A 57,671-nucleotide genomic window follows, 5' to 3' on the forward strand; every position below is an offset into this window, starting at 1 on the left:
ATCGAAGATCTGCTGGGGAGAAAGGCTATCGACCTGGACAACCCCAGTATACAGCAAGAAATGCAGGGGCAGGTGGTATTGGTGACGGGAGGAGCAGGATCCATAGGATCGGAATTGGTACGACAGATAGCAGCTACCAGGTGTAGACAGTTGATCGTATTGGATCAGGCAGAATCGGCTCTCTATGAAATACAGCAAGAGATATTGGACTGCAGCAATCGAAAACGTTTTAGATTTATAGTAGGTGATGTCCGCAATACGTCTTTCATGCAGCGGGTGTTTGAAAAATACAGACCAAATTATGTCTTTCATGCAGCGGCCTATAAGCATGTGCCGTTGATGGAGGAGAATCCATACGAAGCGATAATGACGAATGTATGGGGTTCTTGTAATGTAGCCCGTCTAGCTGATCAATATGAGGTAGACAAGTTTGTGATGGTGTCGACGGATAAGGCGGTAAACCCGACAAATGTAATGGGAGCTACCAAGCGTGTGGCGGAAATCATCGTATCTTGTATCAATGCTGAATCGAAGACCAACTATATCGTGACGCGTTTTGGAAATGTATTGGGTTCGAACGGTTCAGTCATCCCGCTATTTGAGAAACAGATGCTCAAGGGAGGGCCATTGACGATTACGCACCCGGATATTACCCGTTATTTTATGACTATTCCGGAAGCTTGCCAATTGGTACAGGAGGCAGGCGTGATGGGAAAAGGGGGAGAAGTCTTTGTGTTTGATATGGGGGAGCCTGTAAAAATCATGGATCTGGCGATACAGATGATACAGCTGAAGGGCTATAGCTACCCGGAGGATATCGGTATAGAGGTCGTGGGGCTGCGCCCGGGAGAGAAGACATTTGAAGAACTGCTCGCCACGGATGAAAACACTGAAAAGACACACCACGAGAAAATCATGATTGCTAAGGTGAGCCCGCATGATGCGCATCTTAAGAAGTCAAAAATAGAAGAACTCTGTGACTTGGTCAAAATAGCTGATCCGGACAAGCATAAGATGGAGCTAGTGCGCTTGATCAAGGAGATCGTTCCAGAATATAGGTCTCAGAATTCGGTGTTTGAGGAATTGGATGCCTAGATAACGAAGCTATTATAGCTCAAAAAAAAGTAACAGCTGTCACCATAAAAAGTAACGGCTGTTATTTTTTGCAGGTTTAAAAACCTTTATCTTCTCTTAATTTAATCAAAAAAATCATTTTATTTCTTGCGTGTTAAATGTCTGATAAACAGAAATCTAGTTTGCTGTAGTACTGTCGCTGGAGGAAAACACGGCATAGTGAGGTCAGATATGGTCTAATAATTGTGTAGCTACCCGCGTAAAAAAAGACGAATAAACGATGAAAAAAATCATGAAACGTAACGGCCTACTGGCTGTATTATTTTTTGCTCTTGTGAGCGTGGGTATATCCAGCTGTAGTAAAGATGACAAAGGACCTGAAGGTGGCAGTATTGATGCCGCTATAGGTACTTATGTAGGTACTATCGATGTAATTGGCGGAAAAAAATATTATGAAGCTGTAATTATAGTATCTAAAGTAGATAAAGATCATTTGAAAGTAGAAGCGAAAGCAGATCAGCCTTATTCTATTATTACAACAAAGACATTGCAGGTATCTGCCAATGGTAATATGTCAGTACAGGCATCGGCTGATCCTAACGGTCTTTTGATCTATACAATGGCAGAAAAAAATATAAAAATTGTCACTAAGGATACAAAAGAAGATGATGTGATCTATAGTTTTGACGGAAAGAAGCAATAAGAGAAGTAAATTTAAATAAATGAGAGTAGGTCCGATACTGTCGGATCAAGCAGGCGTCGGCGTAGAGTGGACGCCTGTTTTTTTGTTTAGATATTTATAGAAGCACTATTATGCAGCTCTTTCCTATAAGTCAGAAAAGTTGGTTATCTTAGGCCTTCGTAAGAACTAAGCCTATGCACCTTATCGACCGTGATACCATTGCTGACTTAAAAAAAGGGAATATTGATGCCTTTAATAAGGTGTACGAAATCCTGTCCAATGGGGTCTATAGTGTATGCTTTAAAATAACAAAAGACAAATATGCAGCCGAAGATATTTTGCAGGATGTCTTTATCAAACTGTGGAACTACCGAGAACAGCTCGATGTGGAGGGCAACCTGTGGGTATTCCTCTATGTGGTGTCTAAGCAGCTCAGTATAAACAAAATAAAGTCAGGTTCGCGAAGGCTCATACAGGATGAAGAAGCCGTCGATACGGAGCTGATGGCCCCCTCGCCCGAAGAGGAAGTATTCTATAAGGAGCTGAAATCTTTCGTGGATAAGACTATTGCCGAGCTGCCGCATCAACAGCGTACAGTGATCGAACTGAGTCGAAATGAAGCACTGACCCATCAACAGATTGCCCTACGACTGGGGATTGCTCCCAATACGGTAAAGAACCACATGACCCAGGCGCTGAAGAAGCTCCGTACGCATTTTGGCGATGCCCATCTCCATACTACCTTCCCGCTGATGGTATATTTTGAAATATTTTTTCCCAAGCACTAGTCGTATCCTCTTGTGCAATTGTTCTTCTAATAAAGAGTCTTGATTTTGAACACTACACGATTTAAACAATTATTGCAAAAGCGCTATGAAGAAAACCTCTCTGCTGAAGAGCAGGAGGAATTTGATATGCTCTTGAAGCAGTATTCGCGTGGTGAGGTGTCGGGTATGATCGATGAAACGATTATTGTCGATATGCAGATGCCTTTTGAGAAAGAAAAGATGCTTGAACAATTGCATGCTACGGTTGAGGGTACCGTCCGAAAGAATTCCAAAGTGAAGAAGTGGCTCGGATATGTTGCAGCAGCAAGTGTGATAGGTCTACTGTTTTGGTGGAGACTGGACGTGGAGAAGGGCCCGCATGGGGAGATGCAGGCTTCTGTCCATTCGAAAGACACAACGGAACTACTATTGCCCGATGACGTGGCAATAATCACGTTGGAGGATGGACGCTCGTTTGTCATGGCTGACACAACAGAAGAGATCAATAATGCTGCTGTACATGTGCAACGGATCGCTAGAGGAAGATACCGTCTGGACGTAAAAACTACCTACAAAACTGAGAAAGGCTTCCATACGTTTTCCACTCCTAAGGGGGTGAGTAACCGTGTACTGCTATCGGACGGCACGGAGGTACATCTCAACTCAGCATCGCGATTACAGATTTCATCGCGCTATGGCAGCGATAATAGGTCCGTCCGATTGGAAGGAGAGGCTTATTTTGACGTGAGAAAAGTTGACCCTGCAGTGTTTGATGTAGCCGCGAAAAATGTGAATGTACGGGTATTGGGTACAAAATTCAATATACGGGCATTATCGACGGAGGATTTGGTACAGACGACGCTGGAAGAGGGAAAAGTGTGTATGCAAAGAGGGGTGCAAGAGGTGATACTCGTGCCTGGGCAGCGGGCAACAGCCGACAGTAGTCTAGGGGAGATGACGGTCGAACCAGTCGATGTGGAGGAGATACTGGGCTGGAAGGACGGATATTTTGTATGTAACGATCAGCCGTTGCCTGTTTTACTGCAGGAGTTGGCGCGCTGGTATCATATAGATCGTATTATTTGGAATAAGAAAACTGATGAACGAGTGACATTGAGCCTGGCGAGAAGCAGAGACCTAAAAGAGCTCCTGGAACGAATCGAGTCTATAGCAGATGTCCGTTTTAAAATCAAAGGAAGAAATATCGTTGTACAATAAAGGCTGAATATACGGCAGCATGTAAAATAAAACGTTCTTTGAGTAACTCAATTATTCAAATTGTATACCATATTAACCAATAATGGCGTAAATTGCTATGCCTAAATAGTATGGATTAATATGTTAAGACTTGTTATTGTCGCATATAGCTTGATATTAATGCAATGGAGCGCTGATGTGTTTGCTCAGCGAATATCTATCGATGTGAAAAATGCGCGGTTGAAGCAGATTCTGAAACAGATACAGCGACAGACAAACTATGACTTCATGTATAATACGGAACAGCTGCGGGCGTTTGAACCAGTAACGGTAAAGTTCACGGATGTTCAGGTAGAAGAGGTGCTGGATTATTGCTTAAAGAGCCAAGGATTGTACTATGAAATCAAGAATAATATTGTCGTCATACGTAGTGGACTTGAAGAACAGGCGATAGGGAGAAGAGAGGGGATAAGAGGAAGGGTGCTGGATGAAAAGGAAGGCCCGTTTAAAGGAGCCTCGATACGGGTCAAGAATAAACCCCATATCGTAACTACGTCTGATGAAAAAGGGGAGTTCTATCTGCCCGATGCTGTAGAGAATCAACAACTCGTTATATCCTGTATTGGATACGAAACTAAAGAAATAAAAGCTACCTATGATAAGGGGAGGATGACGGTGCTGATCCTCCCCAAAAACATCGCCATGGATGAGGTCGTCACGACCGGAATCTTCAAAAAAGCACTGGCAAGTTTTACCGGGGCTTCGGTCACTATTACAGGAGACGAACTGCAGATGGCGGGAACTCGTAATCTGGTCTCGTCGATCCGAAATATAGATCCTTCTTTTAACCTCATTGAAAATAACCGGTATGGCTCTAACCCCAATAGCTTTCCGGAAATACAGATTCGTGGCAACAGTAATATCCCGAATGTCGACGAGTTGCAGAGCGATGCACGGATCAACCTAAATACCCCCCTGATTATTCTGGATGGATTTGAAACCAATCTCCAAAAGCTATTGGAGATCAATGAGAATGAAGTGGAGTTGATCACTTTGCTGAAGGATGCTTCGGCAACGGCGATATATGGGTCAAGAGGGGCCAATGGGGTGGTCGTGATCACGACGAAAAGTCCTCGAGAGGGAAAATTAAGAATAACCTATCGTGCCGATATGAATGTCGAGATACCGGATGTCAGTTCGTATAAGTTGTTGAATGCCGCGGATAAGTTGGAACTGGAAAAAAGGGTAGGGTACTACGATGAATCCGAATCGACTTCCTTGCAGCGTTATTACAGCTTTATACGCAACGAGGTCAATAGTGGGGTAAATACGGATTGGGTCAGTCTGCCTCTGCGTAATGGAATAGGACAGCGGCACAACTTGCGCTTGGATGGTGGTAGCCCAGAGTTTAGGTATGTGTTATCAGCACAGTACAACGATGTGCAGGGAGGTATGAAAGGGTCTTCTAAGAAGATCATCAACAGTACGATGGGGCTGTCTTATATCTATGACCATATCAAATTCAAGAACAATTTGATGGTGACACAGAATCTGCAGGCGAATTCGCCTTATGGTGCTTTTCATCAATATGTACGAATGAACCCGTATTGGGTGCCTTATGATGATAAGGGTAAGGCGTTGAAAGTACTGGGCGACCCCGGCAATCTGGATTATTTGAGGTTTTGGGGAGATAACCTACCTACTAATCCGCTGTATAATGCAACGCTCAATACCTTTGATACAGGAGAAACCTTTGAACTGACCAACAATACAAGTGTGGAATGGAATGTGCATCGTAATTTGCTCTTACGGGCGCAATTGGGCCTTACGAGGACCACACAGCAAACGGATCGGTTTAGGCCCGCAGAGCATACGGCATTTGCCCGGTACAGTGCAAAAGATATCGCTAGAAAAGGGGATTATCGATTCTCTACCGGAAAGGGATTTCGCTACGACGCCTCCCTCAATCTATCGTACAATAAGGTGTTCAATCAGGACCACATGCTGTTTGCCGGAGTGGATTATAATATCCGTCAGAACAAACGACTTTATTATGAGATTCTGGCAGAGGGCTTCAATAATCCCGATTTGGATTTCCTGCCTGCAGCACTGCAATATGCCAAGGATGGTAAACCTAATGGGAGTGAGATGCTGTCTCGGGCGGTTGGATTTACCGGTAACTTGAGTTATTCGTATGCAGATCGTTATTTTTCAGATGCGTCCCTGCGAATGGACGGAGCATCACAGTTTGGCGCTGAAAATCAGTTTGCGCCGTTTTGGTCGGTAGGAGCTGGTTGGAATTTGCATAAGGAAACACTCTTTACATTGCCCGAAGCTATAAATCGTTTAAAAATAAGGATGTCTACCGGTGTTACAGGCTCACAAAACTTCAGGGCTTATCAGTCCATTTCAACTTATAAATACTATACTGATGACCGATATTTTAATTGGACGGGGAGCTATATGATGGGACTCGGCAACGAGGAGCTCAGGTGGCAGCAGAACTATAAAAACAATATAGGTATTGAACTGGAAATGTTTGAGGGGTATTTTTCCATGATGGCGGACGTGTATAAAGAAACGTCCAGAGATATGGTGTCGTCGGTTATGCTCCCTCCATCCAATGGCTTTGGCAGTTATATCGACAATATCGGAAAAATGGAAAACAAAGGGATGGAGTTGATTGCTACAGCCTATCTATGGAAAAGGCCTGAGGAGGGGATAGCATGGAGTGTGACGGCGACAGCAGTACGGAATAAGAATAAGGTGCTAAAGACTTCTAAGGCGCTGAAGGAGGCACAGGAGGTGATTAAGAATGCGACGGGTAATCCCGAAGCGCTATTGTTTGTGGAGGGCTACTCGAGCAATACGATATGGGCGGTGCCTTCATTAGGAATAGATCCGAGCTCGGGAGAGGAATTTTTCATCGGAAAAGACGGTAAACCAACATCTGTCTGGAATGGCAGGGATGTCGTGGCGGTAGGAGGTACGGACCCGACCTTTTTCGGCAACTTCAGTACGATGTTGCGCTATAAATCTTTTACGTTCAACGCTTTCTTTGGCTATCGCTTCGGTGGGCAGCAATATAATGCAACATTGGGAGAGCGTATAGAGGTAATGGACTATAGATTCAATATGGATGCCCGGGTGTATGATAGCCGCTGGACGAAACCTGGGGATCAGGTGGCGTTTAAATCAACCTGTTCCTGTTCTCCAACTTATAAGACTTCACGGTTTGTGCAGAATGAGCGTACGCTGAGCCTGCAGAATATAAGCTTGCGCTATGATGTGGGACAGCGAGATTTTCTAAGACGCTATGGCGTGCAGGATTTAATAGTGACGGCTAATATGTCGGATGTATTTTATTTATCGACGATTAAAAGGGAGAGGGGGACGAATTATCCGTTTACCCGTTATTTTGGACTTAATTTTTCGGTTACATTCTAATGTTTGATATGATGAAGATGTATAGATGGATCTTGTATACGATAGTGGTGCTGCTGTCGGTCTCCTGTAAGAAGTTTTTGCAGGTAACTCCGCGCACAGAATTACCCGAAAAGGTGACCTATAGTACCGAAGAGGGGTTTAAAAAGGTACTCACCGGGGTATACATACAGATGAAGGATACAAGTTTGTATGGTAAGGAGCTGGTGTTTGGAACGATGGAGCACCTGGTGTCGAGTTGGGATGTGCGTCAGGGATCCGCTGAGGCTGGGATGAATAGACATGATTATACAGCACAGGATGTGGTGGCGAAGTTTGACACGATCTATGCACATATGTATGCTGCAGTCGCCAACCTCAATGCGTTATTAAGAAATATAGACGAAAGACGTGGCGCATTTTCATCCGAGATGATGTATAGACTGATCAAAGGAGAGGCGCTGGGACTACGGGCTTTTTTGCACCTGGATTTATTGCGCATCTATGGACCAGTTCCTTCAAGAGAAAACGCATCACCTATATTGTCCTATGTGAAGACGGTGTCTAAAGAAGTGCATCCTAAGGTGGATTTTAAAACGTTTATAGGAGAATTGCTAGGAGACTTAGAAACCGCCGAAGAGCTGTTGAGGGATATCGATCCGATAACGAAGTATTCTTTGCTTCAATTGCGTAACCCGGCTCAAAGTACTTCTTTTGACCCGGCGGATGATTTCTATTCGCATCGGATGTTGCGCATGAATGTGTATGCCGTAAAAGCATTGATGGCCAGAACCTATTTATGGGAGGGAGATGAGCGTAAGGCCTGTGCTATCGCAAAGGAATTAGTGAATGTAAAAGATGTTGATGGGACCGCCAAATTTAGGTTGGGGACTGATGTAGATCTGGGAAAGAATGACTTTGCCTTGATCAATGAGCACCTTTTTGGACTGTTTGACCATAATCTGGAGAGAAAATTTGATAAATATTTTGCATCAGGAAGTCTTAAAAAGGGAAACTCGCCCAATGCGGTCACAACGCAATTGTATGGCAATATAATGGAGGATATAAGAAATAATAGACTGTGGGAGATGCGGATACTTTCGAATACAGAACGGATTAATGTCCTGAAAAAGTATAACGTACAGGAATATGGCGGCAAAGAAGGTAATGGGACAATAAGGGATGAGGTCGAGTTGAAGCAGATTCCATTGATCAGAATATCTGAGATGTATCTCTTACTGGCAGAGGCTGGAGAAGAAAATGAGGCACAGCTGTATTGGAGTAGGTACCTCTCAAGTAGAGGCCTCCCGAATAGACCATTGCCCCAGGGAACCCCAGCGAGGAGAGATGAAATCATGAAGGAGTTCCGCAGAGAATTCTTTGGGGAGGGGCAGGCCTTTTATACGTATAAAAGAATGGAGGCAATGGCTAATAAAATTATATTTAAGTCGCCTAGCTCAGCAGTGGAGTATAAGATACCGGAACCTTTGAAAGAAACAGAGTATATCAAGAGAATCTATGGCGATGAGGAGAGTAATTGATAAATACCAAATAGTTGTGGTGCTGCTTGCACTTGTTGCGACCGCTTGTCAGAAAGAAGATTACAAATTCTATAAAGGAGAAGATTATCTGCAATTCGGCCCAGAATTGAAATGGGCAGGTGATCCACGTTTTCGATTAATGGATACCTTGAAAAGAATGACCTTTTATTATGATGAGCCTGCTATTGTACGGGATACGGTTTATTTTGACCTGTATACAGTAGGGCAAGTGGCAGATCATGATCGTGTTTATAAATTGACGCAGGAGACCGTTCCGGGACAGAAAAATGCTGTCGCGGATGTGCATTATATCGGGTTTCAGAATGCGACTATGGCTCCGGTGTATGTGATGAAGGCGGGACAACATCACGTGCGGGTGCCTATTGTGCTCTTGAGGGATAAGACGTTGAAAGAGCAGGAGGTAGTGCTGAAGTTTAAGATAGTAGATAATGAAAACTTTAAGGAGGGAAGTGTCAGTAATAGTTGGCGTAAGTTGGTTTTTAGTGATAAACTGAGTAGGCCAGAAGCTTGGGATACGGCAATGGAAGATTATTATCTGGGTAAATATAGCGTGCGAAAACATGAGTTTATGATTGAAGTCACAGGGAAGTTGTGGAATCAAGCATTTTTTGAAGAAGTGATGCCTTTGAGCTCGGTACTGGATTATTGGATGATCATATTGCGCAGGGCTTTGGCAGATTATAACCAGGATCATGGCGAACCGTTGCGGGATCCGGAGACAAATGAGTTGATCAGTTTCTAAGATGGTTGAACGGTATTTAGATGGTGAATAAGTGTTACCGATGAAAATGAAACATTGTATATATAACGTTTTTCTGATAATAGCATGGACTTCTTGTATAAAGGACAATAGTAGCTATGGACTACGGGAGAAGGAAGTCATCACAGTGACAGGTATAGAAAAGTCTTATAGTGGGCTATTGCATGGCGAAAATATAGTGATCGATCCGATTATTCAGGCTTCAGATGGACAGGCTGACCTGGAGTACCTCTGGGTGATGCTGCCCAATGATACTTTGGCCACAACAAGGGTGCTCGACTTAAAATTGGACAGGAAGCCAGGCTTATATCGGTTGCGCTTACAGGTGAGAAATAGAAGAACGGACTATTCGCACTATGAAACTGTAGAGTTTAAAGTCGGAACAGTGTATACACGAGGATGGTATGTGGCTAAGTCTACGCAGAGACAGACGGATCTAGACCTGTTTGTTCCAGGGGATACACTCCAGGAATATCAGCGTTTGGATGATGTGTTTAACCTAAATAATCATAGGAAATTAGAAGGGGATCCACTTTTGCTGAGCTTCTATCCACGGTATTTTGTGTGGGGTGGAGAGGAATACGTGCCTGCCCGTACCTTATTTGTGGTGTCAGAACGGGACGCCAGCTCGATTGATATCAATAGCTTTACGGAGTTCCGCTCTTTTGAGAGTTTGTTTTATATGACTCCATCTGTAAGGAAGCCTACGTTTATTATGAATGCGGCGGTTGCGCAATATGCTGCTAATGATGGGCAGTTGTACGTCTATTCAGCAGCTTCTAGGAGTACAGGACAGTTTGGGGCACCGAATGGTATAGATGATAGAAATACGCCTTATCACCTTTCTAAATATTTTATAGGTGCGGTATTGGGAAGTGGTGCGTATTTTTTTGATGAGATAAGTAGTTCGTTTGTGCAGGGGGTGAGTGGAGGAGGGATGTTGGCTCCCGTAAGAGATAGTTCGAAAACGGAGATCCCTGCCAATAGAAGTGACAAAAATCTGCTGTATATGGGACTTAAGACGGAGACGCCTACGACTGGTTATGCTGTATTCCAGGACAAAAGCGACGCCTCTAAAAAGGCTGTCGCTGAGATAATCCCCAGTGCCACGCATTTCATGATTAAAAGTAATCCTATCCGACCGACGGAAAAGCTCTATAATGCAAGTAGGTATATGTTGTTGGAGGGCGAGGAAAATCTACTGTTTTTTGTCGTTGGTAATGAGGTATGGTCCCGTAATCTTTCTAATCAAACAGAGCAATTGCAGTATACCGTGCCCCAAGGAGAGAAGATAACGCTGTTGAGACACCGTAAGTATACGTTGGAACCTGAATATGCCCATAGCTATATCGCTGTAGGCTCGGTAATCGGAGGGAAGTACAAAGTCCGAATGTTTACCAAGGATAGTGGCAAGTTGGCTCCCGAGCCGGCATTTATTTTAGAAGGTAATGGCGAGCATGTAGGTGATCTGTTGTATGTGGGGGATGGTTTAAAAGATTTTTTCAGTCATAATACGAGTTATTAGTATAAGATTATCCGTGTTTTTATGAAAACTGGTTTTGTTCTGTTTCGTATTCGAAAGAGGAAAGCTTGTTTTTTCTTTTGTTACCTTTCATAATTAATGATTTCTTAACATAGTCTCGTTACAATTGTCGTGTTGCTGGTAGTTAGGTAGTTAGAGTTTGTTTTTAGTAAAAAATAATGCTAACTAGTTTTTGTTTATTATATTTTTCAATAAAGTTTTGTTATCTATGTGAAATTAAAACCTAAGTAATAATAAACAAATGGTTAACTAAATGAAAGCAACTTTACTTTTTTTGATGGCTTGGTGTTCCATAACACTGGCTACCGCACAGACTGGACTTACCCTCGGGGGGAAGGTTAAGGATAACCTGAATCGACCAGTGGCGAACGCTTCTATTTTAATTAAGGGCTCCAATATCGGTACAGAGACCGATGCCGGAGGTAATTTCGATCTAAAATCGAAGTCCGAATCTGTCATTTTGATCATTTCGGCAGTAGGTTACGAAACGCAAGAACTCCAGGTTAAAGAGTCGTCATCACGTATCGCTGTGATATTGGAGGAAGCTCAGATGGGATTGGATGAGGTGGTTGTAATGGGGTATAATAAAGTCGATAGACAACACGTGGCCTCTTCTGTAGGACAACTGGATATGGAACAAACGAAGTCCAGGCCGATCATGAAGATGCAACAGGCTTTCAGTGGTACGATACCCGGAGTGACGATGATGCAAGGTAATTCGCTGCCAGGGAGTACTTTTGGTAGTATCAATATTCGCGGTGTAAGTACACTGCAGAATGCGGAGCCTCTTGTGATTGTGGACGGAATGGAAATGGATATATCAGATTTGGATCCCAATCAGATCAAGAGTCTAACGGTCCTAAAGGATGCTGCATCGGCTTCGATGTATGGATCGAGGGGAGCTAACGGGGTAATTATCATCGAGACCGAAAGAGGAACCACAGGCAAGTTTAAAGTAAACTTGAATGCATGGTCTGGCTTTAACAAAGCGATCGATTTGCCTCAGTTTGTCAATGCGGAGCAGTATATGCGCCTCAATAATGAAGCTAGCGGATATCAGGGCCAAGCATTGTCTTACTCGGATGAGGATATTGCAAAGGCACAGTCCGGTGAGATCAAATCGGTAGATTGGATGAAGGAAGTGATGCAGCGTACATCGATGGCGCACAATCAATCGGCTAATGTCTCAGGAGGTGGAGGGGTAGGTACCTTTAATCTGATGATGGGACATCTTCGGGAGACTGGGTTGAATGCTATTGAGGGATCCCAAAAATTCACAGCACGATTTAATACAAACGTCAATATTGCCAACAAATTTGTGTTATTGGCCGATTTTTATGCGCAGCGTCTACAAAACGACCGCTTATTGCAAAATGATAATGGCAATGGCCTTTATCAAATCGCCTGGCGGATGAATCCGACCCAACAGGTATACTACGATAGCGGTCTGCCAGAGCACTATATATTGCACGATGACCTCAATCCCGTAGCCCGTATTAAACGAGGTGGGATAAAAAACTATATGCACGATAAAAGTGTGATCAACCTTAGACCTCGCTATAATATTACCGATAAGCTGAATATCGAGGGAAATGTGTCGTATATGGTGAGCAAATCGGCGAATAAAGAAGAAGTAAAGTCTTTTAGATACCTTGACGAGAATGGTAAACCGATTCAAATCGTGTCTAATAAGGTGGATGCCTCGCAAGGGGTGAGTGAAAGCCAATTGACGGCTCGTGCGCTAGTCAATTATACGAACTCATTGCGTGAGGATAAGGACAAAATCTATTTTACGGCTGGTACTGAAGTGATGGACCTGACGTATACCAGTTATAAACAGATTTCGAAAGCTTCGTTTTTTGGTAAATTGAATTACGCATTTGATAACCGTTATATCCTGGAAGCTACGGGTCGTGCAGATGGTAGCAGTAAGTTTGCCCCTGGACATAAATGGGGTTTCTTCCCTTCGGCAGCGGTTGCATGGAATATCCACAACGAGAACTTTATGCAAGGACTGAAGGACGCTAAGGTGTTGTCTAATCTGAAATTGAGAGGATCATACGGATTGATCGGTAACGAGAATGTAGATCCTTACCTGTGGGAAGAAGTGGTGAATAATTATGGATGGACGATGCGGGTGCCAAATCCTGATTTCTCTTGGGAAAAGCAAAAGCAATGGAATGTGGGCGTAGATGTAACGACATTAAAAGACCGATTGACGTTGACTGCCGAAGTATATGATAAATTCTCGTATGATCTGATTTATTCTAAATTCCCAGTACCTCCACTTACTGGATCGCACTCATTGACGACCTCAGTGAATATCGGGGAGGTACGCAACAAAGGGGTGGAACTATCGGCAAACTGGAGCGATAAGATCGGAAATGTAACCTATAGTATCGGAGGTGCGTTCTTCGACAATAAAAATGAGGTATTGAAGGCCGGGTATAAGGATACCGATACCTTGGTCTTTACGGATAATACAGACAAGATATGGTACAAAGGAATTGCGATTGACAACTACTACGGATTCCAGACTAACGGTTTTTTCCGCGATGCGGACGACGTAGCAAATACAGCGGCTAAGATGGCCAATACACTGCCTGGAGATATTAAGTATGTGGATCAGAATGGCGACGGTATCATCAATGATGCAGACCGCGTCTATCTTGGAGACCCATCGCCGCGTTACAACTACAATGTCAATATGAGCTTGAAATATAAGGGCTTTGACTTTAGTATGGTCGGACAGGGTGTCGGTAAACGTACGGCGAGAATAAGCGATCAAGAGGGGTATCCTGTACGGGTGGATGGAAATACGAATGCCCTGGGCGCTCCTAGACAGTATTATGCGGATAATCGTTGGACTCCCGAAAACCAAAATAGCAGATTCCCTAGGGTATGGACGGGGACAAGTACGAATGCCTACCTGAGTGATGTATGGATGGGAAATGCTTCTTACTTCCGTATTAAAGTGTTGCAATTGGGCTATACCGTCAAGAAAATCGGAAAATCATTCCACAACACGAGGTTATACATCAATGCTCAGGATGCGATCACCTTTACTAAATGGGAGGGATTAGAGCCTGAGAGAAATGGTGGTGGTGGTAACTATCCACGTATGGCAACCTATACATTTGGTATAACTACTTCTATATTTTAAAGTTAATAATTGATACAGATGAAAAAATCAAATATATTCTACGTAATGCTCGCCTCGGCTACACTGTCTCTGACAGGATGTGAGAAGTTCTTGGACAAGACCGATCCTACGGCAACTGATTTTGCCGAGTTTTTTAATACGGAGGCGGATGTGCTAAGGGTGTTGTACAGTAGTTTTATGGATCCGTTTTCGCATGGTACCTATAGACATATCCTATTCTATATGGAGGATGGAAAGTCGGATAATGCGTATAGTCGTATGTCGGGCGACCGTCACCAACAGATCGCCAATGGTAATATTAACTCGAATACCGAACCGTTCTTGACCTACTACCAATTGCACATGAAGCACCTGGGACGCCTCAATACTTTTATCGCCAGTATGGATGTGCCCTATATGGAAGATGAAGCGCTGCGCAGTAGATACAAATCCATATTTGAGGCATTGCGTTGCTGGCACTACTTTAAGCTCACGAGCCGTTGGGGCGATGTGCCGTTTCACTTAGAACCGGCCGATCTAGGCTCGGCATTGCAGCCGACCAAAACCAAGGAAGAAATATTAGAGATATTATTTCCATTAGCGGAGGAGATTGCGAATAGATTGCCGAAGGAAATATATACGACAAATGCCTATCTTTTCAATCAATATTCGTTCAAAGCACTGATCATGCGCTATGCCCTGATCAATGGTCGTTACGAGCTGGCGGCTAAACTCGCTAAAGAGGTGATGGATGGTGGTCTGTATGAGCTGCATGGCAAATACGGTGATATATTTAACTATAAAGCGGATAAGACGAACAGGGAATTTGTGATGCGCTTTGATCGAGACAGTCGATCGGGAGGCAGTATTACATTCAATGTAATGGCTCCGCAATCGAAAACAGGACATGGACAATCCTACTTGGTGCCGCTTAAGTCGCTAGTGGATTCTTACTGGACAAAACAGGGAAGACCAATCGACGCCTGCCCACTGCATACTAAAGAGGAATATGAGCTCAACCCCAAGCTGAATCGGGATCCTCGCTTGGCGGAAAGTATATTTATGCACGGTGATACATTCAATGGTGAGAAGTTGGATATCTATGATCCGAGTACCTCGGTATACTATGAGAAAGCAAGAGCTGGTAAATCGGGATTTTGGTTTAAGAAATGGGTGGATCAAGCAGACGTAGCTAAATCGTCTGGAAATATGGATCTTGGTTTTTTACGTTATGCGGAGGTGTTATTGACGTATGCGGAAGCTAAAATCATGCTGAACGATGTGGATGATCTCGCTAAAAAATGTATTAACGATGTGCGCCGAAGAGCGGGACTGGATATGAGCCAGGCAGATGTCACGTTGACAGCAAAATCACAACAAGAGTGGATAGATCTTATACGCAATGAACGTCGTACGGAGTTTGCTGGAGAGGGACTGCGTTATGATGATATATTAAGATGGAGAATAGCTGAAGAGGTGATGAATAAACCGGCGATGGGACATAGTAGATTGGTAAATGGCAAGGTCGAAACGCTGAAAGTGGAAGACCGGTCGTTTAAAGAAAACAACTATCTATGGCCATTCCATGAAAATAGCCTGAAGGTAGAGCCTGCCTTGAAACAGAATCCTGGTTATTAGGAAAACTGTTTTTGGGAATAACAAAGGAGCTTCTTGATAAGAGAAGCTCCTTTGTTTGTTCCAGTAGTCTTGTGTGGATCAAGTGTACGTTCTCGACTAATCAAAGTCAAAGAAATCTGAAAGAAAGGATTTCTTTTTCTTGGGATAGCGTTGGTTGTAATCCCTACTGTCTCTCGAGTCGCGGTGGTCCCGGTAGTCGTTGCGGTCCGTACGATTGTAATGGTCGTCACGTGGGCGTTCGTCGTAGCGGGGGGCTGCTGGAGCCTGTCCTTGTGTGGAAGCATAGTCCATCAGCTTGTCTAATTCGCCACGATCCAACCAGATACCTCTACAGCTGGGACAGTAGTCTATTTCTACCTGATGACGCTCGGTCATCAGTAATGTTTCATTGCAGTTGGGACATTTCATAGTCTTTGTATTTAATTTTGATGTTTGCATTTTACAATTAGCAAGCTATGGATTTTGCCGGAAAACTAGGGCTATACCGTTAAAAATTTACGGTTTTTTAACAGATTTGATGGCTGATAGGGGATACTCTTCCGTTCTTAATATTCGCTTAACATTAGCGTTGTATCTTTGGGCAGATTGGATTTTTAGATAAATGTCTATACCTTTATCGGGAATCTAAATTAACAGCGACAATCGCTAGAACTCATGACAACAATTACAAAAGGTATATTACTGCGGATTAAGCAAGGTGACAGGCTCGCCTTTCGTGCGTTGTATGATGCCTATGCGCCACTGTTGTATGACTTGGGTTTTAGGCTCCTGAGGGATACGGCGGCAGCGGAAGAGTTGGTACAGGACTGTTTTGTGAAAGTGTGGTCCACCCGGGCGGAAATCCAGGAAGACCGAGATCTATGGCCGTTGATCTATGTGATGGCCAAGCGCTTGTGTTTTAATCAACTGCGCCATGCCCGAGTAACAAGAAAATACTTGGTGGAGGTGACGGATGTGCAGGTCAACGATGTGGAGCAGCGACTGGACGTACGGGAATTGGAGAGTCACTTGGAACATTCTATAGAAAGCCTGCCCGAACAGCAAAAAAGAGCGTTACGGTTGAGCCGCTTAGAAGGATATAGCCATCAGCAGATTGCCGCAGAAATGGGTATATCGCCCAATACGGTGAAAAATCATATTACACAGGCTCTTAAAAATATCAGAAAGACGCTTCCACAGGCGGATTATAACTACTTAATGATAGCATATGGCTTTTGGCTTATAGCTAATGGCTTATAGCTTTTGGCATATGGCTTTTGGCATATAGCAAAAAAAAGTACACCGTCGACTAGTCCTTTCGCCCGACTTGGGTGTACTACCTATAATCAAGGCGAAGAAAATTGGATAGAAATAGATTACAACTACTTTTTAATAAATACCTGAATGGTACGCTGACCGAGTCTGAACAACGAGAGTTGGATGTATTGATGGAGGAATTGGAGGAGGCTGAGTTTTCGGATTTGGTGGATCGATCGCTCCAACTAGAGGGAAATAGGGCTTTTCAAGAGGATGCTGTATTTGAACGCATTTTGAGCAAGACCGCGGAAGAAGATGCTGTCTTGGTGCCGTTTTATAAGCGATGGAGCTCCCTGGGAAAGGTCGCAGCGGTGGTGCTCTTGACCGGAATTGTAGGTGTCGTGGGCTATCAGCTGTGGAAGAACAGAGCAGTGGATAATGATCCGGTAGTCGCTACGGCTAAGGAGATAACAACGGATATCGAACTGCCAAAGGAGGATGCATTGATAACATTGGCGGATGGCAAGCAACTCTCGCTGGCTGATGTGGGGAAGGATACGCTTCATTATAAGGGCTTGGCGCTGCTGCGGGGCGGAGATGGTACGATCATTATGCAACAGAGTCAACAGGCAGATTTTTTTCAGGCCAATGAGAAACACCGCTTTGTAGCCCCGAAAGGAGTGACGCTACGTCTTATGTTGCCAGACGCATCTGTCGTCAATCTGAATTCAGATTCGCAGGTGGAAATCTCTAGTTTATTTGGTAAGAAACAACGCGAAGTGACGCTCTCGGGAGAAGCTTTCTTTGAGGTAGCCCACGATAAGACTTCGCCTTTTGTGGTACATGCCAAGAATGCAGCGATAACCGTATTGGGAACCCAGTTCAATATGTCGGCTTATAAAACGGATAAGGATGTGGCGACGACCTTGGTATCAGGTTCGGTACAGGTGGATGCCGCACAGGGGCAGGCTCGTATCAAACCGGGACAGCAGGCACGGGTTAATCATTCGGCGAGTATACAATTGCAAGATAAGGTGGATATGGGACAGGTGCTGGCCTGGAAGGAAGGTTATTTCCGATTTAAAGAGGAGTCTATAAAGAATATTATGGAAGACTTGGCCAAGTGGTATACGATTGCTGGGGTTGAATTTAAAGCGGGGTCGACAGATTTATTTACGGGGAGCTTCAAGCGCTCCAAAAAGCTGAGCGAGGTCTTGGCGAATATAGAACAAGTATCTGATTTACGTTTTGATATTCAAGAAGGGAGGGTGGTCGTGATGAAATAAGGACGGTTATCAGAACAGGAGAAGAGGGGATGCGCCAACACCCTCTCTTCGATAGTACCTGGAAATAGCATCAGTTTTGAATTAATAATATTTTACCAAATACCTATCAAATGTATAAAAATATTACCGCAATTGGAGGGGCTCCCCGCCGATTGCTAACATGTTTACTCATGATGAAGTTATATTCATTTTTGTTGCTGGGTCTTTTCATGCAGGCAAATGGAAGTACCTATGCACAGAAAGTAAGTCTGTCGGTAAAGCGAGCTGAGCTCGCTGATGTACTGACACAGATCCAAGAGCAGACCAATCTTGATTTTTTCTATAACAGCAGCCAACTGAAAGAGGTGGAGAAGATCGATCTGCATGTCAAAAATATGGACCTGAAGAAGGTCTTGGATGCTTGTCTGACGCCAAGGGGATTGTTCTACGTGGTGCAGAACAAGACGGTATTGATAAAAAAGGCGTCGGAGATGGAGGTTGCTGCTTCTGAATTGGGAGTGCAGCAAAAGCAGTTAAAAGGAAAGATTGTCGATAGTAAAGGCGCTCCGTTAACTGGTGCTTCGGTGCGGTTACAGCAGAGTAATATTGCCGCGGCTTCACTGGCCGATGGTTCTTTTACGGTACCTGTGGTACAGGACGAAGGACAGCTCCTGATTACTGCGTTGGGCTATGAAGATCAAGTCGTCCACTATAAAGTAGGAAAAGCGCTCGAGGTCCGTATGATCGAGGCAACAAGTGACCTGGATGAGGTCGTAATTGTCGGATATGGCGTTCAGAAGAAGGCCAACCTGACGGGTGCGGTCGCGCAGGTCAATGCCGAAGATATTGCATTGCGTCCTGACGCGAATATAGCAGCGACACTGCAGGGACTGATGCCCGGCCTGAATATTCAGATTAATAATGGTGATCCTGGAGCAACTCCTGATATCAATGTGAGGGGCTTCAATTCCATCAATGGTGGCAATCCATTGGTACTGATCGATGGTATTGAGGGCAATATCACTCGGGTCAATCCCAATGATATTGAATCGGTGACGGTGCTGAAAGATGCGGCTTCGTCAGCTATATATGGAGCGAGGGGTGCTTTTGGGGTGATCTTGATCACAACCAAGAGCGGTAAAGCAGGTAAAACGGAAATCAATTATTCTAATAATTTTGCCTGGACGACACCAGCTGCGCGTACCGATTTTATCACGGATCCGTATGTCTATGCAAAGACAGTGGATGCCGCTATTTCGGGGTACAATGGAAGTAGCTATAGTCAGTACAATGCGATGGACTGGGAAGCAATCAAGATGGTGTCTAAAGGTGAGATAGGACCATTTCACGAATTGCAGGCTGATGGAACCAATAAATTTTTCTACCAGACGGATTGGTGGGATTATCTGTTTCGCAAGTATCAAGCTTCCAATTTTCACAACATATCGATATCGGGTGGTACCGATAAATTGAAAGGGTATCTCTCTGGGCGCGTATATGACAGACAAAGTATCAATAATATCAACAAGGATGCTGGAATAGGGCGTCAAAATATGAAGGCTAATCTGGTATTCACACCTTATGATTGGCTGGAGGTTTCCAATAACGTGCAGTTTATCAATGAGAATGATAAAGATTATGGTGGTTTTTCGAATGGATTTGGGGGACTGTGGAGTACCACCACTTGGTATAACCTAATGCCGTTTTACCCGAACTTTGTCGATGGTATCCCTACGGATATCGGTACCGGTTCTGGCGGACAAGGTGGTAATGCAGGATTGGCTTCGGGCAAGAGTTGGAGAAATATAGATACCGAAGAGTTTACCAATACGTTTCGTATCGTAGCTCGGCCAATGAAAGGTTTGGAATTTAACTTTGACTATAGCAATAGAATCGAGAATAAGAGTCTCGCGCTACGCTTGAATCCTTTTACATACTTGGCCGGCAATAGGCTGAATCCATTGACGGTAGGACTGAACCGACTGGAGGAGCAACGTACAAAGGATAAATATAACGCACTCAATTTTTTCGGTACGTATAATAGGACTGTAGCGAATAAACATAATCTGCGCCTGTTGTTGGGTTTTAACCAAGAGGAGTATGATCAGGATTTTATCAGTGCGAAGGGAGACGACCTGCTGCTGGAGGACTTGTCCAATCTCTCTCTGGCGACGGTAATGAATGCAATGACCGGAAGTGCTACAAACTGGGCAGTGCGTGGGTTCTTCGGTCGCTTCAACTACGATTATGAGGGTAAATATCTAATGGAAATCAATGCGCGCTATGACGGCTCTTCGCGGTTTCCTGCAGATAGCCGATGGGGCTTTTTCCCGTCTATATCATTGGGATGGCAGATGGACAGAGAGCATTTTTGGCAAGAGATAAAACCGTATGTGTCTTCGTTCAAGCTGAGGGGATCTTATGGTAAACTGGGCAATCAGACGGTACCGGTGAATACATTTAAAGAATTAATGGCGGTGAAACGTGGAAATTGGCTGAACGGAGGAGAAAAGCTGACCGTTGCACAGATGCCAGGACCATTGCCGAGTGTGGTAACATGGGAAAGTACCAAAAGCTTGAACCTGGGAGCGGATATCGGTGTGCTTGACAATAAATTGTTTGTCAATGCGGATTGGTACCGTAAGAATGTGGAAGGCATGTACTTGCCGGGAGAACCGTTGCCAGGTGTATTTGGTGCTCGGGAACCACGTGAAAACTACGCTGCATTGCGTAATGATGGATGGGAAGTCGGTGTGTCCTACCGCGACAAGTTTGACGTGGCAGGAGCTCCGCTGCAGTTTAACGTGACAGCCAATCTATCAAACTTTAAAGGTACAATCACGAAATACAATAATACGAAAGGGCTCCTGAGCAGTTATTATGAAGGGCAGCGTTTGGGAGAAATATGGGGCTACCGCGTAGCAGGGCAATTCCAATCGGATGAAGAGGCGGCGGCTTACCAAAGTCATTTTGATATACCAGGTGGTGCACAGGCATCGGTCAATCTGGGGCAGGTATATGACGATATACTCAACGTGATGCAGAACAGTGAATGGAGTCACCTGCGTGCCGGTGATATCAAGTACTTGGATCTCAACGGTGATCGGAAAATAGATAAAGGGGATAACACTTTGGACAATCACGGTGATCTGGAGCGTATCGGTAATGCGATGCCTCAATATCTCTTTGGGCTTAACCTGAATGCGAAATGGAAAAACTTTGATTTTTCCACAGCGCTGTCTGGTGTAGGACGCCAAGATTGGTACCCTACAGGCGAGTTGTTCTGGGGTACGTATCAAAGACCTTATCTGTCATTTATCCGTAAAGATCTGATCGACAATGCGTGGACGCCCGACAAGCCGGGAAATACTTATCCGCAGATTTATAGAGGATATTCCTCGTTACAGGGGAGACGCTCACTCTATGAAGTCAATGATTACTACTTGACCAACCTTGGTTTTTTGCGTGTCAAAAATATGACGGTAGGGTATACGCTGCCACAGGAATGGACGAAGAAAGCTAAAATAGAGCGCCTGCGTGTGTTTTTCAGTGGTGAAAATATGTTTACATGGAGTTTTGGCAAGCTGACGAAATACATCGATCCGGAGCAGGCTGGAGCAGGGGTAAGTTATTCGGCACCAAAGGATGCCACTCAGCGCGGCGATCAACGGGTATACCCAATGGGTAAGACGTATTCTTTTGGGGTAATGATAGGGTTATAAATAGGAAGACATCATGAAAATTAAACTAATAACAATTGGATTAGGAGTTATATGGAGTGGGATGATGATGTCCTGTGACAAGGACTTCTTGGATAGACCATCGGAAGATCAGGTAGAGGCTCCTTTCTTTTTTAATACAGCCAAAGACCTAGAGGTCGCTACCAATGACTTTTATAGTGCGTTTTCTAGAAATTCTGACGAAAAAGAATGGACAGACAGCTATACAGATGATGCGGGCTCGGATAATCTGATGCCACTGAATCCAGCGGCCAAGGTGCGGGGATCGAGGGTCGTTCCAGTGGCCCGTGGTTCAGGTGGCTGGAACTGGGACGATCTGCGAAAGATCAATTATTTTTTGATCAATTATCATAAGGTAAAGGACGAAGCGGCCAAAGCAAAATATGGCGGCATAGCCCGTTTTTTTAGAGCATATTTCTATTACGATAAGGTCAAAACCTTTGGAGATGTGCCTTGGTACAGTGGTGTGTTGGATGCAAAGGATCCGGAATTATACAAAGCCAGAGACTCCCGTACGCTGGTCATGGATTCGGTCATGGCCGACCTTGACTTTGCCATAGCGAATATTCCAGCAGAGAAGCAGGTGAATCTGATAACACGCTATACGGCGATGTTGTTAAAAGCTCGTGTGGCTTTATTTGAAGGAACATTTCGTAAATACCATGGTTTGGAAGACGCCGATAAATACTTGACCTTGGCCGCAACAGCAGCACAGGATCTGATCACTTCCAATGCCTATACCTTGTATACGGAGGGTGGTGCCGAAAATGCGTATAGAAATCTTTTTGCACGAAACAACCAAGATAATATCGAGACGATATTGGCCATAGATTTTGAGTTGGGGCTTAAAGTACATTCCCTCGGCTCTTCTTTTACATCAGCTACACAGGGATCTTATGGTATACCCAAAGACTTGGTCAACAGTTACCTCATGCGGGACGGATCTCGATTTACTGATAAAGCCAACTACAAGACCATGGGCTTTCTGGACGAAATGAAAAACCGTGACCCTCGATTGACACAGACGACGGCGGGACCAGATTTTAAGGTGATTGGAGAGTCTAAGAATGAACCTGTCAACCTGTCAATTACAACAACGGGATATCGATTGATTAAAGCACTGCCAGATCGGAGCCAATGGGCGACCTCTGGAGCGTATTTTGATATTATATTATTCCGCTATGCAGAAGCTTTGTTGGTTTTTGCAGAAGCAAAGGCCGAGTTGGGTACCTTGACTCAAGCGGACTTGAATATCTCGATCAATAAATTGCGTAGCCGAGCGGGTATGCCGAATCTGGATATGGCACAGGCTAATGCGAATCCCGATCCGTATTTGTTGGCTATGTATCCCAATGTAAAGGGGATGCAGGGGGTGATATTGGAAATCAGGAGAGAGCGTCGTGCCGAGTTGTTTAATGAAGGATTCCGGTGGGACGATCTGATGCGGTGGAAAGAGGGATTGAAGGTAAACCAACCTATTGTAGGGGTATATTTCCCTGGCGTGGGAGCATACGATTTTACTGGAGATGGACAGCCGGATGTCTTCGTGCATACAGGCAGCACGGCGGGAGCACCTTCTTCGGTGACATCAATGGTGAATATTAAACAGCGGACACTATGGGACCCGATTACCGGTCAGCAAGGAGGAAATTCTGGAAATATAGATCCTTTTCCCAATCGGGGTGGTTTTAGAGAGGACAGGGATTATTTTGCACCTATCCCTTCGGAAGAGTTACTGCTGAATCGCAGCTTGAAGCAGAATGATAAATGGGACGAATAGGCTCGAGCAATAGGTAGAAAATTATTAAAAGATATGCGAAATGAAAAATATAAACTATATACTGCTGTGCTTACTCTTGGTGTTGGCAAGCTGTAAAAAAGATAAAGAGGGCTTTGAAGAAAAGCTGCTGATGAATGTCGATTATATGGAAGTCAGTAGTAAGACAAATGCCTATAGTTTTGAAGTGCTGTCCAATACAACCATTGGTGTAGAAACTGATGCCGACTGGATCTTGTTGGACACAACGGCCTATGAGAAAGGGAAACGACGGATTGGATTCTCCACAGTGACCAATGCGGAGGATGAACGATCAGGGACTATTTCTGTTCGTATCAATCAAGATGAATCCAGGCAAGTGCTCGTGGTGCAGGAGTCGGGTAAAGTGCCTGTATTCTATGTGACAGTAGACGGTACAGGGGATGGAAAGTCCTGGAATACACCTACAGATCTTAATACAGCGATAGAAAAGGCGACAACGAATAGTACGATTTATTTGGCGGAGGGAGTCTATAAGCCATCCAAAACAATCCGTAATGGAGATGCCAGCGAAGAATCCGACTATACTTTTGAGATATCAAAAAATATTACATTGATTGGCGGCTTTGCCGAAGATGCACTGCCAGGAGCCAAACCGAATGCTGCATTGTACAAAACAATATTGGATGGTCAATTGGCTTCGGGTAAAGAGGCATTCCATACGGTGACCATTACAGCCGCATTGGATACGGAATCTAAGGTTCATCTGGAAGGATTGACTATTCGGGGTGGACATGCAACGGATAGATCTACGAATACAACGATCAGTAGTGTAAAGTATAGCCGTGGACATGGTGGCGGTTTATTGATCGCGAATGCCAGAGTATACCTCAGACAGGTGGAGATAACGGACAATAAAGCATCCAATGCGAAAGGTACAGTAGGCTTTGCCGCAGGGATGTATGTGTTTGCAGGAGCTGATGTGACGATGGAAGACTCGAAAGTCAATGGCAATACAAATAGTAGTAACAACGGTGGTGGTGTATGGGTGGCAGATGCCACGCTAACAGCCTATCATTGTCAGTTCAACGATAATTATGCCAAAGGTACTGCCGGCGGTATTCATGGCTATCCAAATGCGAATATCTACCTGTATGATTCGGAGGTAATGAACAATAGCAATACGTCCTATGGAGCTGGTGTATATATGCGGGAAAACTCAAATGCAGTCCTTGTAAACTGCCTGATCGTAGGGAATAAAAGTACGTCGGCCAACGGCGGCGGTGGGGTGATGCAGTATGGAGGTACCAAGGTGGATATCATCAGTTCGACGATCACAGGCAATGAGGTCGTAGGACCGGGTGGAGGTGTATATCGAAGAGATAAAGTGAATAATCTGACAGTTGTCAATTCGATTATATCTGGCAATAAGCAAGCGGCGACATCGAAGGATGTGGATGCCCATACGGACAACGTAACAGTGATTCCAAGTATTAAGAATTCGGTGACGGGTGCATCGACTTATGGAGATGCAGGTACAGTTGTAGCTGGAGCTGTATTCGCTCCGTCTTCGATGTTGAATGCCGAATTTCTACCCATAGGTACCAATAATCCGGCATTGACCTATGGCCTTACAGGGACAAGCCTTGGTGCTATCGGACAGGGGTACAATCCGCAGTTGGATAAGCGAATTGAGAAAGATATCAATGGCGAGCCGCGGACAGGAACGTTTATGGGGGCAAAAGTAAAATAACATTAAAAGACAAGTTATACACCTATGAAAAAGCTTTTTTTGTTTCTGTTATGTGGTGGCTTCCTGCTTGAATTGGGCTTTGCTGCCAATCCCAAGACCATTATGTTGGTCTTGGGCTCGGCAGACGTGGACGTGCTGAACGAGCGGATAGCGATTGCGGCACGGCTGTACCGCACCCAGCCAATCCAAAAGATAATCGTAAGCGGTGGCTGTGGTGCACATGGATCGGGTATCTGTGAGGCTACAGCAATGCAGGAGGGATTGGTAAGGAACGGAGTGGAAAGTAAAAAGATATACAAAGAGGAAAATGCGAAGACAACGGTGCAAAATTATGTGTTCAGTAGGATTTTGCGCGATGAATCGGACCAACAGATTATCCAACCTGGAGATACGGTTTTTGTAGTATCCAATCACTGGCATGCCATTGCTGTGGCAGCACGTCTGCAACAGTATGATGCTGTGGTGGGGCGTTTCTATATTGAAGGTAATATTGTGCCAAAAGCAACGGACAAATTGGATTATGTGGGCATTTTTAATGCTCAGCCTGACAATGATAAATTCGTACTGCGGGGCTCTTGGCTTACGCCAGAGGCGTGTTGGTCTGTCGGTGATAGCCTGTATTATCTTCAAAACAATATGGTCTATGGTACCGATAAAGACAATAGGTCTTTTTCTTTACAACGAGCGGAGGATGTGCTGCATTCTTTGAATCTATTGGACGCTGCGCATTCAAGAGCATTTATCGATGGGGGTAAATTTTGGTGGGTGCGCCATGGGGACAGTCTATGGAAAGTGGAAAAGGGTTCAAAAAAGGTATCTGAGAAATTGGTGTGGTCGAATTGGATTGCAGGAATGCCTGATGTTTGGAAGAAGGGTGCCTTTAATACAGGAGTACTTTGGAACAACACTCTGCTATTGTTTGCTAATGAAAAGATATTGGTAGCTAGGCTTGAAAAGAAGGGATTTGTATTCGTTAAAGAGACAACTGCAGCTGAATATTTTGGAAATTGGCCCTTTACCTGGGGCAAAAGTAATGTAGCGGCAGCTATGGGGGATTCTTCTACGGGTAATCTGACGCTTTATCGGAACATGGAACGTATGGCAATAGATCAGGATTTGCAAGTGATAGCCCCACCTGTTGCGAATAAGTTAAAATGGATTGAAGATCCTAAATGATAACCTTATAATTTGATAAGCATGAAAAAGAATTTTATATATAGTTTAATGTTGCTTTTCCTCGTTTTTGCGTGCAGTAAGAAAGAGGAAGGAACACAGTTGCCATACGACTACTCGAATGTTGAAAAGGCAGGGCTTAAGGAGCTGCTTGAAAAAGCCGATTGGAAGAAAAAAGAGGTGTCTGGAGGGATAGTTTGGAAGTATTATCAATTTCCACAGATTTTTGACTCTAAGCAATATATCAATATTCTGGAAGTAGATTTGAACAAAGGACTGCATATCGAAATTCCTTATGTAAAAACGGGCTTTCTGAAGACGAGTACCGCAGCGGCAGCAAATAACGCCTTGGTAGCTTTCAATGGCAGTTACTTTAATACCAGTACTGGGGGGTCAACGACTTTTTTTAAGTACGACGGAAACCTGGTGAATAATACGGTTTCTGGATTTAGTGCCTATCGGGAAAATGGTGCAGTGGTGCTGGATAATAAAGGGGGAGCTAAGGTGATTGCTAAGCCTGGTTCGGGTTGGGCTGCAGTAGCAGAGCCTGTTGTATTGGCTGGAGGACCGTTGCTGCTATTGGACGGCAAACAACAGTCTCAGCTGAATGTGGATTTTAATACAGCGAGACACCCCAGAACTGCGTTTGGGGTGACGGCTGACAATAAAATGATTGTTGTCGTAGTGGATGGTCGATCCTCACAATCCCAAGGACTCACCATTGCGCAACTTTCTGAACTGATGGCTGCACTGGGCTGTACGCAAGCACTTAACCTCGACGGAGGAGGATCTTCTACAGCCTGGGTGAAGGGAGAAGGGGTGGTCAACTTTCCCTCAGATAATGGCAAATTCGATCATGAAGGCGAGCGTGGTGTAGCTACTGTCTTTACTGTTAAGTAATATAATCAACCTAACCATTAGACATTCCTGGATATAGCCTAGTCGTATCCAGGAATTGTTGTTATTAGAGGATTTAGTTTTATCAATAGACAGGGTGTGATATTGTCATAATAGGTGTCTAAAGGGTATAGGGGAATTAATAAGACCTGAACCAAATAGCCATTGACCTGTTCTCTTGGTATGGAAGTGAAGAAACAAAGGCATTTCGTGTTACCAAAATGGAGCAAATGGTTGATTGGCATAGTGGGGGTGATTTTCTTCACCATCCTTATAGGCAGCTGGTATCTGTCCTACAATTATCGCTCAATTATTGTTCAGAAGTTGAGTGACAAGGTCAAGACGGCATCGGAAGGACTGTATGACGTGGCCATTGGCGATGTAAGTATTAATCTATTGACGGGGTCTGCAGCGGTCAGTAATCTGAGGCTTACAGCTGATACGGGGACGTATACCCGACAGGTAAGCCAGCATACGGCCAAGAGCAATCGCTATGACTTTTATATACATCGAATGGAAATTGCTGATCTGAATTTTTGGAAATTATTGGCAGCCAAAGAGATCCGTCTACGATCTATAGGGATAGATTCATTGAAGCTTAAAGTCATAAAAACGGCACTGCCTTATGAGGAAAAGGAAGGTGATAAGGAGGTCCATGAGCGGTTGGGTAGTATAAAAGGTATCTGGATTGGCAAGGTAGACCTTAAAGATGCCGATGTGGAATTTCTGGAAACGGAGAAAGGGGATACAGCCCGTATGGAACATGTCGCTTTGTCGGTTTCGGACTTTATGCTCCATAAGGAGAGCAGCCAAGAGTTTGGTAGAACACTCTATAGCAAGAGGATCGTTCTAGAGATACCTGGATTTGAGGGGGCTATTCCTGGCAGTATCTATACATTGGCCTTTGATAAATTAAAACTCGACAGTGAACAGGGTGATATCGATGTCCACGGAATGCAGATTAAGCCTGCAAGGGATGAGGAGAAGTATTTTCGACAGGATAAGCTGAATAAGGCGTTGGTCTTTTTGAACTGGGATATGATAAGAGCCGAAGGAATAGATTTCAACAGTTTCTTTACAAGTGACCTTCTGTATGCCAAAAAGCTATATCTATATGACGGAGCGACAGTGTTTAAAAAGAATAAGCATTATCAGGAGGAACGCGTGAGTAAAATTGGAGAGGGGCCACACCAAAAGATCATGAAACTGCAGCAACGGCTGTGTATAGACAGTGTGACTGTAAAGAATGTTCTTGTCGAATACAGACAGGTTAATAAAGCGGGAACTGACGAGGGGATTATCTCTTTTCGAGATACGCATGGTGTATTGACTAATGTCACGAATGATACAGCAAAATTAGAGGAAGATAGGTATATGCGTGCTGATCTGCGAGCGGCTTTGTTGGGGCAGGGAGAATTGCATGCAAACTTTGGTTTTGATATGCTCAGTAAATATGGTGAATACAGCTATAAAGGTTCCTTGTCACCCATGTCGGCTCCCGCATTTAATAAGATCTTGACGCCGTTGGTCAATCTGGAAATTGCGTCGGGTAAGATACGTCGGATTGATTTTGATTTGAAGGGGAATGATCTCCGTAATTGGGGGAAATTTGAATTTAGGTATGATGGTTTTAAAGTTAACTTGCTGAAGAGGAGTAATGATCAAAGGAGAAACAAAAAGGGAGTCCTATCCTTCTTTATAAACTCATTTGTACTGAACGACAGTAATCCAGATGCCAATGAGGTATATCATGTGGGGCATGTGGATCGAAAACGGGTGCCGGAGCATCCTCATTTTAAAGCGATTTGGAAAAGCTTGGAGGATGGAATAATCCAGTGTACGGGTATACAGTCGGACTGGCTAAGGAAAATGTTGTAGGAGGATCGATTCCTGAACATAAAAGGAAGTGCCCATCAGACACTTCCTTTTATATTAGATACGTTCCTTTTTCTTCGGATCATCATAGATGCGGTAGCGTTTGTTTCCTTTGATCAGGAGTCCGCGGCTTGCTCCTTTTTCCCGGTTGGATTTATTGCTCACATTAACGCCATAGACTTTTCCTTCATAAAATGAAGTAACCTCAGGAAAGATGGTATGACCTACAAATAGATGTTTTACATCATACTGTTTCATGATTTGTTCGAGATCAGCTGTAGACAATGGATTATATTTTTCATCTGTCCGTACCATACCACGATACCACAGCGGGCCGTTACTGCCAAATAGGAATCGAGCTGCGGGAGAATGCTCCCGTTCTTCCTTGCGCTGGTGCACGTGCGCTCGTGTCGAATCATTGATGGCATTTATAGTCCAGACATTGCCGATAATATCGGCACTCAATCCTGCATGGACAAATAGATGGTCACCAATCTTTTCTATCGTATTTCGACTCAGTAGCCATCGCCCCAGTTCGGATTCCATGTCCCAGAGTTCTTGGTAATTGATGTCGAGATGTTGCGCGAGGTTGGTGTACTTTTCCTTAGCATATTTAAGATTGCCTCGTAAAGTCATTTCCTCGTGATTGCCCAAAAGAAAATGAACAGCACCTCCTGCTTGGGAAGCTTCGGCCTCTAATTTATAGAGCAACCAAAACAAGGGAAGGACATCGTCTCCACGGTCAAAGATGTCACCTATCACTACAAGATGTTTTTTGCCGAAGGTCCATTGATACTTTTCGTCAATGACCCGATGTGCTTTCAGCACAGCATGAAAGGAATCGAAATCTCCATGTGGATCAGAAAGCACAAGAATGTCGCTGTTGTGTTTGTAGGTGGCCTTAGGGATTTCTATAGGGTGCAATGTGACTTGAAACCGGTGATCACCTTTCTCGGAGATGACCTCAAACGTCGGGGCGATCTCTTGCTGCATTTCTAATTGTCCGCCACGAACGCGTATTAAATTAAGCTGCTCGGAGGTGTATAGAATATAAGGGCCATCATGTTGGGACAACGTTTTTTGTTGGGCAGTAAGGCCGCCGATATGGAAAAGGCTAAATAAAAAAGTGATCCATAAGGTATGCCCGCTGCACGTACAGCGGACATACCTTTGGATGATTGTTCTAATAATCATCATTCTGTGTAATGTTTGGATTGGCATCGATTTCTCTACGAGGGATAGCCATCACAGTCTTGAAATACGTGCGGTCAAAGGATTTGGTCTCTGCCCGGAGTAGCGGCGAATTGTGCGATGCTGCTTTGCGTTCTATCCGCATATTATTACGGGTAGCATCAAATAAACGGTGTCCTTCACCAACCAATTCCTTACGGCGCTCGTCCATTACACGCTCTAAAGTGACAGTTCCCGATACTGATTTAGCAGGGTTTGCACGACTGACGATAGCATTAAGGTACTTCAGCGCATTGGTGTTATCTCCGGTTTTTACAGCAGCTTCAGCAGCGATAAGGTATGCCTCCGATAGACGTAGGACAGGAATGTCTGCCTCTTGCGGAGTTTCACCTTCTGCAGGGTTGCCTGGGTACTTGTTGAGGTAATAGTAATCCACCTGTTTGCTGGTATATTTGGTGATGATTTTATGACGCACATCGTTCGGGTCAGCTTTCAATAAGTTCATGTAGTCGCCGGATAAAATGATGTCATTATACCCTTGGCGCCACAACAGATAGCCTACCCCTTCTTTCCCTGGACCACTTTCGGTTTTGACAACAGACAGCTGAAACAGAATCTCGCTGGTGAAATCTTTGGACCATACCGTGCTGTATTCCTCGTTGCTCCATAGCGCATATTGCCCTTTGCTGGAAGACGCTGATTTTTGAGCTTCTTCGATCATTTGACTGGCGGTGTTAAAAGCTTTTTGGTCCTGACCAGTATAGAGGTAGGCACGCGACAACAGTTGCTGTGCAGCAAAGCGGTTGATCTTGCCATTGTTACGAGCGGTGCTGAGCAATTTGCTGGCATCCTCTAGGTCCGTTATTACTTGATTGTAGACCTCTTTGACCGTATTGCGCGCAGGTTTGCTGCTTGAAGTATGCTTTTCTATTTCAATAGGCACGCCTAGAGATGCGCCGTTGTCCTTGGTAAATGGAACACCAAAAACTTTTACTAAATCAAAATGCGCCAAGGCACGTAGGGCTAATGCCTGTCCTTTGATATCCTTCAATTCCTCACTCAGCTCTTCTGCCGGAAGACCATTCGCAAAAGCTAAGATACCATTGACATTCCGTACTGCACGGTAGGGCTCCTGCCATAGCGAAGAAGGGGTATTGTCTTTGTTAAAGTCGAAAAGATAATATTTGGCTGCGCGTTTGGTATCCCCATTGGCCTGCAGATCTTCGCCTGTGACATCTCCATAGTAGGTCATACGGGCACCATAATATTCGTACTTGCGCAGGATGTCATACACACCGTTCAGGGCATATTGTGCTTCACGAGCAGACTTGATCGCCTCGCCACTCTCGGTATAGATGCTGGGCTGTGCCTCTTCCAACCATTTGTTGCCACAACTGCTGAACAACAGACCGGTAATAAATGCGATTGATAATATATAGTTCATATCTGAATAATCTTGTTGTTAGAATTTAATGTCCAATCCAAATGTTACTGTCTTTAACTTCGGGGTCTCGAAATATACGCTGCCACCGTTAGGTATCTCGGGATCGTAGTTTTTGTAGGCCGCGAATGTTAATAGGTTAACTCCCGAACAATACGCCCGTATGTTGCTGACTTTAAGTCGGCGAGCAAACTCTTGTGGAACAGCTACACCAAAAGTGAGGTTCTTCAGACGGATGTGGTCGGTAGAGTGTACCCTACGGGTGTTTGCTACGCTGCTCATGTCGTAGGAATTACCTACCATAAACATTTCGATGTCGGTGTTGTCACCCGGTTTTTGCCAGCGTCTTTCGTAGTACTGTGGAATATTATCGTATCCTGTTTTTCCCGCGAGTTCTGTTTTGCTGGCACCAGAGTCGTAGGAGTACCCACCTAAGGTATAGGTCCAGGTAAAGTTAAGATCCATAAATTTGTAACGGAATGTGTTGGTAAAACCACCTGTAAGTTTTGGGTCTACGCTTTTGTAGGCAATTCGGTTGGCCTCGTTGGCATCTTCCGTAATGTCCCGTGACCCTGGTTTGTTCGGGTCATTGATGTAGTACTGTGGTACGCCAGTTTCTTTGTTAATGCCCGCAAATTCTACGAGGTAGTAACTGTACCATGGCTGTCCGACACGGTGTATCAAAGTACCGTTGCGGAGTTCGGTGCTGCCATCAGCAAGAGCTACAGTCTTATTTTTATTCATTCCCAGATTCATGGAGGTCGTCCAGCTTAGTGCTTTGTCCCGCAAGATATCTGCACTGATGTCTACTTCTACCCCGGTATTGCGCATCGTACCGATATTGGTCAGGTAAGAAGAGAAACCTGTTGTGTAAGAGGTCGGCATATCGTTTAAGAGATCGGACGACTGTCTATTATACCATTCGAAGGTCAGGTCAATACGGTTCAATAGGCGTAGGTCCATTCCGATATTTAGATTGTTCTGTTTTTCCCACTTTAAGGATGGATTGCCGATCTGATACTCGCGTATGCCGGGATTGCTTCCATAGGGGTAGCCAAAGCCGGTCAGATCCATATAGGAAAAGTAATTGGACGGTAAGGTGCCGTTGGTTCCGTATGATACACGAAGCTTAGCATCGGATACAATAGGTTGTAAGGACTGCATGAAATCCTCATTGCCCAGCTTCCAAGCTCCGGATACGGACCAGAAGTTACCCCAACGACTATTACGGTGTAAACGGGAACTGCCATCTGCACGTATGCTGGCTCCTAAGAAATATTTGTTGTCGTAATTATAATTGGCACGGGATAGGTAGGACAGCAAACGCCACTCATTTGTATATCCAGATAAGTCTTTAAGAACTGAACCGTTGGACATAACGATCTTATCGACCGAAGGGAAGTTCTCTTTAGCACCATCTAGATCTTCTCGGGTGTATTTATTGATCTCGTATCCTCCTAAGATATCTAGATTATGTTTGTCCGCAAAGGTCTTCGTGTAGGTAAGGCTATTCTTCCATACAATCTGGTTATACTGTTTGAAACTAGAGCTCAATGCTCCATTTTGTTTCTCTCCATCAGAAGATCTAGGGTCGGACCAGGAATTGTATTTGGTCGTGGTGTTGTCTAGACTGAAAGTGGTGTTGAATACCAGTCCATCGATAAATTTGTAGTTAGCAAAAAGCGTATTGAAGGAGCGGTTAGCTTTCTCTGTCCTAAAATTGTACATGGAGGCTGCTACAGGATTGCGTGGCCCATTGGAGAAGAAATCCGTAAAGAAAGAGCCATCCTCGTTGTACACGGGCTCTGATCCTGTTATTTTGTGTCTAGAGGCGTATATAGGCGAAGTGTAGGTCCCGCCCTCTGCATTGACATCCTGAGCAACGTTAGAATAGAGAATATTGGCACCTACCTCCATTTTGTCCGTCATCTTATACTTCACATTCAGACGGCCTGAGAATCTTTCAAAGTCAGATTGGTAGGAGAGACCAGTTTGGTTCATGTAGGACAAAGAGTTGTAGTAAGATAGTTTACTATCTCCGCCAGATGCAGAAAAATCTACATTTTTGAAAGGTGCCTGATCACGGAACAGTTCTTTTTTCCAATCTGCCCACCCGCTCCAAGGCTCAGGCGCATATTTGTCGATATTGGCTTGTGCATATTCTTCGATTTTTGTCTCATCGGTCAGCTTATCGGTGTAACGTGCCTTATTACGAAGTCCTTCTAATAGCATCGCTCGACGTTCAGGTCCGCTCATTACCTCTCTAAAATCAGTGGCTTGGCTGGATACGCCATAATCTCCACGGATTGAAAATGTCGGTTTACCAGCTTTTCCTGATTTGGTAGTGATCAAGATGACCCCTCCAGCAGCACGTGAACCATATAGCGAAGCGGCAGCAGCATCTTTAATAACGGTAATCTGTTCGATATCCGAGTTGTTGAGCGTAGACATGACATCAAAACCAGCATTATTAGAGCTGCTCGAAGCCATATTACCGGACATGACGGGTACGCCATCGATAACATATAAAGGACTGTTGGAAGCGTTGATCGAACCCATGCCACGGATGCGGATACTCGTGGATCCACCAGGCTGACCCGATAGCGAATTGACCTGTACACCAGGTGCATTTCCCTGTAACATAGTCGAAAAATCTACCGCTGGGATATCTTTCATTCTATCGGTTTTAATCGTAGAGGCGGAGCCGGTATAGTCTGATTTTTTAAATGTACCATAACCTGTAATCACGACTTCTTCTAGATCAGCTTCGACAAATTGGAGACTGACATTAATTGTTGATGAATTGACTTCTATTTCTTTCTTTTCGTATCCGAGGATGCTGAATGTCAGGGTGGAACCACGTTCTGCAGCGATGTGGTAATTACCATTGTCGTCTGTTGCAGTAGATGTTTTTTTGCCCTTTATAGCGACGAGGACTCCTGGCAAGGCTTTCCCCTGATGGTCGGTCACCCGGCCTCGGGTATCCTGCTGTAGGGATACGGCATCAGAAAATGATGTTGTTTGTTTGTGTGAGTTTGCCGTTTCTGCTGAAGCTGTTTTGACTACGATGGACTTGCCGTCGATTACATAGGTTAGTGCCAGTGGTTTCAGGAGTGTATTCAATGCACTATTCAGCTCCGTATTGTTAAAGTTCACGTCAACATATGGCGTGTTTTTGATAACCTCTGATTTGCTCAGTATGGTATAGCCGGTTTGTTTCTTGATCTCCCGAAAGATGTCGGTGATGGGGCTGTTTTTCTTTCTAATGCTCACGGTTTGGGCCAGACCTTCTGCCTGGATTTGGCCAACGGTGATCAAAAGTAGCACAACGATCATTTTCATAATAATGAGGTGTTTACAAAGCTTATTTTTCATTACTTTTGATTGGTTTAGTTTTTTAATAAACGATTACATGGATTTTATTTGATACTGAGCCGAAAGCCGGGGAAGTGCCACCTTCTCCGGTATCTTTTGAAATTAACAGATCAAAGTTTCTTGTTTTTTGTCCGAATTATCTCATGATCTTAACCCTCCTCCCTTCGATCCTGATTTTAATATTGTCATCCGTCATTTTAATTATTTTTAATACTTTGTCAAAATTGTCTAATCGAGATACAGATCCCCAAAGTGCAAGTTGCTTCAACGATGGATCGACCTCGATTTCAATATCGTACCACCTTGCAACCTGCCTCATCGCGCTACCCAAAGATTCATTGTTGAAGGTGAACTCTCCATTTTTCCAGGCGATGCTTTCCTCTGCATTGATATTCTGAATTGCCATTTGGTTATTGCTGAAGAATGTCTGCTGTCCGGGATGCAGTGTGCTGGATTGTCTATTGTCTGCGACAACACGTACTTTTCCTTCTAAGAGGGCTACTTTGGAAGCTTCTTCATTACGATAGGAATTAATATTAAAATGGGTGCCCAGTACTTCGACCTGCTCGTTAGGGGTTTTAACGATAAAAGGTTGTTTCGGGTTGGAAGTGACTTCAAAGTAAGCTTCTCCGTCTAACTCAACTTCCCGAAGCGGGGCGGTAAATCGATTGGGGTATTTCAAGCGGCTATCGGCATTAAGCCAAACCTTACTCCCATCAGGTAAAGTGACATGGTACTGCCCCCCTTTTGGGGTAGATAATGTTAATTGTACCGTTTCTTCCTGTATGTCTTTTAACAATAGAGAACCGTCATTGTAAGTGATCTGATCGCCTATAACAATACCGCTCTGTGAGGCGTTGAGTTCGATGACTGATCCATCAGCTGCGAGTAAGGTCGCTCTATTGCTCCCTGGGCTTAGCTTTTCAGCCTCTTTCAGCGCCTGCAGATCGGGATTTAGATTCGGACGGCTCAACAGGTACCAGATGCCCATGGAAAGAATTGCAAGTATGGAGGCTGCGGCGGTATAGCGAAGCAAAGCTCGATAGGTACCTGATCGAACACCTTGCTTGGGCCCCTCTTCGATGCGATGGAGGATGTTTTGGAGCGTCTGTTCTTTATGATGTACAGTGTGTGCGCTGTGAAAATACCGATACTCTTGTAAGGCCTGTTGTAGATGGCTTGGGTCCTCTAGGCGGTGTACCAGATCAAAAAGATCGGGATATTCTTCAAATAGTTTTTTTAGTTCTATGTGATTGTCCGGATGTATAGTTCCCTTGAGATATTTCTTAAGAAGGTCAACGCGATATGTGGTCTCTTGCATGTCGTGAATGTTAATAACAGTGACTTGCATTAAAAACACAGTAGCCAATAGAATCTTACATAAAAACTTTAATTAATTTTTATGTGGTTGATTATGAGTTTGTTTGTTTCTTGTTTTAGTAGTTGATAAGAATTGCAAATGCGATGAGTACCATGTCGTTTTTTGATTTTAAGACGAGCCGGAGAGAACTTATGGCGCGTGATCTGTTGGCATAGACGGCAGTAGGACTCATTTCGAGTTGCTGCGCAATCTCCTCTACAGTCTTGTCCTCTAGGTAGGTTAGCTTAAACACTTCCTTCTGGCGGTTAGGAAGGCGCTCTACTTCCTCAAAAATAGATTGAAGAAGCTCCACATAAGTCATTTGGGTAAAAGTGTCTTTATCCTCTATCAGTAAATTCTCAAATGAAGTGATAGATTCTAAATAAGTCACCTTGTTAGGAGAGCGTAGTGTATTTAGACTAGCATTCTTTGCTGATATATAAAGGAAAGCTTGAAGATTCTCCATACTGTGAAAGTCCATTCTCCGATTCCACACCGTAACAAAGACATCTGCCAAAATTTCTTCTGCGACTTCCGGTTTTTTGACATATTTTGAAATGAAGTACAAAAGAGGAGTATAGAATCTATTATAGATTGCCACAAAGCCTTCTTGACTATCGCTTTTAAGGTGCTCTATCAATGTAGATTCTGTCATATGATTTCAAACATAAATAGGTTAGTACCGCCTGTTGCGTGTGTAAAATATGTCTATTATGGGCATGAGGCTATCTGTGTAAGGGTCTAAATTAGAAAAGACTTTCTATATTCCCAAATGGAGCCAGTAAACTTGACCTAAAATTAATATTGGATTTGACGCCGGACTTTTGGGAGATGTCACATCCTGTTGCACTGCATACTATTTGCCCATTATTGGACAGTCCTATGTTCAATATCGTACAGTGTTGAATCTGTCATTTTTATTTATTCTTCATGTATTCAGTTGTTTATGTTTTTGGTGTCGCGCTTGATAAAGAATGGCATACGATAAAATAGTCATGATTATATGTTGGTTATCGGCAAAATGTATACTGGAAAATTGACCGAAAAAGAGGACAGTTTTACCGAGAAAATCGATGTTCTGGTCTAATCACCATTCGTAGCCTGAGCGTAGCGTTATACCTTTGGTGTAACAAAACAATCAGGAGCGATTGCGATGATGTAGAGGAACGATTGGTTAAGATAAATAATAGACATAACGTACAGGTAATAGTACCCTAAAAAATTAAAAATACAAAACAATGAAAACGACTATCACAACAATCGCCACAGCATTTATTATGATGCTATCCCTGAATTCTTTTGCTAACGCAAATCCCCTGAAAGATATGAATACTGCTAAGATTATAATGACATACTTGGAAGCTGCAACTTCGGGGAGTGCAGACTTAAACAAATATCTGTTTGCAGATGATTTTCAGTATATGAATGCCGTGGATCGTAAAAGCTATGGAAAAAGAGAGTATACGACATTTCTAAAAGCTAACAAAGGACTAAAATACGATTGCGAAACCAGCTATGAAATATTGGATGAGTGTGGTAAAGCTTGCGTAGCTAAGGTAATTATGAAATTCAAAACCTTTACTCGTGTCGACTATGTCACCTTGAGTCAGGAGGCGGACAGCTGGAAGGTGAGTAAAGTGGTAACGACCTACCCATAGGAACTGGGTAATTTTTGTTCAAATTGTGTAAGAGCCTGCGCCGTAAATACGGACAGGCTCTTTTTGTGGGCTTACACAGCCATTAATGGATCTGTTGTACCAGCTTCTCCATTTTCTATTCTACCTGCATAACGTCTGCTGTAGGATGGTAATGGAGAGAGGCATTTTATTTCTACATCATACCAGCGCTGTGCTTTCTTGGTACTGATCTTGGCCGTGTGCTGGTTGGATGGTGCAATCCTTATGGGCCTGCTTTTTCCGTTTTCATAATGGTTGATAAGTTCCAGTCTGAGGTCTTGACGACTTTTGTTTTTTATGGTGAGAACAAGTTCGGAAGAGGCAATTGCATAGCGTTGCTCTATCTCTACTGACTGTGATTTTTCATCGCCCCGGTATTCTCTGTAGTAACCATTGGGGCCATGTAATGCGAGGTGATAAAGGGACTGCTCAAATTCACCCAAATTCCACTGATAGGAAACCGTTTTTCCTGCGGAGGCAGCAAATGCCCAGTTGGCATTCTCTCGCTTATGTCCATAGGCATATACATTGAATGGAGCTCCTAACGCGCTGGAACCAAAAAAATCTGTAGCGGCAGAAAGGTGCAGTGTCAACTGTTGTCCGTCAGATTGTTCCTGTACGTAGAGTTCGTAGGGCAAGGCATTGGAGGGCTTTGTGCCTGGTTCCTGCCGAGGCAGCAGGTTCGTGTTGATGCCTTGGCGTATGGCATTTATATTTTCGGTACTTAGTTTTTTGAAACTGTTGGGGATAGGTTTTTCACGTGCCCTGTTGATGTCCGAGATCTGTTGATTGCGATCGAGAAAGACCGGCAGCTTTTGCTCCTCGGGTTGGAAGGGTCTGAAAACCGATGTCAGATCTCCGGTAATGGCCCGACGCCATGTACTGATGTTGTCTTCTACAAGGTCGATTTTGAACTTTTTCTGTACAAAGTGCTCGATAAATTGGATGGTAGAGGTAATATCGCAGACTTCAGAATTGACCCAGCCACCACGGGACCAGGGAGAGGCAATGATCAGGGGAACGCGGTACCCCAGGCCAACGGGTCCCTCGGTTGCATAGGCAGGGGCTATACCATAGGCAAGTTCTTGTTCGCGGGTTACATACTCGGACGTGTAGTCGAGGTCAGGACTGGTTATCCCTGTGCTGGGGTCTCCTGGTTTTGGAGCGACAAAGGGAGGGATGTGGTCAAAGTAACCGTCATTCTCATCATAGTTAAGTATGAATATTGTCTTTTTCCAAATCTCTGGGTTTTCCGTAAGAATCTGTAAGATCTCGGATACATACCAAGCCCCATACATGGGTGCACTGGGATGATCTGAAAAATGCTGAGGTGCTACAAGCCATGATACTGTAGGCAATTGATCCTGGCGTACGTCTGCTCTGAATTGATGCAGTACATCTCCTTTGGGAACCGTCATTTCCTGCCCCTCAAATTCGACGGTTTGTACGTCATGGTAGTAAGGGTCACCTTCGTTGGTCTGAAAGGCTCGTTCGTGTAGAGATTTGGTGCGATCATCCAGCGCTTCAAACTTTTCGGCGTTATACTGTGCATATTCTTTTTCAAAGCTCAGCAGCTGTTGTTCCTTCTGTTCGATTTTCTGTCGCAGCTTTTGGTCATTACGGTTGCCAAGTGTGGTCTTCAACTCCTGGATTTCTGCGGGCAGCTCCTCGATACGCCGTTTGTAAAAGTCAATGTGGCTTTTCTTGAACCGTATTTTATATTGGCTGAACCATTCCAGGTTATTGTCGGTAAAGTTGCCGAGCCAGCTTTCAGCGGTACCACTGAGCGCAGTCTGCATGCTCACCTCGTTTTGATAGACCTTCCAGCTGATACCTTTTTTTTCAAGCAACTCCGGAAATGTCCGCCAATGGGCCTCTCGGTTAAAATAGACATCCGAGTTGCGGACAAGGGGCTTGGCACCTTTCTCGGGAACACAGGTCCCCGTCCAGAAGAAATGACGGTTGGTCGTCGTGCCCGTAATGGAGGAACAGAAATGCTGATCGCAGATCGTAAACGCATCAGCAAAGGCATAGTAAAACGGAATATCCGAACGCGTATAATATCCGAGCGTCAAAGGGAGGTCTCTGTAAAGTTTATTTCCGGACCGCTTGGATTCAAGCCAGTTGTCAAAATTGCCATGGTTCCATGCGCCAATTTGGTTTTCCCAGGAATGGGGGAGGTCACGTGTCCAAGCGGCATTTGAGTTCTTGATATCCAACCGAGACGGGACATACGTATCCCCATTTTTATACGATTGCAGCCATACAGGATTGCCGTTGGCCAGTCTGACAGCTCTGCGGTCATTGAATCCCCTGACGCCGCGAAGGCTGCCGAAGCTATGGTCAAAAGAACGGTTTTCCTGCATGACCATAACAATATGCTCTGCATCAAGATAGGTGCTTCCCGCCGCGGGATGTATTTTTAGAGCAGCCTGTATGGCCTGTGGTAAGCTTTGGAATAGTCCAAAAGAACCTGCCAATAGCCCTGCTTTTTTTATAAAGTCTCTTCTGCTTTCCATTTAAATTGATTGCGTATGATGTATTACTTTGGTGTCAATACAGCTCAACATTACCTAAATAGATTTTGTTATTAAAAATGAAAGCCGATTTATCCGATGGTCTGGATGGGGCGCTCCATGATAAAGTCTTCCATTAGAAAGCCGTTGCCGATCGCAATGTCTTCCTCGCCCACAATCTCGAAGCCGATCTGCCTATAGAAGCCCACTGCGGTATTGTCCCGGTTGACATTGAGGGATAGGGTTTCATTGCCATGCTGTAGCGCGATATTTGTCACTTCTTTAAATAGGCGTTTTCCCAGGCCACGCCCTTGTGTCTCCGGTAGAAGGTATATTTTATGGATCTTTGTTTTACTGGTTGACTTGTAGTCGAGCTCAAAGGAAAGATATCCTACAGATCGATTGTTTTCGTATGCTAATAGGAAGCGATGGCCAAGATTATCCATTTGGCTAATAAGAGCAGAATCAGAATACATCATCTTCATCATATAGGTTATTTGATCTTTCGACAGGATTTTATCAAAAGTAATCGGCCATATTTCTTCTGCTAAGGCCTGTATAGTGGGGATGTCACGAATACGAGCTTCTACGATTTTAATCATGTGTTTTGTTCTTTGAACAATAAAAATAAGGTTTTCGATCGGATATCTTTTTTTTATTTGCGTATAATAAATGGTGGAGTAGGACGTTATATAGATAGTTAAGTCAGAAATTTCATAATTTAGGTTAATAATTGGTTTGTATAGTCCTGAGCGCCTGCTTCAGGACTATTTTTTATATATGCGTTATTCAGGTAAATAGTAATGTTTTTTTACAGAACAATCAGAACTGAATGTGTTCCCCAATTACCCTATAATTGAATTTAATTATCCTAAATATAATAAATAGTTAATGTGAATAAGGGAATTGACCTCCTATGAAAATCGGTTCTTAAAACATCTTATTAGCATGATGCGTGAGACGAGAACGCATTTTGATGGGGGGTTGATAAAAAGATATTTAGTAGTATATTTATGTTATGAAAGTAAATAAAAAGACACTACAATCAGAGTCGACCAAGCGTAAACTGCTTCAGGCAGTGGAAGATATATTGGCTAATGAGGGGTTCGTCGCTTTGAAAGTCGAAAACATCAGCAAGGTTTCTGGCGTAGATAAAAAATTGATTTATTTCCATTTTGGTGACCTGCAAGGACTTTATAATGCATTCCTGAGAAGTAAAGATTTTTGGCTGTCGGAAGCTTTTGAAGAAATACCAAAAGAATTAAGTTGGGATGCTGTTATCGAAGTGCTGAAGAGACAGTTTTCAGAGATGAAAAGTAATAAGTTGCTTACTCAATTACTGATCTGGGAATTGAGTGAAAAAAATGAAATACTGTCCAAGCTGGCTGACGAACGGGATGAAGTGGGGAATGAGTTGCTGACAAAGATCGTAAAGCAAGAGAATTTTAAAGAAGATGTACAGCCGCTGATAGCCCTTTTAGTGAGTGGTATCTACTACCTATCCATGCACGCTACAATTAATGGCAGTCTATTTTGTGGGTTGGATATCAATAAAGAAGAAGATGCAAATCGAGTATCAGCTACTTTAGAAAGAGTGTTGAGGAATATCAAATAAAGATATCACGGATAGTATAACCGATATGCTTGGCGTTTTTTCCGTTGTAGTACAAATGCCAATGGAAAAAACGCTTTAAGTTGACAGAACCAAATAGGTGGGAATAATGAATTATTTCCTTGATCTTTTGTAAAGATCTTCGACCAATTTGGACGATCGATAGCCGAAATCAGCTCCAAAACTATTTATTACAAGTCCTTTGATGTTGTGTTCTTTGGAAGCGATGGCAAATACAATACTTTCGTCGCTTGGATCGGTCATACCTTCAAAACGATAGATTTCGTCGATCTGAAATTCGTCTGGAGAAAGCTCCAGTGAATTATTGGCGCAATAGATACACTCTTTTTCATCAGGAATTAGGAAATCATGTGTGTAGCCTCTTTTTTGTAAGTCGTTGACGGCTTGACTTAGTGTGTCATAAGAATACCTGGTTTTATTGTTTTCCATAATAGCTGTTTTGTTTCACTGTACTTGACTAAATAAAGATAACAAAAAATAGTTCAATAGGGTAATCGCCCTAGTCCACTTTATTAACGTAGTCTTTCTTGATCTTGCTCAGGTCTTGGCTTTTGCTCAGGTATTCGACCTTACGACCCTTGAATACCATTTTTGATGCAATACGCTCGCTATCTTTCACAAACTGGAGGAAGCTTTTGAAATTTCTTTTTCGAGTCTCTTTGTCAGACTGTGTACGCGTGTTGATGAGCTGTGTTAACTCATCGTTGGTATGGAGGGATGCGGTATCATCCCCCTCTCGCTCAAACCAGATAAGGGGTGCGGTATGATCGTCAAGGAAGATGCCGAAACAAATCTCTTGCCTATCGTTCTCAAAGATAAAACAGCGGAAAAGGAAAATCCCGATACAGATGGAGTCAACAAAAATAATATGCTTCATTAGCACTATTTATTGGTTCTTAAGCTATAAATTTACGTAAATTCAAGTGAATATGCAATGCATTTGAAATGAAATATTTACGTAATACAAGCTGCTCCAAGATGAATCAAGGTGCCTTCGGTGTAGAAAATTTACTCTCCGATGGCATAATATATGAAGCCTATCTCTTCTAGTTTTACTCGATCAAGCAGTTTTCTGCCGTCAAATATAAAAGAAGGGCTTTTCATATGACGTTTGATCCTAGCCCAGTCGTATTCTTTGAACTCGTCCCATTCCGTAAGGATAGCTATAGCATGAGCGTCTTTACAGGCCTCATAAGGGTCTTCGCTCACGGATACAAGGCGTCTTGTTTCCGCCGCTGGACGACTGTTTAGATACTCTAGATCTACAAAAACTTTTTCGGAAGGAACCTTGGGGTCATATACATGAATGTCCGCTTGTTCATTGAGCAGATGGTCTGCTACGTATATCGCAGCGGATTCCCGGGTGTCATTCGTGTCTTTCTTGAATGCCCAACCCAGTATGGCAATCTTTTTCCCATTGACGGTATTGAACAAGGTCTGAATGATATTGTCCGCAAAACGCTGTTTTTGATGGTTGTTCATAAGGATGACCTGTTCCCAATAATCTGCTACTTCATCAAGGTTGTAAGTACGTGCGATATAGACAAGGTTCAGGATGTCCTTCTGAAAACAGGAACCACCAAAGCCGACAGAAGCTTTTAAAAATTTAGATCCTATTCTCGAGTCCATTCCTATTGCGCGAGCTACCTCTTGCACATCAGCACCGGTTTTCTCACAGAGCTCAGAGATAGAGTTTATGGAAGAGACCCGTTGCGCAAGGAAAGCGTTTGCAGTCAGTTTTGAAAGTTCGGACGACCAGAGATTGGTCGTCAAAATACGATCTGTATCTACCCATCTCGAATAGATATCTACGAGTGCTTGGATAGCATCTTTATTTTCTCCCCCGATCAATACGCGGTCTGGATTTAGAAGGTCTTGCACCGCTGTGCCCTCTGCCAGAAACTCAGGATTGGAAAGGATATGGAAGTTTACTGCTGATCCTGTGTTATGTAGAATGCTTTTTAATGCAGCAGCTGTACGTACAGGAAGTGTAGATTTCTCTACGACGATCTTGTCTGATGTGGCAACAGCTGCGATCTGCCGTGCGCAGAGTTCAATATATTTTAGATCTGCTGCCATTCCTTTACCTTTACCATAGTTCTTGGTAGGTGTGTTGACAGAAATAAATATCATGTCAGCTTCTTCAATAGCGGCCTCTACATCTGTCGAAAAAAAGAGGTTCCGACCGCGTGCTTCCTCGACAATGGCGGAGAGGCCGGGCTCATAGATAGGAAGTTGGTCCAGATCAGGGTCATTCCAGGCCGCAATACGTTCCGCATTCATATCGACTAGGGTAATCTGTATATCGGGACATTGCTGCGCGATGACCGACATCGTAGGACCGCCTACGTAACCAGCACCAATACAGCATATTTTTTTTATTGTAAAAGCCATCTCTCACCAAGTTTTAGAAGCACAAAAATAGCTAATTAATTGCGAAATACTAACGTCCTGAAATCGTAAAGAAGTAAAACTGTTAATTGGCTTCTTTATAACCTGACCTCTTTATGCTTTTACCTCAAATATGAGAGATTCTAAGTTTTAATTTTTAATTTTGATGGGAAGTCACTTTAGTCATTGAGTATGGATGTGCAACAGATTTTTACTTATTTGTTTGGAATAATAGTTGTTCTTGTGCCACTCTTCGCACTGTACAAATGTATGGTGAATGTACATGTCAAGAATAGAAATAAAATGCTTTGGATGTTAGGGATTATAATAATTCCGGTATTCGGAGGATTGGTGTATCTATTTATGAATGAAGTAAAAGTGGATTAGTCTAGAAGGAAAATTAAAAAGGGGGAGGATAGTTGATTACAAAAGAAACCATAGATAAGGTCTTAGACTCTGCACGGATTGAAGAGGTCGTAGGAGAATTTGTCGATCTTAAAAAGCGAGGAACTTCACTTATTGGTAATTGCCCCTTTCATAACGAGAAAACACCATCTTTTCACGTATCCGTTGCCAAAGGTATTTACAAGTGCTTTGGTTGTGGGGCAGGTGGAGATTCTCTCAAGTTTGTCATGGAGCTGGAAAAGTTTTCCTATCCGGAAGCTATACGTTATCTAGCGAGTAAGTACAGCATAGAGATTGAGGAAGTCGAAAGAACTCCTGCGCAGATGGCTGCGCAAGACAAACGTGAAAGTCTCTATGTGTTGAGTCAGTGGGCTGGCAAGTTTTTCAAACAGCACCTGTGGGAGACCGACCTGGGCAAGTCGATAGGTTTATCTTATTTTAAGGAAAGAGGGTATAGGGAAGACATCATTAAGAAGTTTGACTTAGGCTACTCCCCCGACCAATGGACAGCCTTGGTGGATGCTGCAAAAAAGGACGGTTTCCATGAAGCTTACCTCTCGGATATCGGACTGGCCATAGAACGCGATGACAAGAGCTTGTACGATCGGTTCCGGGGGCGCGTCATTTTTCCCATCCACAATCTGACGGGAAGAATCATCGGCTTCGGAGGGCGGACCTTAAAAACGGAAAAATCGGTTCCTAAATATGTCAACTCGCCTGAAAGTGAGATCTATCACAAATCAGACGTTCTATACGGGCTGAATCATGCCAAGAAGGCGGTGATGGATGCCGACTTATGTTACCTGGTAGAAGGATATGCCGATGTCATCGCTATGCATCAGGCCGGTGTGGAAAATGTCGTGTCTTCTTCGGGGACCTCATTGACGACAGGGCAGATCAAACTTATATCTCGTTTTACCAAGAATGTCGTAATCCTCTATGATGGGGATGCGGCGGGAATAAAAGCTTCTCTCAGAGGAACGGATATGCTGCTCGAAGAAGGGCTCAACGTAAAAGTGCTCCTATTCCCAGATGGGAATGACCCGGATTCCTATATCAAGCAGGTGGGGTCTACCGCATTTATGGAATATCTAGCGGCTCATCAAGAGGATTTTATCTTCTATAAGACTCATATTCTGCTCAAGGATGCTAAGGACGATCCCATCAAACGTGCTGAAGTAATCCGGGAAGTGGTGGAGAGTATCGCCTTGATACCGGACGAAATCAAAGTATCTGTCTTTATACGGCAATGTAGTTCTTTGCTGGATATAGAAGAACGGGTGCTGTTGACCGAACTGAATAAAATCCGAATCAATAGAGCAAAAGCACAAGATAAAAAGGCGGCAGCTGCTAAAGCACCGTCTTCGCAAGGATCATTTGGCCCCGAGGGCGATATGCCTCCGGCGGATTTTTTCTTGACAGAGCAGGAACGCTCTGATGCAGGGCTGCCTGATGCCGTCGTCGAGACGGCGATTACGGCAGAGATCTTACAGGAAAGAGAAATTGTTCGGATTTTGTTGAACTATGGAAGAGAGCTGGTGAGTTGGGAAGGTGATGGGGATATTCCAGTAGCTCCCTATCTGCTCGGAAGTATAGAAGATCTGACATTTGACGATAAGGCAAGTGCCAAGATTGTCGAAATATTCAAGAAGCAGGCGGAGAAGTTTGAGGTGCCGGAAGCGAAGCTTTTTATTGGGCATGAGGATAGTGACGTGGCCAATCTTGCTGTGGACTGTATTGCTTCGCGCTATGAGATCAGTCCCAATTGGAATGATGATAAGCGAAAGATCTATGTGACCAGGGAGATAGAACATCTGAAAGAGCTTGTCATACAAGCGATATACCGGATCAAAAAGCGAAAATTTGCCTCCGAGATGCACAAGATCAGGGAAGAATTGAAACAGCCTCTAGGGCCTGAAGACATGGAAATAGCACTGCATAAATACCAGAAATTAAAAGAGGGGGAGCAAATGTTGGGAAACCTCTTGGGAAACACCATTGTCAAATAAAATCTTTTCCTAAAATCATTCTTCAAAACAAAGCTTTTTTTCTAAGTTTATAGGATGTAAATCTCGAAAATGGCACAGCATCTGGTATCCGGACAACATGGTGAGGAACTGGCGGTCAGTTATATCTGCAAGCAGGGGTATAGCGTATTGCACCGAAATTGGCGATATAAGTACTGGGAGGTAGATATTGTAGCGATGGATGCGGATACATTGGTGTTTATCGAAGTGAAGAGCCGAACAAATACTTCTTTTGGTGAACCAGCAGAATTTGTCGACTGGAAAAAGAAGCGAAATTTGGTTAAACTTGCCGAGGCCTACTTAAAGATAATGAGCTTTGAGGGAGAAATACGTTTTGATATTGTCGCAGTCTATCTGGAGACACAGCAGGTAGAGCTGATTAAAGATGCCTTTTGGAGCAGTTGATATAGGTTAAAAGCAGAGAAAAAATAGGTTGTTCCATCCCGACTGGTCGGGGCAAGTTAATGACCGTTAAAGGATAATACACATATGAAAAATAAATCAATACTAGGATTAGTGGTCACGGCGGCACTTATGGTAGTGGGCTGTAAAACACAAAAGGGAAAGTTGGAATTTGTTCATCCTGATTCAGGGAAAAGAATTGCCTATGGCGAGGAAGTCAAGTTGACGCTCAATTTTCCGAATGCGGTGGTTGATTCAGTTGTGTATTCTATTGACGGGAATGTTTTAGAGACAAAGCGTGATACGGGTTCGGTGGTATTTGATACCAAAAAATACGGATTAGGAGATCGATCATTGTCCGCTAAAGTGTATGCCGAAGGAAAAGAAGATATCGCATATAGCAATGTCATGGTGTTGCCACCGAATGCAAAGAATTACGGGTTTGAGGTGGTGAATACCTTCCCTCATGACGATCAGTCATTTACCCAGGGGCTTCAATTTCAGGACGGTGTCATGTATGAATCATCGGGTAGGTATGAGAAGTCGCAATTGCGAAAGGTGGATCTGCAGACAGGTAAGGTGTTGCAATCTATAGCGTTGGAGGATAAATATTTTGCGGAAGGGATGACGATTGTCGATGATAAGATTGTGCTGTTGACCTGGTTGGAGCATGTGGCTCTCATATATGATAAGCACAATCTGAAGCAGACGGGGGCTTTCAATTATGGAAGCAGTAAAGAAGGATGGGGATTGACCTACGATGGTGAAAAAATGATTAAGTCTGATGGAACCAACCGTCTTTACTTCCTGAATGCAAAGACCGGAGCAGAAGAGTCATCTATTGCAGTATACGATGAAAATGGTGCTGTTGACAACCTGAATGAACTGGAGTATATCGATGGTAAAGTGTATGCCAATGTATATCAGCAAGAGATTATTGTGATCATAAATCCAGTGAGTGGAGCGGTTGAGGGCCGTATCAATCTGGTGGGTATGTACAACGAGAATAGAAAGCCTGTTGACAACGAATTGAATGGTATTGCCTACGACCATAAAGCCAAACGGTTATTTGTGACCGGAAAACTATGGAGTAGTCTGTTTGAAATTAAATTGGTCGAGCGTTAGCCCGACCTTTTTTCGTTTAAGGGATTAGTGTGTTTTTTGGTATAGAAAAAGGGATTTTTTCATTCAGTTCCACCTGTTCGGATTCCTCCTGTTCTACTAAGCGATCTGGGTAGAGAATTCCGTAGAGATGATCCACTTCATGTTGGAATATCACCGCAGTGAACCCTTCAATATTCTCTTCTACGATTTGTCCCTTTTTATCTTGATAGGTAATGCGGATAGCGTAGCTCCGCAGTACATTTTCTTTGCGGTCAGGAATAGAAAGACAGCCTTCTGTACCCTGACGTGTGAGTTTTGATTTCCACGTGATTTTGGGATTGATATAGAACTCGAAAGGTTCTCCTTCTTTGTCAAAGCGCTGTACCCATATCAGATTCCTGTTGATTCCTACTTGAGGGGCTGCAATGCCTACGCCCGGATGGCTGGGGTTTTGCACGGTCTTTAGCATCCGCTCTTCAAGAACAGGGAGCAGTGGATCCGCATAGTCTATATCTATAGAGGTTTTTTTTAAAACCTTGAGCTCTTTTTTGTCTGTGATTAGATAGACAGGTAGTTCGCTGCCACTTTGTCCACGGAGGATGATGTCTTTTTCGACTTTGTTAAAGCCACTTGTTTTAGATTTTCCCATTTGATTGTTTTCCATTGTAGATGCTACAGGCACTTGCGAAAAAGAAGGCGCTGCGGACGTCGTCAGTGCGAGGCACCAGAGTATTGTATGTATGGTTTTTGCCGTCATCTTAAAATAAAACGAAACTAAATCTACACTTTTTTTCTGAAAGTAGCTTTTTCTGAAAAAGTCTTTTTGTAGATGTACAATTCATACGCATGAGTGGACTGGTCGCTCTTTGAATGCTAAACTATAGGGTATATTTTTTCAGTAACCTCAAAAAGGAATTGTACCTTTACCGAAAAAAAGACGATGCGGTTGATGGCTTTTGATTATGGAACCAAGCGGATTGGAATTGCCGTTTCAGACCCGTTGCAGATTATCGCAACGGCCTTGGATACGGTACACCCCGAAAAGGTGTGGGACTTTTTAGGAAGCTACCTTGCAACCGAGCAGGTAGAGACTTTTGTGGTGGGGCAGCCCTTACAGACAGACGGTACGGCATCTGAGTCCGCACAACATGTCGTGGGCTTCATAAGACGATTGAAACGAACCTACCCCACGATACCTATTGTCGAGGTGGATGAACGGTTTACGTCAAAGATGGCTTCCGCAGCTATTGCACAAAGCGGAATGAAAAAAAACAAGAAAAGGGATAAGGGATTGATAGATACGATATCTGCCACGCTTATTCTACAGACTTATATGGACACTCAAAAATACTAGTATGGCAATAAAGGATATTTCTTTTTTCTCAGAAGATATAGATTACACATTAAAAGAAAAAGCGAAAGTACGTGAATGGATTAACGCAGCGGTCCTGGGTGAGGGATTCAAAAGAGTGGGTGAACTCAATTTTATTTTTTGTTCTGATGAATACTTGCTGGATATCAATAAGGAATATCTGAATCACGATACATACACGGATATCGTAACCTTCGATTCGTCAGAAGACGAGGACGTAATAGCGGGAGATATTTTCATATCGATAGACCGGATTCGGGAGAATGCTGCAAAGTTTAATGTTTCTGAACGGGATGAATTGCATAGGGTCATTATTCATGGGGTAATGCATCTGTGTGGTTACCTGGATAAGAAGAAAGAAGAGAAGGAAGGTATGACAGCCAAGGAAAACGAATACCTGCTCAAACGGGCCTTTTAAGGAATAAAGACTTCTGTCAATCGTTGAAAAAGAAACAGCCCGAAGATATATATCTTCGGGCTGTTTTAATTTTTGCTGATTCGATTAGAATCTTTCGAAATGAGAAAAGAAGAAGCTTCCTTCGATAGCTGCATTTTCGTCAGAATCCGAACCATGGATAGCATTCGCATCGATAGATTTCGCGTATTTATTTCTGATCGTGCCTGCTTCAGCTTTAGAAGGGTCAGTAGCTCCGATCAATGTACGGAAATCTTCTACAGCGTTATCTTTCTCTAAAATTGCCGCTACGATAGGACCAGAAGTCATAAAGTCAACCAACTCTCCGTAAAAAGGTCTTTCTTTGTGAACAGCATAGAATGCGCCAGCAGTCTCTTTTGAAAGTTGAATGTACTTCATTGCAATGATTTTGAAGCCACCTGCAATAATATCATTCAAAATAGCTCCGATATGTCCATTTGCTACTGCATCTGGCTTAATCATCGTGAATGTTCTGTTTGTTGCCATTGTAATTATAAATTTTTTGCAAACCTACATAAATTCACCATTATACGCAATATTTGATGTTAGTAATCAGTAGTCAGTGATCAGCAGTCAGTTTGTCTCCATACGTACTACGCTATACGCATATCTCAATTCTAATACTTAACTTTGTACTATGTCAAAAAATCTGCAGGTGACCATCGATAAAGATTCCGGTTTTTGCTTCGGAGTCGTTTATGCCATTGATATGGCCGAAGAGATTCTAGAAGAAGAAGGATACCTTTACTGCCTAGGCGACATTGTCCACAATGACGAAGAAGTAGCACGGCTGAAAGCAAAGGGACTCCGTATTATCAATCACGAAGCGCTTCCTGATTTGCAGAACGAAAAAGTATTAATTCGGGCACATGGTGAAGCCCCCGAAACCTATCGTATTGCCTTGGAAAATAACATTACGCTGATTGATGCTTCTTGTCCGGTAGTACTCAAGTTACAGAATAGGATCAAAACCTCTTATGATGACTCGGAGAAAATTCTGATTTTTGGTAAACATGGCCATGCGGAAGTAATTGGACTTCAAGGGCAGACTAACAACGAGGCACTTGTTTTTCAAGACATCGATGAGCTTGATAATATCGAGCTGCCATCATCCTTTACGCTTTATAGTCAGACGACCAAGAGCGTCGATAAATTCTATGAAATCAAGAAGGAGCTTATCGATAGAGGTTATGAAGTCAAAGCCAATGATACGATATGTAGGCAGGTGTCTAATCGCTATGAAGATCTGGGCGATTTTGCCAAACAGTATGATCGTGTCGTGTTTGTGTCCGGCAAGAAATCCTCGAATGGGAAAGTCTTATATGATGTATGTAAGGCAGCCAATCCAAATTCTTATTTTATTTCAGAAGTAGAAGAGCTCGACCTTGAGTTGTTTAATGATGGAGAAGCTATAGGTATCTGTGGTGCGACTTCTACCCCGATGTGGTTAATGAAAGAGATAAAGGCCGCGCTCGAAAACCTATAGTAGGTCATGTTATTTTCATATTAAGCCCGCCTTCGCGGGAGAATCTATTTTTTTGTATAATTTTGTCTTAATGAACAAAAAGGCTAAAAAAGGTGTTTTGTTGGTGCAATTAGGTACACCCGACGCACCTGCTACCTCTGACGTGAGAAGATACCTTACAGAGTTTCTGATGGATGGACGTGTGATGGATATTCCATATATGGGGCGTACATTATTAGTAAAAGGTGTTATTGTGCCTAGAAGGGCACAAAATTCGGCAACAACCTATAAAACGATATGGGATGAGAATACCGGGTCGCCTTTGATGTACTATAGTCTATTACAACGGGATATGCTTCAGGAGCAATTGGGTGAGGAGTATCATGTCGAGCTGGCTATGCGCTATCAGAATCCATCGATAGAGTCTGCGCTCCGTAAAATGGAGGGGATGTTTCTTGAATCTATAAAAGTAGTTCCTTTGTTTCCGCAATATGCCTCTGCCACGACAGGCTCAGTGATCGAAAAGGTCATGGAGATTATGCGCAAGTGGCAGTATTTTCCCAATGTTTCATTTGTGAATAGCTATTGCCAAGATGAGGATATGGTGGCTGTGTTTGCAGAAAATGGAAAAAAACACAATATAGACGAGTTTGACCATATTTTGTTTAGTTATCATGGACTTCCGGTACGTCAATTGGGTAAGGTAGATCCTACGGGACAATTGCACTGTCCTGACAGCGGATGTGAAACCTGTAAAGTAGAGTTGAATTCATTCTGCTATCTTTCGCAATGTTATGCAACGACTAGAGCGATTACCTCAAAATTAGGTCTGGCTGCAGATCGATTTACCGTGTGTTTTCAATCTAGATTAGGGAAGACGCCCTGGATACAGCCTTATACGTCGGATGTACTGCACGATTTAGCTCAGAAAGGTGTTAAGAAACTATTGGTATTCAGCCCTGCTTTTGTAGCTGATTGTATAGAGACATTAGATGAGATACAAGTGGAGTATGCTGATGAGTTTAAGGCACTCGGAGGAGAAGAAGTGGTCATGGTGGAAAGCTTAAATGGTAATCCCAAATGGATCAACACCCTCAAAAGACTCGTACTCTCAAATTGATATAAACTATGTTGATTTTCAACGCAATTTTCTTATTCGTATTAGACTTTTATATATTCTTTGCACTACGTGGGACTAAAATCTCTTTCGTGCGAAAGAAATGGTTTACCATCGCTTGGTGGTTCTACTCCATTAGCCTGTTGATCGGTGTATTGGTGGCATTCAAGTTCAATATACCCCTTATGTATCGCTCTATCATTCTGGTTGCTTTTTTTATGACGGCCGTCAGCAAGTTTATCTATGTAGTGGTGGTTATGATCGATGATGTAAGACGTGGAGGGGTCTGGTTGTCGCGGGTGTTTACGTCTAGAAAAGGGCAGTCTATCGAGCAACGTGTGGAGGAGCTGGATAAGCCTCTTCCGGAGAAAACTAAAAACGGGATTACCCGATCTGATTTTCTTTTGAAATCGGGTGTGGTGGTGGCCTCTTTGCCGATCTTTCCGTTGGCATGGGGTGTCATATCCAGCGCCTATGATTATCGTATTAGAAGGCAGCGATTGGTGCTTCCCAATCTTCCAAAAGCTTTTCATGGATTTAAGATAGCACAGATTTCAGATGTACACTCAGGCTCGTTCTATAATCATAAAGCTGTCTTGGGAGGAGTAGAAATGTTGTTGGGAGAAAAGCCAGACGCTATATTTTTTACAGGCGATCTGGTGAATAATGTGGCCTCCGAAATGCGCGATTATCAAGATATTTTTTCCAAATTACACGCTGATTTTGGCGTTTTTTCGACACTGGGTAATCACGATTACGGAGATTATTACTATGGAAAGGAAGACAGCATGGCCAAGCGTAAAAACTTGAAAGACCTGATAGATGTACATAAGGTGATGGGATGGGATCTGTTGATGGATGAGAATAGGGTAATAAAAGTAGATAATGAAGAGTTGTCTATAGTAGGTGTGCAGAACTGGGGGACAGGGCGCTTTCCGAAAAAGGGAGACTTGAGCAAGGCGCTCCTAGGTACGGAAGACAAAGCGGTGAAATTATTGTTGTCACATGACCCTTCTCATTGGCGTGCCCAGGTATTGCATACGGATGTTGATGTCATGTTCGCTGGGCACACCCACGGTATGCAATTTGGTGTTCGTGGCGAGCATTTTAAATGGAGCCCGGCAAAGTATATTTATAAAGAATGGGCTGGATTGTATAAAGAAGGACAAAAACAACTTTATGTTAATACTGGTTATGGTTTTCTAGGTTATCCCGGAAGAGTTGGGATATTGCCAGAGATCACCATATTTGAATTGGTGACATCATAAAAAACAATTAAGCCTGCGGATATCCGCAGGCTTAATTGTTTTTTATAGAGATAGTATCTCTACAATCCGAGTGAGGTTATCATTGATCTTATCGATATGCTTGATTGCTTTTCCAAATGGCGTAAAATGAATCTGGCCACAGATTAATCCTGCCATTTCACCTCGTCGACCTTCCAATAGTCCCTCGACGGATGCTACACCTAATCGGCTGGCAAGTACGCGGTCCATACAGGAGGGTTTGCCTCCACGCTGGATGTGGCCTAGAATGGATACACGGACATCATAGTGCGGAAAGCTTTCTTTTATTTTTTCTGCCACAACCAGGCCGCCCTCATTGTCTCCTTCAGCGACAATAATGATACGGGACGATTTGTTTTTTCTCGTTTGATCGAGGCGTTTCATGATGGCCTGATAGTCTACGGTTAGTTCTGGAATCAAAACAGCTTCCGCTCCAGTACTTATGCCCGAGCGTAATGCGATAAGTCCCGAGTCGCGCCCCATCACCTCGACAACGAAAAGACGGTCGTGTGACTCCGCGGTATCCCTGATTTTATCTACAGCATCCACAACGGTGTTGATTGCTGTATCATAACCGATCGTAAAGTCGGTACCTGCTAGATCATTATCGATAGTCCCGGGTATGCCGACAATGGGAATGTCAAATTCTTCGATAAATTTGGACGCTCCAGTAAAGGTTCCATCACCGCCAATAACGACCAAACCATTGATGCCCAGTTTTTTTATGTTTTCGTAAGCCTTTGTACGACCTTCAATTGATTTAAATTCTTCGCTTCGAGCTGTTTTTAGAATGGTTCCACCACGTTGGATAATATTTGCTACAGACTTAGCATCCATTGGTATAATCTCTCCATTGACCAATCCGTCATAACCACGGCGTACACCAAACATGTTGGCTCCATGGTATATACCTGCCCGGACTACAGCGCGTATTGCAGCATTCATTCCCGGAGAATCCCCTCCTGATGTTAAAACAGCTATATTCTTAATTTCACTCATATGTCCAAACCTAGATAAATTTATTTTCAAGTGCAAAATAATTGTCAGATGCCTTTCAATAAAATAAGTATAATTTGCTTTTCGCTTTTAAGCTAGTCTAGATACAAAAATAACAACATTTATATGTAAATGTTGTTATTTTTGTATTAAAAGAATGTACGTCTTACTTTGCTTTGAAAGCGTCGATACCCGATTGTAGGAAAGCTCCATACTTCTCGATATCGTAGATGGCACCGCTTGTCGGAACCAACAGCTCTCCCTCATTGTCCAAAAGGGCATACAGAGGTTGTGAGTTACTTTCAAATTTGGTAATCTGAAAATCAGCATTGCGCTTGCTCACCGTATTGATAGTCTTGCCTGTTTTGTCAGACACATAGTGCTCGCTTTCTGGAAGCGTCAACACCTTGTCATCCACATACAGCTCGACCAAAATGAATTCGTTATTGAGCATTGCCCTGATCTTCGGACTGCTCCATACCTCAGCCTCCATCTTACGACAGTTGACACAGTTCCAGCCCGTGAAGTCCACCAACAACGGCTTCTTCTGTTCCTTTGCTGCTGCCAGCGCTTCGTCGTAATCGTAGTACGGATCCAATCCTTTGATCGTCGACTTGCTGTGGAAATAGGTATAATGCTTACGGCTATTGGCATCCGCTCCGCCTGTATGTGCCGGGCCAGCGGCGCTCAATGTCAGATTGTTCAGGTCAAAATCCTGTGTTCCGATCGGAGGAAGGAAGGCCGAGATCGCTTTCAAAGGCGCTCCCCATAATCCAGGAACCATGTACACCACGAAAGAGAACACCAAGATGGCGATCATCGTGCGCGGAATGGACAGGAACTGTAATGGACTGTCGTGTGAGAACTGGATCTTGCCGATCAGGTAGAGACCCAAAAGTCCGAATATCACGATCCACAGGGCCAGGTACACCTCACGGTCCAGGAAGTTCCAGTTGTAGGCCAGATCCACGTTGGAAAGGAATTTAAGCGCTAATGCCAATTCCAGGAATCCCAGAACGACCTTCACACTGTTCAACCAACCGCCCGATTTAGGCATGGACTTCAACATCGAAGGGAACATGGCGAACAATACGAAAGGAACAGCCAAAGCAATGGAGAATCCCAACATACCGATCGCAGGACCAAGGCGCTCACCGCGTGTCGCAGCTTCGACCAATAAAGTACCGATAATCGGTCCTGTACAGGAGAAAGACACCACTGCCAGACTCGCCGACATAAAGAACAGACCGATCAATCCCCCTTTGTCCGACTGCGCATCGATCTTGTTGACAAATGAACTCGGAAGTGTGATCTCGAAAGCTCCTAAGAAAGATGCCGCAAAAACAACCAATAACAGGAAGAAGAAGAAGTTGAAGATACCGTTTGTAGACAGTTCATTCAATGCTTCGGGGCCAAATGCAATCGTAATCAACATACCTAAGGCAACGTAGATCACGATGATAAAGACGCCATAAAGAAAGGCCTGTGATATCGCCTGCGAACGGCTTCCGGATTTCTTGGTAAAGAAACTCACCGTAAGCGGTACCATTGGGAAAATACAAGGCATAAAGAATGCCGCAAAGCCCCCCAAGAGACCGGCAATAAAGATGCCCCACATGGACTTGTCCTCGCCGTCGGCACCTGTTGGAGCAACTGCCCCCGCTGTATCATTGGGTATCGATGTACTGTCGACCTGGCTTTGGCCACTGTCCTGTCCGTCTGAAAAAACAAGATCATCAGGAACAGTGGTAAGCTGTGAACTGTCCACACTGTTTTCGTCAGAAAACGTGACATCTTCATAGGATACCAAAGAATCCTGTGTAGAAGCCGCTAGTGTCGTGACAAAGAAAATGGACAGCAAAAAAGAAAACAGATAAGTCTTCATAAAATTGATAAATGTTGTTGAAATATAAAAGTATAAAAAAAGGCAGTAAAATACTGCCTTCTCTATCTGGGTTGTGTAAAATCTACTTTACAGTAACAGTAAAGTTATAT

General features: G+C 43.7%; 45 protein-coding genes (2 of these 45 cut by a window edge). 29 read left to right on the forward strand and 16 right to left on the reverse strand.

What is annotated here, in order from left to right; translation table 11 throughout:
* From M472_RS40900 to M472_RS40945, 10 genes are all read left to right on the forward strand, one after another.
* Positions 1 to 1,095, forward strand: the 3' portion of a protein-coding gene (locus M472_RS40900) for a polysaccharide biosynthesis protein (RefSeq protein ID WP_021071831.1). It extends 846 nt beyond the left edge of the window; 1,095 of the gene's 1,941 nt are visible here — the last part of the coding sequence; the start codon falls outside the window, past its left edge; it ends in the stop codon at positions 1,093 to 1,095.
* Positions 1,096 to 1,354: 259 nt separating this feature from the next.
* Positions 1,355 to 1,777, forward strand: a complete 423-nt coding sequence (locus M472_RS40905) for a hypothetical protein (protein WP_021071832.1) — start codon at positions 1,355 to 1,357, stop codon at positions 1,775 to 1,777.
* 173 nt (positions 1,778 to 1,950) lie between these two features.
* Positions 1,951 to 2,544 (forward strand): RNA polymerase sigma factor, encoded by a 594-nt coding sequence (locus M472_RS40910; protein ID WP_021071833.1) that lies wholly within the window; start codon positions 1,951 to 1,953, stop codon positions 2,542 to 2,544.
* Between the two features lie 45 nt (positions 2,545 to 2,589).
* On the forward strand, positions 2,590 to 3,741 hold the full coding sequence (locus tag M472_RS40915; RefSeq protein WP_021071834.1) for a FecR family protein: 1,152 nt from the start codon (positions 2,590 to 2,592) through the stop codon (positions 3,739 to 3,741).
* 120 nt (positions 3,742 to 3,861) lie between these two features.
* Positions 3,862 to 7,167, forward strand: a complete 3,306-nt coding sequence (locus M472_RS40920; protein WP_022829439.1) for a SusC/RagA family TonB-linked outer membrane protein — start codon at positions 3,862 to 3,864, stop codon at positions 7,165 to 7,167.
* 8 nt (positions 7,168 to 7,175) lie between these two features.
* Positions 7,176 to 8,684, forward strand: a complete 1,509-nt coding sequence (locus M472_RS40925; protein ID WP_158499941.1) for a RagB/SusD family nutrient uptake outer membrane protein — start codon at positions 7,176 to 7,178, stop codon at positions 8,682 to 8,684.
* Positions 8,668 to 9,447 (forward strand): DUF4843 domain-containing protein, encoded by a 780-nt coding sequence (locus M472_RS40930; RefSeq protein WP_021071837.1) that lies wholly within the window; start codon positions 8,668 to 8,670, stop codon positions 9,445 to 9,447. Before M472_RS40925 ends, M472_RS40930 begins: the two co-directional genes overlap by 17 nt.
* 46 nt (positions 9,448 to 9,493) lie before the next feature.
* On the forward strand, positions 9,494 to 10,990 hold the full coding sequence (locus M472_RS40935; RefSeq protein ID WP_021071838.1) for a PKD-like family lipoprotein: 1,497 nt from the start codon (positions 9,494 to 9,496) through the stop codon (positions 10,988 to 10,990).
* A gap of 271 nt (positions 10,991 to 11,261) precedes the next feature.
* Positions 11,262 to 14,171, forward strand: coding sequence for a SusC/RagA family TonB-linked outer membrane protein (locus M472_RS40940; protein ID WP_081643216.1), 2,910 nt, complete (start codon positions 11,262 to 11,264; stop codon positions 14,169 to 14,171).
* An 18-nt stretch (positions 14,172 to 14,189) separates the two neighbouring features.
* Positions 14,190 to 15,788 (forward strand): RagB/SusD family nutrient uptake outer membrane protein, encoded by a 1,599-nt coding sequence (locus tag M472_RS40945; RefSeq protein ID WP_021071840.1) that lies wholly within the window; start codon positions 14,190 to 14,192, stop codon positions 15,786 to 15,788.
* 96 nt (positions 15,789 to 15,884) lie between these two features.
* Here M472_RS40945 and M472_RS40950 read toward each other — a convergent pair whose 3' ends face one another.
* The gene (locus M472_RS40950) at positions 15,885 to 16,196 is read right to left on the reverse strand and encodes a TFIIB-type zinc ribbon-containing protein (RefSeq protein WP_031301984.1); all 312 of its coding nucleotides are present in this window, start codon (positions 16,194 to 16,196) and stop codon (positions 15,885 to 15,887) included.
* A gap of 246 nt (positions 16,197 to 16,442) precedes the next feature.
* Here M472_RS40950 and M472_RS40955 point away from each other — a divergent pair, with 246 nt between their 5' ends.
* From M472_RS40955 to M472_RS40990, 8 genes are all read left to right on the forward strand, one after another.
* Positions 16,443 to 17,027 carry an RNA polymerase sigma-70 factor gene (locus M472_RS40955; RefSeq protein WP_021071842.1) on the forward strand — a complete coding sequence of 195 codons (585 nt, stop codon included), beginning with the start codon at positions 16,443 to 16,445 and terminating at the stop codon, positions 17,025 to 17,027.
* 101 nt (positions 17,028 to 17,128) lie between these two features.
* The gene (locus tag M472_RS40960; RefSeq protein ID WP_021071843.1) at positions 17,129 to 18,310 is read left to right on the forward strand and encodes a FecR family protein; all 1,182 of its coding nucleotides are present in this window, start codon (positions 17,129 to 17,131) and stop codon (positions 18,308 to 18,310) included.
* A gap of 170 nt (positions 18,311 to 18,480) precedes the next feature.
* Positions 18,481 to 22,011, forward strand: a complete 3,531-nt coding sequence (locus M472_RS40965; protein WP_235049533.1) for a TonB-dependent receptor — start codon at positions 18,481 to 18,483, stop codon at positions 22,009 to 22,011.
* A gap of 13 nt (positions 22,012 to 22,024) precedes the next feature.
* The gene (locus tag M472_RS40970; RefSeq protein WP_021071845.1) at positions 22,025 to 23,809 is read left to right on the forward strand and encodes a RagB/SusD family nutrient uptake outer membrane protein; all 1,785 of its coding nucleotides are present in this window, start codon (positions 22,025 to 22,027) and stop codon (positions 23,807 to 23,809) included.
* 40 nt (positions 23,810 to 23,849) lie between these two features.
* Positions 23,850 to 25,538, forward strand: coding sequence for a right-handed parallel beta-helix repeat-containing protein (locus M472_RS40975; RefSeq protein WP_021071846.1), 1,689 nt, complete (start codon positions 23,850 to 23,852; stop codon positions 25,536 to 25,538).
* A gap of 24 nt (positions 25,539 to 25,562) precedes the next feature.
* Entirely contained in the window at positions 25,563 to 26,714 is a 1,152-nt protein-coding gene (locus M472_RS40980) for a YdcF family protein (RefSeq protein ID WP_021071847.1), read from the forward strand.
* Between the two features lie 21 nt (positions 26,715 to 26,735).
* Positions 26,736 to 27,611: a phosphodiester glycosidase family protein gene (locus tag M472_RS40985; protein WP_022829441.1), complete on the forward strand. Its 876-nt coding sequence runs from the start codon at positions 26,736 to 26,738 to the stop codon at positions 27,609 to 27,611.
* Between the two features lie 180 nt (positions 27,612 to 27,791).
* The gene (locus tag M472_RS40990; protein WP_021071849.1) at positions 27,792 to 29,486 is read left to right on the forward strand and encodes a hypothetical protein; all 1,695 of its coding nucleotides are present in this window, start codon (positions 27,792 to 27,794) and stop codon (positions 29,484 to 29,486) included.
* Between the two features lie 54 nt (positions 29,487 to 29,540).
* On the opposite strand, the gene M472_RS40995 is transcribed toward M472_RS40990, so the two are convergent.
* The 5 genes from M472_RS40995 to M472_RS41010 form a co-directional block, all read right to left on the reverse strand.
* A complete protein-coding gene (locus tag M472_RS40995; RefSeq protein ID WP_022829442.1) occupies positions 29,541 to 30,680 on the reverse strand; it encodes a metallophosphoesterase in 1,140 nt (379 codons plus the stop codon).
* Positions 30,667 to 32,118, reverse strand: a complete 1,452-nt coding sequence (locus M472_RS41000; protein ID WP_021071851.1) for a RagB/SusD family nutrient uptake outer membrane protein — start codon at positions 32,116 to 32,118, stop codon at positions 30,667 to 30,669. The genes M472_RS40995 and M472_RS41000 overlap by 14 nt, the downstream gene beginning before the upstream one ends.
* Positions 32,119 to 32,136: 18 nt before the next feature.
* Positions 32,137 to 35,457, reverse strand: a complete 3,321-nt coding sequence (locus M472_RS41005) for a TonB-dependent receptor (RefSeq protein WP_021071852.1) — start codon at positions 35,455 to 35,457, stop codon at positions 32,137 to 32,139.
* Between the two features lie 169 nt (positions 35,458 to 35,626).
* Positions 35,627 to 36,811, reverse strand: coding sequence for a FecR family protein (locus M472_RS0123120; protein WP_021071853.1), 1,185 nt, complete (start codon positions 36,809 to 36,811; stop codon positions 35,627 to 35,629).
* 115 nt (positions 36,812 to 36,926) lie between these two features.
* The gene (locus tag M472_RS41010) at positions 36,927 to 37,505 is read right to left on the reverse strand and encodes an RNA polymerase sigma factor (protein WP_021071854.1); all 579 of its coding nucleotides are present in this window, start codon (positions 37,503 to 37,505) and stop codon (positions 36,927 to 36,929) included.
* 583 nt (positions 37,506 to 38,088) lie between these two features.
* On the opposite strand from M472_RS41010, the gene M472_RS41015 reads away from it, so the two are divergent.
* Positions 38,089 to 38,508, forward strand: coding sequence for a nuclear transport factor 2 family protein (locus M472_RS41015; protein ID WP_021071855.1), 420 nt, complete (start codon positions 38,089 to 38,091; stop codon positions 38,506 to 38,508).
* 71 nt (positions 38,509 to 38,579) lie between these two features.
* On the opposite strand, the gene M472_RS41020 is transcribed toward M472_RS41015, so the two are convergent.
* Both M472_RS41020 and M472_RS41025 read right to left on the reverse strand, forming a co-directional pair.
* Entirely contained in the window at positions 38,580 to 41,045 is a 2,466-nt protein-coding gene (locus tag M472_RS41020; RefSeq protein WP_021071856.1) for a phosphocholine-specific phospholipase C, read from the reverse strand.
* A gap of 89 nt (positions 41,046 to 41,134) precedes the next feature.
* The gene (locus M472_RS41025; protein WP_021071857.1) at positions 41,135 to 41,644 is read right to left on the reverse strand and encodes a GNAT family N-acetyltransferase; all 510 of its coding nucleotides are present in this window, start codon (positions 41,642 to 41,644) and stop codon (positions 41,135 to 41,137) included.
* 416 nt (positions 41,645 to 42,060) lie between these two features.
* On the opposite strand from M472_RS41025, the gene M472_RS41030 reads away from it, so the two are divergent.
* Entirely contained in the window at positions 42,061 to 42,657 is a 597-nt protein-coding gene (locus M472_RS41030) for a TetR/AcrR family transcriptional regulator (RefSeq protein WP_021071858.1), read from the forward strand.
* A 111-nt stretch (positions 42,658 to 42,768) separates the two neighbouring features.
* Here M472_RS41030 and M472_RS41035 read toward each other — a convergent pair whose 3' ends face one another.
* The 3 genes from M472_RS41035 to M472_RS41045 all read right to left on the reverse strand — a co-directional run bounded on the left by M472_RS41035 (position 42,769) and on the right by M472_RS41045 (position 45,069).
* Entirely contained in the window at positions 42,769 to 43,104 is a 336-nt protein-coding gene (locus M472_RS41035) for a hypothetical protein (RefSeq protein ID WP_021071859.1), read from the reverse strand.
* A gap of 70 nt (positions 43,105 to 43,174) precedes the next feature.
* The gene (locus tag M472_RS41040; protein ID WP_021071860.1) at positions 43,175 to 43,552 is read right to left on the reverse strand and encodes a hypothetical protein; all 378 of its coding nucleotides are present in this window, start codon (positions 43,550 to 43,552) and stop codon (positions 43,175 to 43,177) included.
* A 131-nt stretch (positions 43,553 to 43,683) separates the two neighbouring features.
* Entirely contained in the window at positions 43,684 to 45,069 is a 1,386-nt protein-coding gene (locus M472_RS41045; RefSeq protein WP_021071861.1) for a nucleotide sugar dehydrogenase, read from the reverse strand.
* Between the two features lie 189 nt (positions 45,070 to 45,258).
* Between M472_RS41045 and M472_RS41050 the strand changes: the two genes are divergently transcribed.
* The 4 genes from M472_RS41050 (at position 45,259) to M472_RS41065 (ending at position 49,025) form a co-directional block, all read left to right on the forward strand.
* Positions 45,259 to 45,453, forward strand: coding sequence for a PLDc N-terminal domain-containing protein (locus tag M472_RS41050; RefSeq protein ID WP_021071862.1), 195 nt, complete (start codon positions 45,259 to 45,261; stop codon positions 45,451 to 45,453).
* 32 nt (positions 45,454 to 45,485) lie between these two features.
* Positions 45,486 to 47,480: a DNA primase gene (dnaG, locus tag M472_RS41055; protein WP_021071863.1), complete on the forward strand. Its 1,995-nt coding sequence runs from the start codon at positions 45,486 to 45,488 to the stop codon at positions 47,478 to 47,480.
* Between the two features lie 69 nt (positions 47,481 to 47,549).
* Entirely contained in the window at positions 47,550 to 47,903 is a 354-nt protein-coding gene (locus M472_RS41060) for a YraN family protein (protein WP_021071864.1), read from the forward strand.
* An 84-nt stretch (positions 47,904 to 47,987) separates the two neighbouring features.
* Complete coding sequence (locus M472_RS41065; protein WP_021071865.1) at positions 47,988 to 49,025, forward strand: glutaminyl-peptide cyclotransferase; 1,038 nt, start codon at positions 47,988 to 47,990, stop codon at positions 49,023 to 49,025.
* 16 nt (positions 49,026 to 49,041) lie between these two features.
* On the opposite strand, the gene def is transcribed toward M472_RS41065, so the two are convergent.
* Complete coding sequence (gene def, locus M472_RS41070; RefSeq protein WP_021071866.1) at positions 49,042 to 49,761, reverse strand: peptide deformylase; 720 nt, start codon at positions 49,759 to 49,761, stop codon at positions 49,042 to 49,044.
* Between the two features lie 183 nt (positions 49,762 to 49,944).
* Here def and ruvX point away from each other — a divergent pair, with 183 nt between their 5' ends.
* A complete protein-coding gene (gene ruvX / locus M472_RS41075) occupies positions 49,945 to 50,358 on the forward strand; it encodes a Holliday junction resolvase RuvX (RefSeq protein WP_021071867.1) in 414 nt (137 codons plus the stop codon).
* Between the two features lies 1 nt (position 50,359).
* Positions 50,360 to 50,794, forward strand: a complete 435-nt coding sequence (gene ybeY, locus M472_RS41080; RefSeq protein ID WP_021071868.1) for an rRNA maturation RNase YbeY — start codon at positions 50,360 to 50,362, stop codon at positions 50,792 to 50,794.
* 84 nt (positions 50,795 to 50,878) lie between these two features.
* Here the strand turns inward: ybeY and M472_RS41085 are convergent, their stop codons facing one another.
* The gene (locus M472_RS41085; RefSeq protein ID WP_021071869.1) at positions 50,879 to 51,298 is read right to left on the reverse strand and encodes a nucleoside-diphosphate kinase; all 420 of its coding nucleotides are present in this window, start codon (positions 51,296 to 51,298) and stop codon (positions 50,879 to 50,881) included.
* A 151-nt stretch (positions 51,299 to 51,449) separates the two neighbouring features.
* Here M472_RS41085 and M472_RS41090 point away from each other — a divergent pair, with 151 nt between their 5' ends.
* The 3 genes from M472_RS41090 to M472_RS41100 all read left to right on the forward strand — a co-directional run bounded on the left by M472_RS41090 (position 51,450) and on the right by M472_RS41100 (position 54,662).
* On the forward strand, positions 51,450 to 52,298 hold the full coding sequence (locus tag M472_RS41090; protein WP_021071870.1) for a 4-hydroxy-3-methylbut-2-enyl diphosphate reductase: 849 nt from the start codon (positions 51,450 to 51,452) through the stop codon (positions 52,296 to 52,298).
* 70 nt (positions 52,299 to 52,368) lie between these two features.
* The gene (gene hemH, locus M472_RS41095) at positions 52,369 to 53,397 is read left to right on the forward strand and encodes a ferrochelatase (protein WP_021071871.1); all 1,029 of its coding nucleotides are present in this window, start codon (positions 52,369 to 52,371) and stop codon (positions 53,395 to 53,397) included.
* An 8-nt stretch (positions 53,398 to 53,405) separates the two neighbouring features.
* Positions 53,406 to 54,662: a metallophosphoesterase gene (locus tag M472_RS41100; RefSeq protein WP_021071872.1), complete on the forward strand. Its 1,257-nt coding sequence runs from the start codon at positions 53,406 to 53,408 to the stop codon at positions 54,660 to 54,662.
* A gap of 42 nt (positions 54,663 to 54,704) precedes the next feature.
* On the opposite strand, the gene pfkA is transcribed toward M472_RS41100, so the two are convergent.
* From pfkA to M472_RS41115, 3 genes are all read right to left on the reverse strand, one after another.
* Positions 54,705 to 55,679, reverse strand: coding sequence for a 6-phosphofructokinase (gene pfkA / locus M472_RS41105; protein WP_021071873.1), 975 nt, complete (start codon positions 55,677 to 55,679; stop codon positions 54,705 to 54,707).
* 163 nt (positions 55,680 to 55,842) lie between these two features.
* Positions 55,843 to 57,561 (reverse strand): protein-disulfide reductase DsbD family protein, encoded by a 1,719-nt coding sequence (locus M472_RS41110; RefSeq protein WP_021069368.1) that lies wholly within the window; start codon positions 57,559 to 57,561, stop codon positions 55,843 to 55,845.
* 82 nt (positions 57,562 to 57,643) lie between these two features.
* Positions 57,644 to 57,671: the 3' portion of a protein-disulfide reductase DsbD domain-containing protein gene (locus tag M472_RS41115; RefSeq protein ID WP_021069369.1), read on the reverse strand. 422 nt of this gene lie beyond the right edge of the window; the window shows 28 of its 450 coding nt (coding positions 423–450); the start codon falls outside the window, past its right edge; the stop codon is at positions 57,644 to 57,646.

The sequence above is a fragment of the Sphingobacterium paucimobilis HER1398 genome (assembly GCF_000416985.1).
GTDB classification, from domain to species: Bacteria; Bacteroidota; Bacteroidia; order Sphingobacteriales; family Sphingobacteriaceae; genus Sphingobacterium; species Sphingobacterium paucimobilis.

Coding starts and splice junctions, on each gene's coding strand:
- M472_RS40905 (WP_021071832.1), top strand. CDS start 1,355: ATGAAAAAAATCATGAAACGTAACGGCCTACTGGCTGTATTATTTTTT.
- M472_RS40910 (WP_021071833.1), top strand. CDS start 1,951: ATGCACCTTATCGACCGTGATACCATTGCTGACTTAAAAAAAGGGAAT.
- M472_RS40920 (WP_022829439.1), top strand. CDS start 3,862: ATGTTAAGACTTGTTATTGTCGCATATAGCTTGATATTAATGCAATGG.
- M472_RS40925 (WP_158499941.1), top strand. CDS start 7,176: ATGATGAAGATGTATAGATGGATCTTGTATACGATAGTGGTGCTGCTG.
- M472_RS40930 (WP_021071837.1), top strand. CDS start 8,668: ATGAGGAGAGTAATTGATAAATACCAAATAGTTGTGGTGCTGCTTGCA.
- M472_RS40935 (WP_021071838.1), top strand. CDS start 9,494: ATGAAACATTGTATATATAACGTTTTTCTGATAATAGCATGGACTTCT.
- M472_RS40940 (WP_081643216.1), top strand. CDS start 11,262: ATGAAAGCAACTTTACTTTTTTTGATGGCTTGGTGTTCCATAACACTG.
- M472_RS40945 (WP_021071840.1), top strand. CDS start 14,190: ATGAAAAAATCAAATATATTCTACGTAATGCTCGCCTCGGCTACACTG.
- M472_RS40950 (WP_031301984.1), bottom strand. CDS start 16,196: ATGAAATGTCCCAACTGCAATGAAACATTACTGATGACCGAGCGTCAT.
- M472_RS40955 (WP_021071842.1), top strand. CDS start 16,443: ATGACAACAATTACAAAAGGTATATTACTGCGGATTAAGCAAGGTGAC.
- M472_RS40965 (WP_235049533.1), top strand. CDS start 18,481: ATGATGAAGTTATATTCATTTTTGTTGCTGGGTCTTTTCATGCAGGCA.
- M472_RS40970 (WP_021071845.1), top strand. CDS start 22,025: ATGAAAATTAAACTAATAACAATTGGATTAGGAGTTATATGGAGTGGG.
- M472_RS40975 (WP_021071846.1), top strand. CDS start 23,850: ATGAAAAATATAAACTATATACTGCTGTGCTTACTCTTGGTGTTGGCA.
- M472_RS40980 (WP_021071847.1), top strand. CDS start 25,563: ATGAAAAAGCTTTTTTTGTTTCTGTTATGTGGTGGCTTCCTGCTTGAA.
- M472_RS40985 (WP_022829441.1), top strand. CDS start 26,736: ATGAAAAAGAATTTTATATATAGTTTAATGTTGCTTTTCCTCGTTTTT.
- M472_RS40990 (WP_021071849.1), top strand. CDS start 27,792: ATGGAAGTGAAGAAACAAAGGCATTTCGTGTTACCAAAATGGAGCAAA.
- M472_RS40995 (WP_022829442.1), bottom strand. CDS start 30,680: ATGATGATTATTAGAACAATCATCCAAAGGTATGTCCGCTGTACGTGC.
- M472_RS41000 (WP_021071851.1), bottom strand. CDS start 32,118: ATGAACTATATATTATCAATCGCATTTATTACCGGTCTGTTGTTCAGC.
- M472_RS41005 (WP_021071852.1), bottom strand. CDS start 35,457: ATGAAAATGATCGTTGTGCTACTTTTGATCACCGTTGGCCAAATCCAG.
- M472_RS0123120 (WP_021071853.1), bottom strand. CDS start 36,811: ATGCAAGAGACCACATATCGCGTTGACCTTCTTAAGAAATATCTCAAG.
- M472_RS41010 (WP_021071854.1), bottom strand. CDS start 37,505: ATGACAGAATCTACATTGATAGAGCACCTTAAAAGCGATAGTCAAGAA.
- M472_RS41015 (WP_021071855.1), top strand. CDS start 38,089: ATGAAAACGACTATCACAACAATCGCCACAGCATTTATTATGATGCTA.
- M472_RS41020 (WP_021071856.1), bottom strand. CDS start 41,045: ATGGAAAGCAGAAGAGACTTTATAAAAAAAGCAGGGCTATTGGCAGGT.
- M472_RS41025 (WP_021071857.1), bottom strand. CDS start 41,644: ATGATTAAAATCGTAGAAGCTCGTATTCGTGACATCCCCACTATACAG.
- M472_RS41030 (WP_021071858.1), top strand. CDS start 42,061: ATGAAAGTAAATAAAAAGACACTACAATCAGAGTCGACCAAGCGTAAA.
- M472_RS41035 (WP_021071859.1), bottom strand. CDS start 43,104: ATGGAAAACAATAAAACCAGGTATTCTTATGACACACTAAGTCAAGCC.
- M472_RS41040 (WP_021071860.1), bottom strand. CDS start 43,552: ATGAAGCATATTATTTTTGTTGACTCCATCTGTATCGGGATTTTCCTT.
- M472_RS41045 (WP_021071861.1), bottom strand. CDS start 45,069: ATGGCTTTTACAATAAAAAAAATATGCTGTATTGGTGCTGGTTACGTA.
- M472_RS41050 (WP_021071862.1), top strand. CDS start 45,259: ATGGATGTGCAACAGATTTTTACTTATTTGTTTGGAATAATAGTTGTT.
- M472_RS41060 (WP_021071864.1), top strand. CDS start 47,550: ATGGCACAGCATCTGGTATCCGGACAACATGGTGAGGAACTGGCGGTC.
- M472_RS41065 (WP_021071865.1), top strand. CDS start 47,988: ATGAAAAATAAATCAATACTAGGATTAGTGGTCACGGCGGCACTTATG.
- def (WP_021071866.1), bottom strand. CDS start 49,761: ATGACGGCAAAAACCATACATACAATACTCTGGTGCCTCGCACTGACG.
- ruvX (WP_021071867.1), top strand. CDS start 49,945: ATGCGGTTGATGGCTTTTGATTATGGAACCAAGCGGATTGGAATTGCC.
- ybeY (WP_021071868.1), top strand. CDS start 50,360: ATGGCAATAAAGGATATTTCTTTTTTCTCAGAAGATATAGATTACACA.
- M472_RS41085 (WP_021071869.1), bottom strand. CDS start 51,298: ATGGCAACAAACAGAACATTCACGATGATTAAGCCAGATGCAGTAGCA.
- M472_RS41090 (WP_021071870.1), top strand. CDS start 51,450: ATGTCAAAAAATCTGCAGGTGACCATCGATAAAGATTCCGGTTTTTGC.
- hemH (WP_021071871.1), top strand. CDS start 52,369: ATGAACAAAAAGGCTAAAAAAGGTGTTTTGTTGGTGCAATTAGGTACA.
- M472_RS41100 (WP_021071872.1), top strand. CDS start 53,406: ATGTTGATTTTCAACGCAATTTTCTTATTCGTATTAGACTTTTATATA.
- pfkA (WP_021071873.1), bottom strand. CDS start 55,679: ATGAGTGAAATTAAGAATATAGCTGTTTTAACATCAGGAGGGGATTCT.
- M472_RS41110 (WP_021069368.1), bottom strand. CDS start 57,561: ATGAAGACTTATCTGTTTTCTTTTTTGCTGTCCATTTTCTTTGTCACG.